59 protein-coding genes are annotated in these 54,832 nt (G+C 70.4%); 29 read left to right on the top strand and 30 right to left on the bottom strand.

What is annotated here, in order from left to right:
• The first annotated feature begins 193 nt into the window (after nt 1-193).
• Both ACZ43N_RS35485 and ACZ43N_RS35480 read left to right on the top strand, forming a co-directional pair.
• The gene (locus ACZ43N_RS35485) at nt 194-2,839 is read left to right on the top strand and encodes a hypothetical protein (RefSeq protein ID WP_468103163.1); all 2,646 of its coding nucleotides are present in this window, start codon (nt 194-196) and stop codon (nt 2,837-2,839) included.
• Between the two features lie 52 nt (nt 2,840-2,891).
• Entirely contained in the window at nt 2,892-3,731 is an 840-nt protein-coding gene (locus ACZ43N_RS35480; protein ID WP_468103162.1) for an immunity 49 family protein, read from the top strand.
• Between the two features lie 64 nt (nt 3,732-3,795).
• On the opposite strand, the gene ACZ43N_RS35475 is transcribed toward ACZ43N_RS35480, so the two are convergent.
• Nucleotides 3,796-5,568: an immunity 49 family protein gene (locus ACZ43N_RS35475; protein WP_468103161.1), complete on the bottom strand. Its 1,773-nt coding sequence runs from the start codon at nt 5,566-5,568 to the stop codon at nt 3,796-3,798.
• A 172-nt stretch (nt 5,569-5,740) separates the two neighbouring features.
• Here ACZ43N_RS35475 and ACZ43N_RS35470 point away from each other — a divergent pair, with 172 nt between their 5' ends.
• Nucleotides 5,741-6,604: a S1 RNA-binding domain-containing protein gene (locus ACZ43N_RS35470; protein ID WP_468103160.1), complete on the top strand. Its 864-nt coding sequence runs from the start codon at nt 5,741-5,743 to the stop codon at nt 6,602-6,604.
• On the opposite strand, the gene ACZ43N_RS35465 is transcribed toward ACZ43N_RS35470, so the two are convergent.
• Entirely contained in the window at nt 6,591-7,169 is a 579-nt protein-coding gene (locus ACZ43N_RS35465) for a TetR/AcrR family transcriptional regulator (RefSeq protein WP_468103159.1), read from the bottom strand. The two genes, ACZ43N_RS35470 and ACZ43N_RS35465, sit on opposite strands and share 14 nt — an antisense overlap.
• Nucleotides 7,170-7,262: 93 nt before the next feature.
• Nucleotides 7,263-7,541, bottom strand: a complete 279-nt coding sequence (locus ACZ43N_RS35460) for a DUF397 domain-containing protein (RefSeq protein ID WP_468103158.1) — start codon at nt 7,539-7,541, stop codon at nt 7,263-7,265.
• A gap of 111 nt (nt 7,542-7,652) precedes the next feature.
• Here ACZ43N_RS35460 and ACZ43N_RS35455 point away from each other — a divergent pair, with 111 nt between their 5' ends.
• Nucleotides 7,653-8,660, top strand: a complete 1,008-nt coding sequence (locus ACZ43N_RS35455) for a C40 family peptidase (RefSeq protein ID WP_468103157.1) — start codon at nt 7,653-7,655, stop codon at nt 8,658-8,660.
• Between the two features lie 223 nt (nt 8,661-8,883).
• Nucleotides 8,884-9,606: a phosphatase PAP2 family protein gene (locus ACZ43N_RS35450; RefSeq protein WP_468103156.1), complete on the top strand. Its 723-nt coding sequence runs from the start codon at nt 8,884-8,886 to the stop codon at nt 9,604-9,606.
• Nucleotides 9,607-9,724: 118 nt separating this feature from the next.
• On the opposite strand, the gene ACZ43N_RS35445 is transcribed toward ACZ43N_RS35450, so the two are convergent.
• Complete coding sequence (locus tag ACZ43N_RS35445) at nt 9,725-11,290, bottom strand: FAD-binding oxidoreductase (RefSeq protein ID WP_468103155.1); 1,566 nt, start codon at nt 11,288-11,290, stop codon at nt 9,725-9,727.
• A 526-nt stretch (nt 11,291-11,816) separates the two neighbouring features.
• Between ACZ43N_RS35445 and pstS the strand changes: the two genes are divergently transcribed.
• The 4 genes from pstS to pstB all read left to right on the top strand — a co-directional run bounded on the left by pstS (nt 11,817) and on the right by pstB (nt 15,996).
• On the top strand, nt 11,817-12,941 hold the full coding sequence (gene pstS, locus ACZ43N_RS35440; RefSeq protein ID WP_468103154.1) for a phosphate ABC transporter substrate-binding protein PstS: 1,125 nt from the start codon (nt 11,817-11,819) through the stop codon (nt 12,939-12,941).
• 138 nt (nt 12,942-13,079) lie between these two features.
• Entirely contained in the window at nt 13,080-14,087 is a 1,008-nt protein-coding gene (gene pstC, locus ACZ43N_RS35435; protein WP_468103153.1) for a phosphate ABC transporter permease subunit PstC, read from the top strand.
• Entirely contained in the window at nt 14,084-15,148 is a 1,065-nt protein-coding gene (pstA, locus tag ACZ43N_RS35430; protein ID WP_468103152.1) for a phosphate ABC transporter permease PstA, read from the top strand. Before pstC ends, pstA begins: the two co-directional genes overlap by 4 nt.
• Nucleotides 15,149-15,219: 71 nt before the next feature.
• On the top strand, nt 15,220-15,996 hold the full coding sequence (pstB, locus tag ACZ43N_RS35425) for a phosphate ABC transporter ATP-binding protein PstB (RefSeq protein ID WP_468103151.1): 777 nt from the start codon (nt 15,220-15,222) through the stop codon (nt 15,994-15,996).
• Between the two features lie 152 nt (nt 15,997-16,148).
• On the opposite strand, the gene ACZ43N_RS35420 is transcribed toward pstB, so the two are convergent.
• Both ACZ43N_RS35420 and ACZ43N_RS35415 read right to left on the bottom strand, forming a co-directional pair.
• Nucleotides 16,149-17,147: an inorganic phosphate transporter gene (locus tag ACZ43N_RS35420; RefSeq protein WP_468103150.1), complete on the bottom strand. Its 999-nt coding sequence runs from the start codon at nt 17,145-17,147 to the stop codon at nt 16,149-16,151.
• 7 nt (nt 17,148-17,154) lie between these two features.
• The gene (locus ACZ43N_RS35415; protein ID WP_468103149.1) at nt 17,155-17,775 is read right to left on the bottom strand and encodes a DUF47 domain-containing protein; all 621 of its coding nucleotides are present in this window, start codon (nt 17,773-17,775) and stop codon (nt 17,155-17,157) included.
• A 188-nt stretch (nt 17,776-17,963) separates the two neighbouring features.
• Here ACZ43N_RS35415 and ACZ43N_RS35410 point away from each other — a divergent pair, with 188 nt between their 5' ends.
• Entirely contained in the window at nt 17,964-18,329 is a 366-nt protein-coding gene (locus ACZ43N_RS35410; RefSeq protein ID WP_468103148.1) for a metal-sensitive transcriptional regulator, read from the top strand.
• 115 nt (nt 18,330-18,444) lie between these two features.
• On the opposite strand, the gene ACZ43N_RS35405 is transcribed toward ACZ43N_RS35410, so the two are convergent.
• Nucleotides 18,445-18,615: a hypothetical protein gene (locus tag ACZ43N_RS35405; RefSeq protein ID WP_468103173.1), complete on the bottom strand. Its 171-nt coding sequence runs from the start codon at nt 18,613-18,615 to the stop codon at nt 18,445-18,447.
• Between the two features lie 129 nt (nt 18,616-18,744).
• Nucleotides 18,745-19,566, bottom strand: a complete 822-nt coding sequence (locus ACZ43N_RS35400) for a hypothetical protein (RefSeq protein ID WP_468103147.1) — start codon at nt 19,564-19,566, stop codon at nt 18,745-18,747.
• A gap of 153 nt (nt 19,567-19,719) precedes the next feature.
• Here ACZ43N_RS35400 and ACZ43N_RS35395 point away from each other — a divergent pair, with 153 nt between their 5' ends.
• Nucleotides 19,720-19,884, top strand: a complete 165-nt coding sequence (locus ACZ43N_RS35395) for a hypothetical protein (protein WP_468103146.1) — start codon at nt 19,720-19,722, stop codon at nt 19,882-19,884.
• A gap of 188 nt (nt 19,885-20,072) precedes the next feature.
• Here the strand turns inward: ACZ43N_RS35395 and ACZ43N_RS35390 are convergent, their stop codons facing one another.
• The 9 genes from ACZ43N_RS35390 to mshD form a co-directional block, all read right to left on the bottom strand.
• A complete protein-coding gene (locus tag ACZ43N_RS35390; RefSeq protein ID WP_468103145.1) occupies nt 20,073-20,486 on the bottom strand; it encodes an NUDIX hydrolase in 414 nt (137 codons plus the stop codon).
• Nucleotides 20,483-21,604 (bottom strand): CHAD domain-containing protein, encoded by a 1,122-nt coding sequence (locus ACZ43N_RS35385; RefSeq protein ID WP_468103144.1) that lies wholly within the window; start codon nt 21,602-21,604, stop codon nt 20,483-20,485. The genes ACZ43N_RS35390 and ACZ43N_RS35385 overlap by 4 nt, the downstream gene beginning before the upstream one ends.
• On the bottom strand, nt 21,585-23,816 hold the full coding sequence (locus ACZ43N_RS35380; protein ID WP_468103172.1) for an RNA degradosome polyphosphate kinase: 2,232 nt from the start codon (nt 23,814-23,816) through the stop codon (nt 21,585-21,587). The genes ACZ43N_RS35385 and ACZ43N_RS35380 overlap by 20 nt, the downstream gene beginning before the upstream one ends.
• A 429-nt stretch (nt 23,817-24,245) precedes the next feature.
• Entirely contained in the window at nt 24,246-25,088 is an 843-nt protein-coding gene (locus ACZ43N_RS35375; RefSeq protein ID WP_468103143.1) for an ABC transporter permease, read from the bottom strand.
• Nucleotides 25,085-26,080 (bottom strand): ABC transporter permease, encoded by a 996-nt coding sequence (locus ACZ43N_RS35370; RefSeq protein WP_468103142.1) that lies wholly within the window; start codon nt 26,078-26,080, stop codon nt 25,085-25,087. The genes ACZ43N_RS35375 and ACZ43N_RS35370 overlap by 4 nt, the downstream gene beginning before the upstream one ends.
• Entirely contained in the window at nt 26,077-27,063 is a 987-nt protein-coding gene (locus tag ACZ43N_RS35365; protein ID WP_468103141.1) for an ABC transporter permease, read from the bottom strand. The genes ACZ43N_RS35370 and ACZ43N_RS35365 overlap by 4 nt, the downstream gene beginning before the upstream one ends.
• Complete coding sequence (locus ACZ43N_RS35360) at nt 27,060-28,007, bottom strand: ABC transporter ATP-binding protein (protein WP_468103140.1); 948 nt, start codon at nt 28,005-28,007, stop codon at nt 27,060-27,062. The genes ACZ43N_RS35365 and ACZ43N_RS35360 overlap by 4 nt, the downstream gene beginning before the upstream one ends.
• Complete coding sequence (locus ACZ43N_RS35355; protein WP_468103139.1) at nt 28,004-28,399, bottom strand: GntR family transcriptional regulator; 396 nt, start codon at nt 28,397-28,399, stop codon at nt 28,004-28,006. The genes ACZ43N_RS35360 and ACZ43N_RS35355 overlap by 4 nt, the downstream gene beginning before the upstream one ends.
• A gap of 125 nt (nt 28,400-28,524) precedes the next feature.
• A complete protein-coding gene (mshD, locus tag ACZ43N_RS35350; RefSeq protein ID WP_468103138.1) occupies nt 28,525-29,454 on the bottom strand; it encodes a mycothiol synthase in 930 nt (309 codons plus the stop codon).
• A gap of 334 nt (nt 29,455-29,788) precedes the next feature.
• Here mshD and ACZ43N_RS35345 point away from each other — a divergent pair, with 334 nt between their 5' ends.
• A complete protein-coding gene (locus ACZ43N_RS35345) occupies nt 29,789-31,591 on the top strand; it encodes a bifunctional metallophosphatase/5'-nucleotidase (RefSeq protein ID WP_468103137.1) in 1,803 nt (600 codons plus the stop codon).
• A gap of 138 nt (nt 31,592-31,729) precedes the next feature.
• Here ACZ43N_RS35345 and ACZ43N_RS35340 read toward each other — a convergent pair whose 3' ends face one another.
• From ACZ43N_RS35340 to ACZ43N_RS35330, 3 genes are all read right to left on the bottom strand, one after another.
• Nucleotides 31,730-32,611, bottom strand: coding sequence for an AraC family transcriptional regulator (locus tag ACZ43N_RS35340; RefSeq protein WP_468103136.1), 882 nt, complete (start codon nt 32,609-32,611; stop codon nt 31,730-31,732).
• Nucleotides 32,612-32,693: 82 nt separating this feature from the next.
• On the bottom strand, nt 32,694-33,002 hold the full coding sequence (locus ACZ43N_RS35335) for a hypothetical protein (RefSeq protein WP_468103135.1): 309 nt from the start codon (nt 33,000-33,002) through the stop codon (nt 32,694-32,696).
• Nucleotides 32,999-33,238 carry a hypothetical protein gene (locus tag ACZ43N_RS35330; protein WP_468103134.1) on the bottom strand — a complete coding sequence of 80 codons (240 nt, stop codon included), beginning with the start codon at nt 33,236-33,238 and terminating at the stop codon, nt 32,999-33,001. Before ACZ43N_RS35330 ends, ACZ43N_RS35335 begins: the two co-directional genes overlap by 4 nt.
• A 151-nt stretch (nt 33,239-33,389) precedes the next feature.
• On the opposite strand from ACZ43N_RS35330, the gene ACZ43N_RS35325 reads away from it, so the two are divergent.
• From ACZ43N_RS35325 to ACZ43N_RS35310, 4 genes are read left to right on the top strand one after another with little or no spacing between them, the layout of a single operon-like run.
• Nucleotides 33,390-34,217, top strand: a complete 828-nt coding sequence (locus ACZ43N_RS35325) for a helix-turn-helix domain-containing protein (RefSeq protein ID WP_468103133.1) — start codon at nt 33,390-33,392, stop codon at nt 34,215-34,217.
• Nucleotides 34,214-34,414 (top strand): DUF397 domain-containing protein, encoded by a 201-nt coding sequence (locus ACZ43N_RS35320; protein WP_468103132.1) that lies wholly within the window; start codon nt 34,214-34,216, stop codon nt 34,412-34,414. The genes ACZ43N_RS35325 and ACZ43N_RS35320 overlap by 4 nt, the downstream gene beginning before the upstream one ends.
• 34 nt (nt 34,415-34,448) lie before the next feature.
• Nucleotides 34,449-34,649: a DUF397 domain-containing protein gene (locus ACZ43N_RS35315; RefSeq protein ID WP_468103131.1), complete on the top strand. Its 201-nt coding sequence runs from the start codon at nt 34,449-34,451 to the stop codon at nt 34,647-34,649.
• A gap of 34 nt (nt 34,650-34,683) precedes the next feature.
• Nucleotides 34,684-34,893 (top strand): DUF397 domain-containing protein, encoded by a 210-nt coding sequence (locus ACZ43N_RS35310; protein ID WP_468103130.1) that lies wholly within the window; start codon nt 34,684-34,686, stop codon nt 34,891-34,893.
• A 27-nt stretch (nt 34,894-34,920) separates the two neighbouring features.
• Here the strand turns inward: ACZ43N_RS35310 and ACZ43N_RS35305 are convergent, their stop codons facing one another.
• The 6 genes from ACZ43N_RS35305 to ACZ43N_RS35280 form a co-directional block, all read right to left on the bottom strand.
• The gene (locus ACZ43N_RS35305; protein ID WP_468103129.1) at nt 34,921-35,625 is read right to left on the bottom strand and encodes a hypothetical protein; all 705 of its coding nucleotides are present in this window, start codon (nt 35,623-35,625) and stop codon (nt 34,921-34,923) included.
• 108 nt (nt 35,626-35,733) lie between these two features.
• The gene (locus ACZ43N_RS35300; RefSeq protein WP_468103128.1) at nt 35,734-36,399 is read right to left on the bottom strand and encodes a hypothetical protein; all 666 of its coding nucleotides are present in this window, start codon (nt 36,397-36,399) and stop codon (nt 35,734-35,736) included.
• A gap of 166 nt (nt 36,400-36,565) precedes the next feature.
• Entirely contained in the window at nt 36,566-38,020 is a 1,455-nt protein-coding gene (locus ACZ43N_RS35295; protein ID WP_468103127.1) for a sensor histidine kinase, read from the bottom strand.
• Nucleotides 38,017-38,751, bottom strand: coding sequence for a response regulator transcription factor (locus ACZ43N_RS35290; protein ID WP_468103126.1), 735 nt, complete (start codon nt 38,749-38,751; stop codon nt 38,017-38,019). Before ACZ43N_RS35290 ends, ACZ43N_RS35295 begins: the two co-directional genes overlap by 4 nt.
• Nucleotides 38,752-38,890: 139 nt before the next feature.
• Nucleotides 38,891-39,103: a hypothetical protein gene (locus tag ACZ43N_RS35285; RefSeq protein WP_468103125.1), complete on the bottom strand. Its 213-nt coding sequence runs from the start codon at nt 39,101-39,103 to the stop codon at nt 38,891-38,893.
• 160 nt (nt 39,104-39,263) lie between these two features.
• A complete protein-coding gene (locus ACZ43N_RS35280; RefSeq protein WP_468103124.1) occupies nt 39,264-40,394 on the bottom strand; it encodes a S1C family serine protease in 1,131 nt (376 codons plus the stop codon).
• Between the two features lie 242 nt (nt 40,395-40,636).
• Here ACZ43N_RS35280 and ACZ43N_RS35275 point away from each other — a divergent pair, with 242 nt between their 5' ends.
• Nucleotides 40,637-41,119: a hypothetical protein gene (locus ACZ43N_RS35275; RefSeq protein ID WP_468103123.1), complete on the top strand. Its 483-nt coding sequence runs from the start codon at nt 40,637-40,639 to the stop codon at nt 41,117-41,119.
• A 167-nt stretch (nt 41,120-41,286) separates the two neighbouring features.
• Here the strand turns inward: ACZ43N_RS35275 and ACZ43N_RS35270 are convergent, their stop codons facing one another.
• Both ACZ43N_RS35270 and ACZ43N_RS35265 read right to left on the bottom strand, forming a co-directional pair.
• On the bottom strand, nt 41,287-42,309 hold the full coding sequence (locus ACZ43N_RS35270; RefSeq protein WP_468103122.1) for a LacI family DNA-binding transcriptional regulator: 1,023 nt from the start codon (nt 42,307-42,309) through the stop codon (nt 41,287-41,289).
• A 106-nt stretch (nt 42,310-42,415) separates the two neighbouring features.
• Nucleotides 42,416-43,195, bottom strand: a complete 780-nt coding sequence (locus ACZ43N_RS35265) for a response regulator transcription factor (RefSeq protein WP_468103121.1) — start codon at nt 43,193-43,195, stop codon at nt 42,416-42,418.
• Between the two features lie 207 nt (nt 43,196-43,402).
• Here ACZ43N_RS35265 and ACZ43N_RS35260 point away from each other — a divergent pair, with 207 nt between their 5' ends.
• The 7 genes from ACZ43N_RS35260 (at nt 43,403) to ACZ43N_RS35230 (ending at nt 48,958) form a co-directional block, all read left to right on the top strand.
• Nucleotides 43,403-44,371 (top strand): alpha/beta hydrolase, encoded by a 969-nt coding sequence (locus ACZ43N_RS35260; RefSeq protein WP_468103120.1) that lies wholly within the window; start codon nt 43,403-43,405, stop codon nt 44,369-44,371.
• A 30-nt stretch (nt 44,372-44,401) separates the two neighbouring features.
• Entirely contained in the window at nt 44,402-44,656 is a 255-nt protein-coding gene (locus tag ACZ43N_RS35255) for a MoaD/ThiS family protein (protein WP_055513200.1), read from the top strand.
• Nucleotides 44,657-44,666: 10 nt separating this feature from the next.
• Nucleotides 44,667-45,926, top strand: a complete 1,260-nt coding sequence (locus ACZ43N_RS35250) for a hypothetical protein (RefSeq protein WP_468103119.1) — start codon at nt 44,667-44,669, stop codon at nt 45,924-45,926.
• A gap of 311 nt (nt 45,927-46,237) precedes the next feature.
• Nucleotides 46,238-46,969: an LmeA family phospholipid-binding protein gene (locus ACZ43N_RS35245; protein ID WP_468103118.1), complete on the top strand. Its 732-nt coding sequence runs from the start codon at nt 46,238-46,240 to the stop codon at nt 46,967-46,969.
• A 417-nt stretch (nt 46,970-47,386) separates the two neighbouring features.
• Nucleotides 47,387-48,226 carry a sulfurtransferase gene (locus ACZ43N_RS35240; protein ID WP_468103117.1) on the top strand — a complete coding sequence of 280 codons (840 nt, stop codon included), beginning with the start codon at nt 47,387-47,389 and terminating at the stop codon, nt 48,224-48,226.
• A 75-nt stretch (nt 48,227-48,301) separates the two neighbouring features.
• Nucleotides 48,302-48,592, top strand: a complete 291-nt coding sequence (locus ACZ43N_RS35235; protein WP_043502058.1) for a DUF1416 domain-containing protein — start codon at nt 48,302-48,304, stop codon at nt 48,590-48,592.
• Between the two features lie 96 nt (nt 48,593-48,688).
• Entirely contained in the window at nt 48,689-48,958 is a 270-nt protein-coding gene (locus tag ACZ43N_RS35230; RefSeq protein WP_468103116.1) for a DUF3099 domain-containing protein, read from the top strand.
• A 36-nt stretch (nt 48,959-48,994) separates the two neighbouring features.
• Here the strand turns inward: ACZ43N_RS35230 and ACZ43N_RS35225 are convergent, their stop codons facing one another.
• On the bottom strand, nt 48,995-49,357 hold the full coding sequence (locus ACZ43N_RS35225) for a DsrE family protein (protein ID WP_468103115.1): 363 nt from the start codon (nt 49,355-49,357) through the stop codon (nt 48,995-48,997).
• 275 nt (nt 49,358-49,632) lie between these two features.
• On the opposite strand from ACZ43N_RS35225, the gene ACZ43N_RS35220 reads away from it, so the two are divergent.
• From ACZ43N_RS35220 to ygfZ, 3 genes are read left to right on the top strand one after another with little or no spacing between them, the layout of a single operon-like run.
• Entirely contained in the window at nt 49,633-50,208 is a 576-nt protein-coding gene (locus ACZ43N_RS35220; protein WP_468103114.1) for a heme-binding beta-barrel domain-containing protein, read from the top strand.
• A 17-nt stretch (nt 50,209-50,225) separates the two neighbouring features.
• On the top strand, nt 50,226-50,756 hold the full coding sequence (locus ACZ43N_RS35215) for a Fur family transcriptional regulator (RefSeq protein WP_468103113.1): 531 nt from the start codon (nt 50,226-50,228) through the stop codon (nt 50,754-50,756).
• Between the two features lie 10 nt (nt 50,757-50,766).
• Nucleotides 50,767-51,732, top strand: a complete 966-nt coding sequence (ygfZ, locus tag ACZ43N_RS35210) for a CAF17-like 4Fe-4S cluster assembly/insertion protein YgfZ (protein ID WP_468103112.1) — start codon at nt 50,767-50,769, stop codon at nt 51,730-51,732.
• A gap of 48 nt (nt 51,733-51,780) precedes the next feature.
• Here ygfZ and dtd read toward each other — a convergent pair whose 3' ends face one another.
• On the bottom strand, nt 51,781-52,206 hold the full coding sequence (gene dtd / locus ACZ43N_RS35205) for a D-aminoacyl-tRNA deacylase (protein ID WP_468103111.1): 426 nt from the start codon (nt 52,204-52,206) through the stop codon (nt 51,781-51,783).
• 218 nt (nt 52,207-52,424) lie between these two features.
• Here dtd and ACZ43N_RS35200 point away from each other — a divergent pair, with 218 nt between their 5' ends.
• Together ACZ43N_RS35200 and ACZ43N_RS35195 are read left to right on the top strand one after the other, a co-directional pair.
• On the top strand, nt 52,425-53,063 hold the full coding sequence (locus tag ACZ43N_RS35200; RefSeq protein WP_468103110.1) for an RsiG family protein: 639 nt from the start codon (nt 52,425-52,427) through the stop codon (nt 53,061-53,063).
• A 596-nt stretch (nt 53,064-53,659) separates the two neighbouring features.
• Entirely contained in the window at nt 53,660-54,643 is a 984-nt protein-coding gene (locus ACZ43N_RS35195) for an asparaginase (RefSeq protein ID WP_468103171.1), read from the top strand.
• Nucleotides 54,644-54,832: the final 189 nt, after the last annotated feature.

Below are 54,832 nucleotides of genomic sequence, written 5' to 3'. Positions count from 1 at the left end.
GTTGTCCCTGGCTGGCGGCCTTTGGCCAGAAGTGCATGGGATCGCCATCGTCAATTTGGTACAAATGATCGACTGGATGCCTGTGTCACTCCGTCTGGGGGTGTGTCAGGCGCAGCGCGGGCAACGGAAGTTGGATGCGGGGCGTACGTCCAGTTGAGGGAACGTATCTGCGAGGGCGTCCACGGGGGTAGGCGTGAGCGAGGAGAGGCCTGTCGTCTCTGCCGAGATACCGGAGTTCACGGGGAATCTCGAGCAGCTGGAGAAGGACGCCGCGGACATCGCGTCCGACGGGAAATCGATCGGTGCCGCCGGGGAGCTGATCGACACTCGGTTCCACCTACTGGAGCCGTTCTACAAGGCGCCCGAGGCGGACCAGCTCTTCGCGACGACGGCGCCGGTCGCGTCGGCCGGCGACGACCTGCGGACCGAGCTGGGCACGGTCTCCCAGGCACTGCTCGACTACGCGGCCGCGGTGCGGCCGCTGGTCGACAGGCTCAACGGCCTCCGGGCGGAGGCGGCTGCCTTCGAGCGGAGCGTCGCGGACGACGACGACTGGGTCGCGGACGGCGACCTCATCGACGAGAACACGGCCCGCCGCGACGCCGTGAACGCGGCCTGGAGCGCGTTCCAGGCGGCCGAACGGGACTGCTACAACAAGATCGTCGCCCTGGTCGGCGGAGAGCCGCTGATCGTCAACGACGGCTCCGACAAAGAGAACATGTACGGCTACCGCGGCGAGGACCTGAACAACGCCGGCGGACTGCCCTGGGGCGACCCCGTCGAGGAGTCCAACCCCTGGTACTACATCCACGAACACGTCTGGGACTTCGCGGTCGGCTTCGTCGTGGACGGCGTGTGGGGCACCATCAAGGGCCTCGGCACACTGGTCGGCTTCAACGGCTGGGACGCGGCCGGGCAGGCCTGGACGGGCCTGGGCAAGCTCCTGACCGGCATCGCCATCACCGCGACCCCGCTCGGTGCCGCCTACTGGCTGACCCCGGCGGACAAGCTCCCCTCCTGGCTGCGTGACTCCCGCACGGCCGTCGTCGAGACCGGCAAGGCACTCATCGCCTACGACGAGTGGGGCAAGAATCCCGCACGCGCGGCCGGCGCGGTCACCTTCAACGTCGTCACCACCATCTTCACGGGCGGCGCGGGCGGCGCGGTCTCCGGCGCCGGCAAGGCCGGAGCCATCGCCAGGGCCATCTCCTTCGCCGGCAAGGCCGGACGCATCGTCGACCCGATGACGTACATCACCAAGGGCGTCGGCGCGACCGCCGTGAAGATCAGCGACGTCATGGCCGGCCTGCGCGGCATCACGAACGGCACCCACATCCGCCTCGGCGAAGGCACCTACCGCATCGCCGACACCCCGAACCTGACGGACGAACTCCCCGCCGGCCTGACCCCCGAGAACAGCGTCCGCATGGAAACCCCCCAGGGCGAGGTCGTCTACCTCGACACCAAGACCCTGGTCATGCACAACGCCGACGGCACCGTCCGCGAATCCCTCGACGGCATCAAGCACGAGGCGACGGCCGAGCAGCGGGCCGCGGACGCCGCGCGGCAGGAACAGGGTGCCGGGGCATCGCGTGAGCCGGAGCTCGTGGGGGCCGGAGCGCGGGGCGGTGAGACCGCGGTCGGGGGCGGGGCGCGGGTGGGGGACACCGCGGCCGCCAGTGGTCGTGGCGGCGACGGCGCGGCGGTGGGCGGCCGTGGCGGCGACGGCGCACCGCCAGGGGGCCGTGGCAGCGACGGCCCCGGTGTGGGCGGTCGCGGGAGCGACGGGCTGGGTGACGTCGGGCGGGCCGGTGACGACGCGGTCGGTGATGCGGGGCGTACCGGGGACGACGGGGTCGGCGGGGTCGGGGACGAGGCCGGTGACGCGGTGGACGGTGGTGCCGGGGCCGCGGACGAGGGGGCGACGCCGCGTGAGCGTACGCCCGAGGAGCAGAAGCAGATCATCGAGGAGCAGATCAGGAAGGCGAACGATCCTGATCAGACCTGGTTCGAGAAGTTCTACCGCTCCGACGGTCACCGCAAGAGCATCAAGACGCTCGACGAGAACGGGGACGAGCTGCCGATCCTGGCCAAGGACTCGGACGGCCGTTGGATCGCCAAGGACTCCCTGCCGCCCAAGCCGGGCGCGAAGAGCACGCTCGACCCGGGGACGTTCGACCGCGGGTCGGTGCGCTCGGACCAGATCGGTCACCTCGATGAGGCCGCGATGGACCGGAAGGTGTCCAAGGACCTCACCAACGCCGAGCGGGCGTACCGGGAGAACCCCACTCCCGAGAACCTGACGAAGCTGAACAAGGCACAGGGCGCGTTCGACGCGCAGTTGCCGGGCCGTGCCAACAACAGTTCGATCGCCGAGGCGCTCGGTGAACAGGCGGCCATGCGGCATGTCATTCCGCAGAGGTTCCCGGACGCCCAGTGGATCGACCTGCCGAAGACGCCGAACGGCGCGAACATGTTCGACCAGCTGTACCGGCTCGACGACGGCACGCTCGTGATCGCGGAGGCGAAGGCGCCCCAGGCGAAACCCATGTGGCGCAAGGGAGCCGGTGAGGCCGACGGCTGGATGGTCCAGCAGGGCACGCGGCCGTACATCGAGACGATCATCGCCGAGATGCGGAAGAACCGGAACCTCATCGCGAGGGACAGCGCGGGCAACCCCGTGTTGGACAGCGCGGGGCGGCCGGTGACGAACGGAACCATCGCCCAGCAGATATTCGATGCCCTGGATGATGGACAGCTGAAGTACGTCATGGTCAAGGCCGCGGAGAACCCTGGCACCTACGCTGGTGCGAAGCTCGAGCACTTCGAGATCTACTAAGAGGAGAGAGTCAGTGGTCACGCGGATTCCCCGCCATGAAAGCCCCCCGAGCATGGCCGCCGACCTCGATGTGGCAGCGGGCGTGGCGTCGTTGGCGGCCGGCGTCGACTCGATCTTCGAGCGCATCGAGCGGTCGGACATGGCCCGGAGGCATGCGTTGGACGCGACGCTGACCTTCGCCAAGGCGCGGTGTGAGGTGGATCCGGACGCGGAGGAGTTCGAGACCTGGGAGGCCTGGGTCACCGCGATGCAGCTGGGGCACGCGCGGTTCGCCCTGGCCGCCGTGCCCGAGGGCAGCACCCTGACGTGCCGGATCAGGGAGAAGGAGTGGAACCTTCCGACCACCGGCCCCCAGCCCTATGTGAACGCCCACCACTGGGTCAACGCCTTCTACCTGGCGCTGATCTGCCGAGAGAACGAGCGGCTGGGCGATCTGGCCCGGGTGCCGGTGGCCCTGCTGAGGGAATCGGGAGCGACGTTCGACGAGTACATCTACTCCTGGGTGGAGACCCTGCAGCGCTTCTGGCTCGGTCAGGACGGCGTGGGCGACCACCTGGTCGCGGCGGTGGACGGCACCGGACCGGACTCGGCGCGCTGGGCCGACCAGGACTACATGTCCTCGATTCTGTATCCGCCGATCATCCTGTTCTACCGCTACCTGCGTGAGGACCACGAGCAGTTCAACGAGGCGCTGGTCGACGCGCTCCGCTGGCACAAGGAGTACTGGAGCGCGTCCGACGACCGGGCCATCGACAGTGACGGCCTCGTTGCCTTCGGTCCGCTGGCCATCGCGTGCCTCGCGCGTGACAAGGGCTTTCCCATCGAGGTCGAGTCGGAGTACCTGCCGAAGGCACTGCTGACCTTCGCGTGGCGGGGCGAGATCGACACCTGACCCCACGGGGCCGAACGGTGCCGATCCCGAAGCCGGCGTGATCCGGAGGGGGCCCAGGCGGGCCTCAGAAGGGCCGGGCCGCTCTCAGGAGGCGGGGCGGGAGGTAGGGGGAGGTGACGGGGGTGGTCCAGCCTCGGCGGTGGGCGTGGCAGGTCAGGGCCAGGATGTCGAGGTTGAGGGCGGCGTCGGCGGTGTCGGCGCGGTCGGCCACCCGGTGGTGGTCGCGGTGGGCCTCCAGGGCGTCCAGCAGGGCCAGGCCGAAGCTTTCCTCGTCGCCCTCGACGAGCTGGGAGAAGAGGACCGCGGGCGGCGGGAAGAAGCCCCAGCCCTTGGCCTTCTCGTGGTCGTGCAGGGCCCGCTCCGTCACGGGCTCGGGGTCCTCGCCCCGGAGGTAGGTGAGCAGGGCCTCGCGGTACGAGGCGAAGGCGGAGTCGTCCTGCGCGAGGCGGGCGGGTCCGGCGAGGACGAGTGGGGCCAGGTGCTCGCGAACGCCGGTGATCAGGGCCAGGTCGACGGCGGTGTGCCAGGCGCCCGGTCCGGCCTGGTCCCCGTGGTACGCCGGGTAGACGAGGCGGCGGCCGTCGATCGTCACCTCGACGTCCGTGCCGGGGGCGGCGAGCGTGGTGCGGAAGAGGGCGGCGCCCATCTCGGCTGCGAGACGCAGGTGGGCGAGCTGTTCGTCGGTGACGTCGGCGGAGTGCGAGGCACGGGCCTTGAAGAGGGTCTCCTGGTAGCCGATGGCCCACGCCAGTTTCGCCGGCGACAGGGATTTGCCGTCCACCGGCGTGAAGGCCTCCCGGGTGTACTGCTCGTAGTCGGCCTCGGCGGCCGGGTGGATCGGCTGCGGGTTCCCCGGGCGTTCGACCACCACCGGGCCGGCGGCCAGTTCGGCGACCGCGTCCCGGCGTCGGTCGCGGCCGAACCCCTTCACCCGAGGGCCCGGTGCCGCGAAGCCGGTGACCAGCGCGTACGGCAGGTAGTCGGTGTCGAGGGGCGGCGGCCAGCCCTCCCTGCGGTGGGCCAGGGCCGTCAGGGCGAGGGGGAGGAGGGGCAGCAGGGTGGCGGGGCTGGTCACCGGGCCGGAGAGGGAGCTGTAGGGGCGGAGCAGTTCCGTCAGATGGGCACGGAAGGCGGGCTGGTCGCCGCTGGTCAGGGCGCGCAGGGCGTGCAGGGCCGTGGTGTGGGGGTGCCGCAGGAGGGTCTGGGCGCCGCCGGTCATGTCGTTCAGCGAGTGGACGCGAGCGTACGCGGCGTCGAGCGCGGCGAGGACGTCCGCCCTGGTCGGCGGGTGACCGGCGGCGTCGTTCCCGGTGTCGCCGATGACGTAGGCCGTGAAGCCGTTGATCAGTTCGACCGAGGGGAGGCCCGTGCCGCCCTCCTGGGCGGCCTCGCGGGCGAAGTGGAAGGCCTCGCCGTGCCATTCGGCCTTGTCGGAGAGGACGGCCAGGCAGAAGGAGTCGAGCCAGCGGTGCGGGGTGGCCGGGGCCGGTGGGTCGAGGTGGCCCGGCTCGGGCTCGTAGTCCCTGCCGAAGTTCACGTAGTTGAGGAACACCTGGAACCGGTTGTGCGGGTGGTACACGGTGTACGCGACCGCGCCGGCCGCCGCCTCGGTGGCGTCGTCGAGGACCGCCTTGGCCTCCGGGAGACGGAGGTCGGGGGTCTGGACGGAGAGGGCGGCCAGGTACTCCACGAGCCGGTCCGAGATCCACCACCACTCGTGGGCCGTCATGGCGCCGGCCCTCGACATCGACCAGACCTCTGCGACGATCCGGTTGTGGAAGTCCTCGCGAACCGCGGATATCGCCGCCGCGTCGACCTGGTGGCGTTCTCTGCGCACTGCTGTCCCGCTCCCCATGGAAGTGATCTTGGTCGCCAGCCTAGGCCGTACCGTCGCGCTTGAGGGAGGCTCGGCCGGTGGGGCGAGGGCCGGAGGCAGGCCCGAGGGAGCGGTTTCGGCCACCGGGAGGGGGCCGGGGGTGCAGGGGGTTACGACGGCGGAAGGAGTGCGGGTGGAGGCGGACGAACGCGGTGACCTACGGGCGTTCCTTGCCGGGGTGCGGGTCGGCGAGGTGCTCGGCGGGGTCGTCGCCGAGGTGACGTCCCGCGGGGTGTCCGTGCTGCTGGACGGGTTTTCGTCGCGGCCGGTGGGGGCGGTCGGCGCGCTGGACCTCACCTGGGGGCCGCGGGCGGAGGCGGACCTGGCGGTGGGACGGCGGGTCACGGGTGAGGTGATCGGCGTCGATCCGGGCCGGGGTGAGGTGCTGATGTCGACGGCGGCCACCCGACACCCGCGGCTCTGGCGGTTTCTGAGGAGACTTCAGCCCGGACAGGTGCTGACCGGCGCCGTCGCCTCGATCGAGAGCTTCGGCGTGTTCGTGGCGCTGGACGACGGGCCGGCGCATCCGATCCATCCCGGAGTCGGGTTCATCACCTTTCCCGAGCTCTCCTGGCGGTACTTCGAGGCCCCCTCGGACGTCGTACGGGTCGGGGAGCGGGTGTCCGGCACGTTCCTGTGGTTCGACACCACCAACGGCGAGGCGAGGCTGTCCCTGCGGGCGCTGCTGCCGGACCCGTTCCAGGAGTTCGCCGACGGGGCCGCGGTGGGGCAGGTCCTGCGGGGGCGGGTCACCAGGCAGGTTCCGTTCGGTGTGTTCGTCGAGGTCGCCGACGGGGTCCAGGGGCTCGTGCGGCTGAGCGGGCCCACGGCGGAGCCCCCGGCGACCGCCGGGGGCGGCGTGGCGGCGGGGGACGAGGTGACGGTGGCCGTCGTGGAGGTCGACCGGGAGCGACGGACGCTGCTCCTGTCCTGGGCGGGGGCGCCGGGCGAACCGGGTGCCCCGGCCGGTCCCGGAGGTGCGCCTACTCGGCGGTGACGATGCGTTCGACCGCGGCAGTCACCAGATGCTCCCGCTCGGTCTCCGAGAAGACGTCGGGGAGGGTGAGCTGTTCCACGATCAGCCAGTTCAGGGTGAGCATGAGGAGTTTGACGGCCATGGCGTCGCCGGGAAGGCCGGACGCCTCGTGGTAGGCGACGTTGGCGTCGACGTCGGCGCGGACGCGTGCGGTGAGGACCTTGCGGAGCTCGGGACGGCGGGTCGCCTCCAGGCGGAGTTCGAGCAGTGCGAGGTAGCCGGTGCGGAAGGAGGCGACGCGGCCGACGAGTTCGCGCATCAGCTCCGCATACGTCTCCCGGTCGCGGCCGGCGGCCCGCTGGCGGGCGATGGTGGCCTCGTCGGGCTGGAGCCGCTCGTAGACGCGGGCGCCGGCCTGGGTGAGGAGGTCGTCGCGGTTGGCGAAGTAGTTGGACGCCGTGCCGCCCGGGACGGCGGCCTCGGTGTCCACCGCGCGGAAGGTGAGACCGCGTGCGCCGTCCCTGGCCAGGACCTCGATCGCCGCGTCGACGAGGGCGGCGCGACGCTGGTCGTTCCGTCTCACCATGCACACCACTCCAGATGCAGTACTACGTACGAGGCACTTCAAGCAGAGTACTGCGCCGGGCCGGGGCGGCCGGATCGCGGGACGACCGGAGACCTACTGATCCGCCGGCCCCGCCGTCGGCTCGAACCCCTCGACCCCTGCCACGAAATGGTCGAACTCCCCTGCCTGGACGCCCAGGACGAAGGCGTCCCACTTGCGGCGGTTGGTGGTGACGACGACGTCGGGGGCGCTGGTCTCGCGGATGTAGACGGGGGCCTCCGGGTCGTCCTCGCCGTCGCCCTCGCCGAAGGCCAGCTCGAACCAGGGGCCGGGGCCCGTGGCACCCTCGGGGGCCGCACGGATCCAGTCGAGGTCCGGTGGGATGTCGGACATGGGGGGTTCTCCTTGTGGACGAAGGGGACGGAGTGCCATGAGTGATCATTCCTAAGAAGGGGGGCCGCCTCTACACTTACCGTCGGCGGACTCGCGTGCGGTGAGGGGCGGTTGACGGTGCGTAAGGCATGGATCGTGGTGATCTCCGCTGTCAGCGCCGGACTCGGTTTCGTCATGTTGCTGGTCGTCGGTGTCTACATGGTCGCCGGGAACCTCGCGGGCGGGGTCGGCGGAAGGGCCGTCGGGCTGGCCAAGGGAGCCGTGCCGGCGGCGTACCAGTCACTGGTGCAGAAGTGGGGCACTCTGTGCGACGCCATCAACCCGGCGTTGCTGGCCGCCCAGCTGTACCAGGAGAGCGGGTTCAACCCGAAGGCACAGAGCCCCGCCGCCGCCCAGGGCATCGCGCAGTTCATCCCGGGGACGTGGGCGACGCACGGGCTGGACGGTGACGGGGACGGCGACCGTGACGTCTGGGACCCGAATGACGCGATTCCATCGGCCGCCTCGTACGACTGCAAGCTCGCCTCGTACGTGAAGGACGTACCCGGTGATCCGACCGCGAACATGCTCGCTTCCTACAACGCGGGCGCGTACGCCGTCATCAAGTACGGGGGCGTCCCGCCCTACAGGGAGACCCAGAACTACGTCAAGACGATCACGACGCTGTCGGAGAGCTTCGCCGCGCCCACGACCCGCGTCGACCCGAGCGAGCAGGCGGCGGGAGCCATCGCCTACGCCCAGAAGAAGCTCGGCACGCTCTATCTCTGGGGCGGAAACGGCACCGCTGACCAGGGTGGACGCTTCGACTGCTCGGGGCTGACGAAGGCGGCGTACGCGAGCGTCGGGATCACGCTGCCCCGGGTCGCGAACGATCAGTACAACGCCGGCCCGCACCCGTCGCGCGGCGAACTGCTGCCGGGCGATCTCGTCTTCTTCTCCGACGACCTCACCAACTCCCGGGCCATTCGGCACGTCGGGATCTATGTGGGGGGCGGATATATGATCAACGCCCCGCGGCCGGGCGCGGTCATCCGGTTCGACCCGATTGACACCCCCGACTACTTCGGGGCCACGCGGGTCACCGAAGATGGCGCGAAAGCGTTGCCCAAGCGGGTCTGACGAGGCCGTAGTTCTCCGTGAACCCCTGCCCTGAGCTGCGGCGACGCGTCTCTCTTCGATAACGTCTGAGTGATCATTCAGTGGAGGGTGGAACGCATTCGGGAGAAGTGTGCGTTCCTATTTGACGTAGCGCGTTGACGCCTACGTACACCACGGGGGTGGCAACAGCGCGGCGCACGTACGGGTGCGGTCGCGGGAACGATGACGAAAGGGCCGCAGCACGATGGCTGGACTCGCCGCGCATGCCGCACTTGCCGCTGATTCCGGATCGAATCCCGACGTCGAGCTGCTCTACGACATCAATGGCCTGGCCAAGCAAGCGCCGACCTGGCTCGACCGGGTCATGGAGTTCGTCGGCGAGTACGGCCTGCTGTTCGCCATGGTGCTGCTGATCCTGTGGTGCTGGTGGGGTGTGCGCAAGCGCGGCGGCGAGGACGCGGCCTCGTCCGTGGCCGCGCTGGTGTGGGCACCGCTGGCCGCCGGCATCGCCGTACTGATCAACGTTCCGATACGCGGGTTCGTCGAGCGGCCCCGGCCCTTCCTCGACCATGAGGGGCTGGAGGTCCTCGTCTCCGGCAAGACCGACTACTCCTTCGTGAGCGATCACGCGACCCTGATCATGGCGATGGGGGTCGGCCTGTTCGTCGCGAACCGCAAGTTCGGGGTGGTCGGTCTCGTCGTCGCGCTCCTCGGCGGCTTCATCCGCGTGTACATGGGCGTGCACTACCCGACCGACGTGGTCGGCGGCTTCGCGCTCGGCACCGCCGTCGCGCTGCTGCTCTCGCCGCTCGCCATGGCGCTGCTCACGCCCGTGATGAAGGCGATCGAGCGGTCGCCCCGCGTGGGGTGGCTCGTCCGGGCGCGCGGGCGGGACGGACAGCGCGCGGTGATCCCGGGCGCGCGGGTCGAGACGTCCTCGACGGAGGAGCGGGACCTGGCGGCGTAGCGCCGCCCGCCGGACGCGGCGTGACGACGGCCCCCTCACCGAGTGCCGGTGAGGGGGCCGTCGTCATGTCCGGGGTCCCGCGGCGGCTCGGGCGCCTCGCGCGGGCCGCCGCGGGGCGCTACAGCGCCTGCGGGAAGCTGAAGAAGCGGTTCGGGTCGTACTTCTTCTTCAGGGTGGTCAGCCGGGCGGACGCGTCGCCGTAGTACGCCTTCCTCCAGTCGGTGAGGGTGGGGTCGGTGTAGTTCTGGTAGGCGGCGCCCGAGGCGTGGCGGGACATCGACTTGTGGGCGGTGTTCAGCCAGGACTGTGCGGCCGTGCCGGAGGTGCCGGGCTTCCAGGAGGCGATGTACTGGGCCAGCATCCGCGAGCGGCGGTGGACGAAGGCCGTCGCGGTCGGTGAGACGCGGTTCACCTGACCGCCGAGTGCGGTGAGGGCGATGCTGCCGGCACCGCCCTTCACACCGGTGATCTGGGTCAGCAGGGTCTGGATGCCCGCCGAGGAGATCGAACGGTCGAAGAAGTCCGAGCGGGCGGCGTACGTCTCACGGCCCAGGGCGCCCTTGGGCGAGCGGCCGGGGGTCGTGCCGGGCAGATGGCACTGGGCGTCGTCGGCGAAGGACGAACAGCCGGCGTAGCCCTCCATGGCGGCCTCGTACGTACGGCGCTTGAGGGAGACGCTGCGGGCCGGGGCGCCCACCCGGTCGGCGAGCCGGTCCACGGCGTTCTGGAGCTCGCCGTAGGTGCCGAGGGAGAAGGCGGCGACGGAGACCCTCGGGGTGCCGCCGGCGGCGTTCGAGATGTGGCAGGACGACCAGATCTCGTCGGGCTGGGTGGGGCCCCACTCCTGCCAGGCCTTCAGGACGGCGGCGGCCTTGGACCAGGGCCAGGTGAGGTACGCGGTGACGCCGGGCGGGGCCGCGTGCGTCGTGAAGCGGAGTTCGGTGACCACGCCGAAATTGCCGTTGCCGGCGCCCCGCAGGGCCCAGAAGAGGTCCTTGTTGGTGGTGGCGTTCGCGACCAGCTGCTTGCCGTCCGCCGTGATGAGGGTGGCCTGGGTGAGGCTGTCGCAGGTCAGGCCGTAGGCGCGGGACGTCACGCCGTGGCCGCCGCCGAGGGTGAGGCCGGAGACGCCGACGGTGGGGCAGGAACCGGCGGGGATGGTGACGCCCTTGGCGGCGAGCGCGCGATAGACGTCGATGAGCTTCGCGCCGGCGCCGATCACGGCCTCGCCGCCGGAGGCGCGGACCTTGCTGAGCTTGGAGACGTCGATGATCAGGCGGCCGTTGCCGGAGGACCAGCCGGCGTAGGAGTGACCGCCGTTGCGTATCGCCACCTTGAGGTCGTGGGCCCTGGCGTAGGCGAGAGTCGTGCGGATGTCGTCGGGGTGGGCGACATAGGCGACGGCGGTGGGCTTCAGGACGTCGAAGCGGGTGTTGTAGAGCTGGCGGGCCGTGGTCCAGGCCTTGTCGCCGGGGCGGATGAGGGGGCCGTCGAGGTCGCGGGCGAGGGCGGACCAGTTGGCCGCGGTGGGCTTTCCGCCCGCCCGCGTGGTCGTCGTGGTCGTCCGCAGGGAGGCGTTCGTGGCCGTGGCCGAGGCGTCGGAGCCGCCTTTGGAGGTGCAGGCCGAGGTGGTCAGTGCGGTGAGAGCGGCCGCACCGCCGCCGATGAACGTACGCCGTTCCATGTGCGCCTCCCGGTGCGCCGCGAGTTTGGGGTCGTGAGACGAGACGGGGGTTGGTGGGGGTCGGGTTCCCTCCGCCGAGGGCGCGGGTTCGTCGTGGTACCTCGCGCGGTTCCCCGGGCTCCTGGCCCGTGTTGCGGTGGACGTGTCCGGTATGCGTGCAGTTTCCTTTTCTTAAGGATTTCCTCGCCCCGGAAAACTGCATATGCGCTGGTCGCTCCCCCAGTGCAGGGTGGCCCTGCGGGTGGGTGCCCCGTCCAGGGGGGTGGCGGGCTCCGTAAGCATTCCGTTACCTCACCGCACTGTCGGCAGGGGTTCACTCGCCGTTCACTTCCGTCCATCGGCGGCTTCACCTGATCTGCCTAATTTCGGCCTTACCCGGTGCGGGGTGCGGGCCCATAGCGCGGCCCCGTCCCGTGACGACAGCAGCCTGAGGGGCGAGAGGTGCCCGCAAGAGCACCCCCGAGGCTGATACGACGACTTCGCACGCCGCCATGTGGACGGCGGCTCCTGGAAGGAACTCCCGAAAGTGAAGCTTCAGCGCAAGAACCGGCTGCGCGCCCTTTCTCTCGGTGCTGTCGCCGTCACCGGCGTCCTGACCCTGACGGCTTGTGGGTCGGACGACACGGGCGGCACCGCGGGCGACAGCACGGCGCCGGCCAACAGCAAGATCGACTGCGGCGACGCCAAGGGCCAGCTGCTGGCCGACGGCTCCTCCGCGCAGAAGAACGCCATCGACGCCTGGGTCAAGCAGTACACGGCCGCCTGCAAGAGCGTCCAGATCAACTACAAGGGCAGCGGTTCGGGCGCCGGTATCACCGCGTTCACCCAGGGCCAGGTCGCCTTCGCCGGCTCCGACTCCGCGCTGAAGCCGGAAGAGGTCACCGCCTCCAAGAAGGTCTGCACCGGCGGTCAGGGCATCGACCTGCCGATGGTCGGCGGCCCGATCGCGGTCGGCTACAACGTCCCGGGTGTCGACAACCTGGTCCTGGACGCCAAGACCCTCGCCCTGATCTTCGACAGCAAGATCACCAACTGGAACGACAAGGCCATCGCGGCGCTCAACCCCGACGCGAAGCTCCCCGACCTCAAGATCCAGCCGTACCACCGCTCGGACGAGTCCGGCACCACGGACAACTTCACCAAGTACCTGATCGCCGCCGCTCCCGACCAGTGGAAGTACGAGGGCGGCAAGGCCTGGCAGGCCAAGGGCGGCCAGTCCGCGCAGGGCTCCTCCGGTGTCGCCCAGGGCGTGAAGGAGACCAAGGGCGCGATCTCCTACATGGAGCTCTCGTACGCCAAGGACGGCATGAGCACGGTCGACATCAAGACCGGCGCCACCGAGCCGGTCAAGGCGACCGTCGAGAACGCCACCAAGGCCATCTCCGAGGCCAAGGTCGTGGGCACCGGCAAGGACCTCGCGCTGAAGCTCAACTACACGCCGACCGCCGAGGGCGCCTACCCGATCACCCTGGTCACCTACGAGATCGTCTGTGACAAGGGCAACAAGGCGGACACGCTGCCCGCCACCAAGTCCTTCCTCACCTACATCGCCTCCGAGGACGGTCAGGGCCTGCTCGCCGACGCCGGCTACGCCCCGATGCCCGAGGAGATCATCACCAAGGTCCGCAGCACCATCTCGGGCCTGAGCTGACCTGAGTGCGGCCCAGCCCCTACCGGGACTGGGCCGCACCGTCCGGTGCACCGCCGCCAGGAGTCGTTCCGCCACCGCGGAGGGCTCCGCCCCGAGTCGCCGTCCGCACGACGACGGCTCCGCAGACCGGAGAACCTGATGGACATATCGACTACCAAAGACGCTCCACTTCCCTCCACACCGCCGCCCCCCGCCGCGGAGGAGAAGCGTGCCGCCCGCGGCGCCACCCGTCCCGGCGACCGGATCTTCCTCGGCCTCTCCCGCGGCTCCGGCATCTTCCTGCTGGCGATCATGGCGGCCATCGCCGTGTTCCTCAGCTACCGCGCCGTGCTCGCGATCAGCAAGGACGAGGGCAACTTCTTCACCACCTTCGAGTGGAACCCCACCGGCAACCCGCCGGTCTTCGGCATCGCCGTGCTGGCCTTCGGCACCGTCGTGTCGTCGCTCATCGCCATGGCCATCGCGGTCCCGGTCGCCGTCGGAATCGCCCTGTTCATCACGCACTACGCCCCGCGCAAGCTGGGCGGCCCCATCGCGTACGTGGTCGACCTGCTCGCCGCCGTGCCGTCCATCGTGTACGGCCTGTGGGGCGCTCTCGTGCTCGTACCGCAGCTCGACGGCCTCTACGGCTGGCTGAACGACTACCTCGGCTGGACCGGCATCTTCGAATGGCAGGGCGGCGCCCCCCGTTCGATGCTCACCGTCGGCATCCTGCTCGCGATCATGATCCTGCCGATCATCACCAACGTGAGCCGCGAGGTCTTCCGCCAGGTCCCGCAGATGCACGAGGAGGCCGCGCTCGCCCTCGGCGCCACCCGCTGGGAGGTCATCCGCATGGCGGTCCTGCCCTTCGGGCGCTCCGGTGTCATCTCCGCCTCGATGCTCGGCCTCGGCCGCGCGCTCGGCGAGACGATGGCCGTCGCGATGGTCCTGTCCTCCAGCTTCGAGATCAACCTCAGCCTGCTCGACCCGGGCGGCGGCACCTTCGCCCAGAACATCGCCAGCAAGTTCAGCGAGGCCACCGAGATGGGCCGGGACGCGCTCATCGCCTCCGGTCTGGTCCTGTTCGTCATCACCCTGCTGGTCAACGGCGCGGCCCGCCTGATCATCGCCCGCCGCAAGGAGTTCTCGGGGGCCAACGCATGAGCAACGCAACTCTCTCCGACCGGCGCCCCAGCACCCTGCGTGCCGCGTCCCTGCCCAAGTGGTTCTCCTGGGCGGTCGCCGCCGCCTCGGTCGGCCTCGGCATCGGCATCTCCACCGCGCTGGGCCTGGAGAGCTCCATCCAGTGGGCCCTCATCGCGGGAGTCCTCTTCGTCGCCGGCACCTTCGGTATCGCCGCCCGCGTCGAGGGCAAGCGGCAGGCCAAGGACCGCGTCGCGACCAGCGTCGTCTGGGTCGCCTTCCTCCTCGCCGTCGTCCCGCTGGCCTCCCTCGTCTGGGAGACCGTCAGCCGCGGTGTGAAGGTCCTCGACACCTACTTCCTCACGCACTCGATGGGCGTGGTCGCCGACACCGAGCCCGGCGGCGGCATCTACCACGCCATCCTCGGCACCCTGGAGCAGGTCGGCCTCGCCACCCTGATCTCCGTGCCCATCGGTGTGCTGACCGCGATCTACCTGGTCGAGTACGGCCGCGGCAGGCTCGCCAAGGCCGTCACCTTCTTCGTCGACGTCATGACGGGTGTCCCGTCGATCGTCGCGGGCCTGTTCATCCTCAGTACCTGGATCCTGATCCTGGACATGGGCCCCTCCGGTTTCGCCGGCGCGATGGCGCTGACCATCCTGATGCTGCCGGTGGTCGTCCGCTCCACCGAGGAGATGCTCAAGCTCGTTCCGAACGAGCTGCGCGAGGCCTCGCTGGCGCTGGGCGTGCCGAAGTGGCGCACCATCCTCAAGGTGGTGCTGCCGACCGCGATCGGCGGTATCACGACAGGTGTGATGCTCGCGGTCGCCCGTATCGCCGGTGAGACCGCCCCGGTCCTGCTGCTGGTGTGGGGTTCGAACTTCATCAACACGAATCCCTTCTCCGATCCGCAGGCGTCGCTGCCGATGTACATCTATCTGCAGTACGCCAACAGCGGAGGCTCCGGAGCGGCGTACGACCGTGCCTGGGCGGCAGCCCTGACGCTCATCGCCTTCATCATGATCCTGAACCTGGCGGCCCGCGGCATCGCCCGCTGGAAGGCTCCCAAGACCGGTCGCTGACGCGGCCAAACAGCGACCAGTTCCCCCAGCGAATTCCCCGCGAATTCCTCGCGAAAGAAGCAGTGATCTCCATGGCCAAGCGAATCGACGTCAGCGGCCTCAACGCCTACTACGGCTCCTTCCGGGCCATCGAGGACATCTCGATGACCGTCGAGCCCCGCACCGTGACGGCCTTCATCGGCCCCTCCGGCTGCGGCAAGTCCACCTTCCTGCGCACCCTGAACCGGATGCACGAGGTCACGCCGGGTGGCCGCGTCGAAGGCAAGGTCATGCTCGACGACGAGGACCTGTACGGCGCGGGGGTCGACCCGGTGTCGGTGCGGCGTGAGGTCGGCATGGTCTTCCAGCGCCCGAACCCGTTCCCGACGATGTCGATCTACGACAACGTGGCGGCCGGCCTGAAGCTCGTCGGCAACAAGAAGAAGTCCGAGATGGACGATGTCGTCGAGAAGTCCCTCAAGGGCGCCAACCTCTGGAACGAGGTCAAGGACCGCCTGGGCAAGCCGGGCTCCGGCCTCTCCGGCGGTCAGCAGCAGCGCCTGTGCATCGCCCGGGCGATCGCGGTCGAGCCGAAGGTGCTGCTCATGGACGAGCCCTGCTCGGCCCTGGACCCGATCTCCACGCTCGCCATCGAGGACCTCATCGGTGAGCTGAAGGAACAGTTCACGATCGTCATCGTGACGCACAACATGCAGCAGGCGGCGCGTGTGTCGGACCGCACGGCGTTCTTCAACCTGGCGGCCGTCGGGCAGCCGGGCAAGCTGATCGAGGTCGACGACACCGAGCGGATCTTCTCCAACCCGTCGGTGCAGGCCACCGAGGACTACATCTCCGGCCGCTTCGGCTAGGCCGACACGTGGGCCGGAGCCGCCGTGCCGGTTCCGGCCCGCCCCCCAGGACCCCTCGTGGCGCTGCATGGCGGTGCCGCCACGAGGTAGGTAAAGGGCCCGTCCCCCGGCTCCCGGGGGGCGGGCCCGCGCCCTTTTCGACGGTGTTCCCGTCAGAGGAAGGCCAGGTTCACGATCCAGAAACTGGTCGCGGCGACGATGGCTGCCGCCGGCATGGTGATGAACCAGCCGAGGATGATGTTCTTGGCGACGCCCCAGCGGACCGCGTTCACCCGCTTGGTGGCGCCGACGCCCATGATCGCCGAGGTGATGATGTGGGTCGTCGAGATGGGGGCCTTGAAGATGAAGGCCGTGACGAACATGATCGACGCGCCGGTGGTCTCCGCGGCGAAACCCTGCGGCGGGTCGAGTTCGATGATCTTCCGGCCCAGGGTGCGCATGATGCGCCAGCCGCCCGCGTACGTGCCGAGGGACAGCATCACGGCGCAGACGATCTTCACCCAGATCGGGATCGGGTCGCCGTAGTCCTCGACGTCCGCGATGACCAGGGCCATTACGACGATGCCCATCGTCTTCTGGGCGTCCTGGAGACCGTGGCCGAGCGCCATGCCGGCCGCCGACACGGTCTGCGCTATACGGAAACCGCGCTTGGCCTTGTGCGGGTTGGCACGGCGGAAGATCCACATGATCGCCGCCATCACCAGGTAGCCGACGACCAGGCCGACCACCGGGGAGACGAACATCGGGATGACGATCTTCTCCAGGACGCCGGACCAGTAGACCGTCGTACCGCCCGCGAGGGCCGCGCCCACCATGCCGCCGAACAGCGCGTGGGAGGAGGAGGACGGCAGGCCGAAGTACCAGGTGACGAGGTTCCAGGTGATCGCGCCGACGAGGGCCGCGAAGAGGATGCCCATCCCCTTCGAGCCCTCCGGCGTGGAGATCAGCCCCTCGCTGACCGTCTTGGCGACACCACTGCCCAGGAACGCGCCGATCAGGTTCATGACCGCAGCCATGGCGAGGGCGGCCCGCGGCGTGAGCGCACGCGTCGACACCGACGTCGCGATCGCGTTCGCGGAGTCGTGGAAGCCGTTGGTGTAGGTGAAGAAGAGCGCGACCCCGATGGTCACGACCAGAGCGAAGGTGTCCATGAAGGGCTCAGGACTCCTTGACCGCGATGGTCTCCACCGTGTTCGCCACGTGCTCGAAGGCGTCCGCCGCCTCTTCCAGCACATCCACGATCTGCTTGAGCTTCAGGACCTCGATGGCGTCGTACTTGCCGCTGAAGAGATAGGCGAGCAGCTTGCGGTGGACCTGGTCCGCCTGGTTCTCCAGCCGGTTCACCTCGATCCAGTACTCGGTGAGGTTGTCCATCGTGCGGAGGTTGGGCATCGCCTCGGCGGTCAGCTCGGCCGCGCGCGCCAGGACCTCGATCTGCCGCTCGACGCCCTTCGGCAGTTCCTCGATGTTGTAGAGGACGACCAGGTCGACGGCCTCCTCCATGAAGTCCATGATGTCGTCGAGTGAGGATGCGAGGGAGTAGATGTCCTCGCGGTCGAACGGCGTGATGAACGAGGAGTTCAGCTGGTGGAAGATCGCATGGGTGGCGTCGTCACCGGCGTGCTCCGCTGCCCGCATGCGCTCCGCGATCTCGGCCCGGGCGGACGTGTCCGCTCCGAGCAGTTCCATCAGGAGTTTCGAGCCCGTGACGATGTTGTCCGCGGAGGCGGCGAACATGTCGTAGAAGCTCGTCTCCCTGGGGGTCAGACGAAAGCGCACAAGGGGTCCTCGGGGTGCATCGGTTTCGGTCAGGCTGATGCTAAGTGCATCATCCGGCCACGGCTAATGGGCCGTCCCCCAGTGTCGCCCATCGGGTACAGCGGTCGGCAGGGGGGCCGCCCGCAGGCCGTATACCCGCCAAAGTTCGGTACGATATACCCAGTAGGGGTATATGTCTGGAGGACGCGATGACGACCACCGGGGCCGGCGCGGAAGCGCCCTCCGTCGCAGGGGCCGTGGAGCCGCCCGTCGTGACCGATCACGACCATGGAATCCATGGGTATCACCATCAGAAGGATGAGCATCTCAAGCGTTTGAGGCGTATCGAGGGCCAGATCCGAGGGCTCCAGCGGATGGTCGACGAGGATGTCTACTGCATCGACATACTCACGCAGGTCTCCGCCTCCACCAAGGCGCTGCAGTCCTTCGCGCTGCAGTTGCTGGAGGAACACCTGCGGCACTGCGTCGCCGACGCGGCCCTCAAGGGGGGTGCAGAGGTCGACGCGAAGGTGGAGGAGGCCACGAAGGCGATCGGCCGGCTGCTGCGGACCTGAGCGCCCGCCCGGCCGCGCTGGATGATCGGATATCGGCCACTGTCCGCCTATACGGCTCCCGCACGCTTCGGCGGGTGGGGGCCGTCACCTTGTCCGGAGGACCGGGAGACGCGAACTACGGGGTGTCCTGGGTGCGTTCTTCCCCTACGCGGAGGACCTCGTCGATGCGGTCGGGGCTGAGGCGGTCCCCGTCGGTGGCCGAGGCGGCGATGATGAGTTCGCCGCAGAGCTCGATCTCGGCGAGGGCCACGTGGTCATGAACAGCCGTACCGCCTGCCGGAGCCACGCGCATCACCTCTTCTCCGCCGTCACCGACCTCCTAGGGTAGGCAGCGGCCCACAGACCGCGCATGGCACCAACGGACCATTTCCGGCCCCCCGCTGTCCCCCAGTGCCCCGGACTCCGGTCGTCCTGATCACTCCGCGATCTTCCCGGCGTAGATGTCCTCGGGCCGCGGCAGCCGTACGTCGACGTGGACGCCGAAGGCGTACAGCAGCGTCGTCGAGGCGACGGCCACCGTGCCCTGCTGCCGGCCGTTGACGAAGCTGAACCGGTGGCGGACCTTGCGGATCCGGCCCTCGTCATCGAGGTACGCGTCGAAGGGGACCCGCGCGGTGGCGAACCCCCGGGCCGCCGCGCGCAACGGGGCCCGGTTGCCCTCGGAGGCGGCGCGGGACGCGGCGGTGAGGTCGGCGGTGCCGCGGTAGTGGCGGACGGGGACGCCCTCGATCTCGGTCCGGCCGACATAGGTCGCGGTGCGCGTGCCGCGCAGGACCTCGGCGGCGGCGAACGGGTCGGTGGCGCCGCCGGTGACCAGGTTGCCGTCGGAGAGGGTGCCGGTGTCGACGCGGACCCATTTGTCGGGAGGGACGCCCGCGCCCCGGTTCTTCATGAACAGGGCGCCGGGGGCGAGGAGTTCGGTGATGGGGTGGTGATCGCTGGTGCCGGCGGGGTCCTGTGGCAGCAGCACCGTCAGCCGGCCGAGCTGTCTGCCGTAGTCGTAGACGCCCTCGCCGCGGATGGTGACACGGGTGCCGCCGGTGGCCATCTCCATCTCCGTACGGGTCTTGGAGCTGCCCTCGCGGACGAGGGCGGGGGCGGCACGGTGGAGGAGGTCGACGGGGTCGGAGGGGACGGCGTCGTCGCCGGGGCCGCCGGGCACACAGCCCAGGGGGGAGACCATCAGACCCGCCGCGACGACCACCGAGCCGGCCCTGCTGTGCCGCCGCGTCACCATCGCCCGCAACCCCCCTGGCCGGTCCGTACCGGGTCCTCCTGTCGCCGGGTTAACGACGGGTACGGGCGGTCGTCACGCGGCGGCGGGGGCTCGGGCGGGGGCGGGGCAGCGGAGTTGGGGAGACGTTCACCTGTCCTGGGTAACGTCATCGGTGTGGCACAGCACGACGAGGCGGTCTTACCGCAGGAGCACCGCACGACGACCGTTGAACAGGGGCGCTTCTGCGTGGCCCGCTGCACCTGCGGCTGGCGCGGCCCGGCACGCAGGGCCCGCAGCCTGGCCCGGACCGACGCCGAGGGACACGCGGCCGGGGCCTGAGGGGTCCTTTCACTATGCCCGCCCGGGTCGCGTGGTCTGGTGCCGCACCTCGCCGCGTTGCCCAAAGGTCCTAGTAGCTCCGCTACGAGGACCTTCCGGCGCCTTGCGATGCACGACACCAGACCACGCGACCTGATCGGACGCTCATAGTGAAAGGAACCCTCAGAGCGGGCATGCGGGGCCGAGGGTCATGCGTGGCGGAGCGTCGCCAGGAACTCCTCGACCAGTTCCCGGTCGCGGGGCTGGGTGAGACGGACACTGGCGGCGGCCGGGTCCAGCCAGAGCACGCGGTCCACCTCTCGGCTCGGCGTGAAGACGCCGCCGGTCGCCTCGGCCGCCCAGTAACGCACCTGCTTGGCGCGTCCGCCCACGAAGTAGTGGGTCGTGGGCAGGCGCGGGCCGGGCTCACAGAGGTACCCGGTCTCCTCCTCCACCTCGCGCAACGCGCCGTCGAGAGGGGCCTCGCCCCGCTTCAACTTCCCCTTGGGGTGCGACCAGTCGTCGTACTTCGGCCGGTGGACGAGGCAGATCTCCACTTCCCCGGCGGCGGGGGACCGGCGCCACAGGACACAGCCCGCCGCGTGGATGACATCGTCGCTCATGACGTGCTCACCGCCTCCTTCTGCCAGGACTGGTGGAACGCGAAGCGGGCCGCTTCGACTTCGTGGCGCTGGTCGGCGTGCAGGACGCCGAGGGCGTAGGCCGTGGCCGGGGCGATCCGGGGGGTGCGGGCGGCGGCGGCCGCCGCGGAGGCCGCCTCGGAGGCGTCGCGATGGCGGTTGAGGGCCTCGCCGGCCGCGAGGAGGCGTACGTCCACGGGGACGGACTGGGGGTGGAGGACCTCCAGGGCGTAGCGGTGGAGGCGCAGGAGGAGCCGGACCTGGTGCCAGGGGGCGTCCTGGGGGTGGGGGGCGGTGTCGGGGGAGAGGCCGTGGATGAGGGCCTCGGCGTTGTAGGGGTGTCCGGCGGTCAGCAGGGGCAGGCCGACGACCGCGTCGCGGAGGCGGTCGTGGGCGGCGGCGGCCAGGGGGCGCAGGTCCGCGGTGGTCGCGGCGGGGGTGAGGGGGACCTCGCTGGCGAGGACGGCGACGCTGTCGGCGACGGCGTGGAAGCGGGAGGAGCCGAGGGCCTGGAGGGCCGCCGAGTGGGCTCGGGTGCGGGCGAGGGTGAGCTGGCGGTCGAGCAGGGCGCCCGCCTTCGCGGCGCCGACGGTGAGGTTGCCGCGGTCGGCCGTGGCCGGGGGGCGGGTGCCGGGGCCGGTGGCACCGGGCTGCGCCGGGCCCGCTCGTCCCGCCCCGGCGGCGCCGGCCTGGGAGGGGAAAACGGTGGCGGCTCCGGACAGCCGGTTCAGGGCCGTCACCAGGCGGTCCAGACGGGCCGCGTAGGCGTGCTCGCGGCCCAGGGTGCCCGACAGCCAGGCCAGTTCGGGGCGGAGGGACTCCGACCAGTCGGCGTCGAGCAGGGGGCGGAAGGTGTGGAGGGTGCCGCTGATGCGGCGGGCCGAGCGGCGCAGGGCGAGCGCCGCGTCGGTCGACTCCTCGGCTCCGGACTCCCCCACTCTCGGCTGCGCTCGAGCGGGGGCACCCCCACCGCCCCCACCGGTCTCCCGGTGGGTGCGCAGCGCGCGGAGGAACTCGGTGGCCTGGCACCGCAGATAGCCGGCGAGGGCGTCGGCGGCGACGGCCGTGGAGTTCGCGGGGTCAAGGTGTCGCTGTGCCACGCCGGCGCCTCCGGGCGTCAATGAGCATCTCCTGGACGTTGCGCAGGGGCTGGCCGTCCGGGTCGGTCGAGTGCCGGGTCCACTCGCCGTCGGGGCCGAGGTGCCAGGAGGAGGTCGTGTCGGACATACCGGTCTCCAGCAGGCGGTTGAGGGCCGCCCGGTGGGCCGGATCGGTGACTCGTACGAGGGCCTCGATCCGGCGGTCGAGGTTGCGGTGCATCATGTCGGCGCTGCCGAACCACACCTCGGGCTCGCCGCCGTTGCCGAAGCCGAAGATCCGGGAGTGCTCCAGGAAGCGGCCGAGCACGGAACGGACCCGGACGTTCTCCGAGAGGCCGGGGACGCCCGGTCGTACCGCGCAGATGCCGCGCACCCAGATGTCGACCGGCACCCCGGCCTGCGAGGCGCGGTAGCAGGCGTCGATCAGGGCCTCGTCCACCATCGAGTTGACCTTGATGCGGACGTACGCGGGACGTCCGGCGCGGTGGTGCTGGACCTCCTTGTTGATCCGGGCGATCAGGCCGTCGCGCAGCGACTTGGGGGCGACGAGGAGACGGCGGTAGGTCTCGCGGCGGGAGTAGCCGGAGAGCCGGTTGAAGAGGTCGGAGAGGTCGGCGCCGACCTGCGGGTCGGCCGTCAGCAGGCCCAGGTCCTCGTAGAGGCGGGCCGTCTTCGGGTGGTAGTTGCCGGTGCCGACGTGGCTGTAGCGGCGCAGGGTCTCGCCCTCCTGGCGGACCACCAGGGAGAGCTTGCAGTGGGTCTTCAGACCGACCAGGCCGTAGACGACGTGGCAGCCCGCCTCCTCCAGCTTGCGGGCCCACTTGATGTTGGCCTGCTCGTCGAAGCGGGCCTTGATCTCGACCAGGACGAGCACCTGCTTGCCGGACTCGGCGGCGTCGATCAGCGCGTCCACGATCGGGGAGTCGCCGGAGGTCCGGTACAGGGTCTGCTTGATGGCGAGGACGTCCGGGTCGGCGGCCGCCTGCTCCAGGAACGCCTGCACGGAGGTGGAGAAGCTGTCGTACGGGTGGTGCAGCAGCACGTCGCGCTCGCGCAGGGCGGCGAAGATGTCGGGCGGCGAGGCCGACTCGACCTCGGCCAGGTCGCGGTGGGTGCCGGCGATGAACTTCGGGTACTTCAGCTCGGGCCGGTCCAGGGCGCCGATGCCGAAGAGACCGGTGAGGTCGAGGGGGCCCGGCAGCGGGTACACCTCGGCCTCGGAGATCTTCAGCTCGCGGACCAGCAGGTCGAGGACGTACCGGTCGATGGACTCCTCGACCTCCAGGCGCACCGGCGGACCGAAGCGGCGCCGCATGAGCTCCTTCTCCAGGGCCTGGAGCAGGTTCTCGGCGTCGTCCTCCTCGACCTCCAGGTCCTCGTTGCGGGTGAGGCGGAACGCGTGGTGCTCCAGCACCTCCATGCCGGGGAACAGCTCCTCCAGGTGGGCCGCGATCACGTCCTCGATGGGGACGTAGCGGCTGGGGGAGGCCTCCAGGAAGCGGGAGAGCAGCGGCGGGACCTTCACCCGGGCGAAGTGCCGGTGGCCGGAGACCGGGTTGCGGACGACCACGGCCAGGTTCAGCGAGAGGCCCGAGATGTACGGGAAGGGGTGTGCCGGGTCCACGGCCAGCGGGGTGAGGACCGGGAAGATCTGATGCCGGAAGAGCGTGAACAGGCGGGCCTGCTCCTTCTCCGTGAGCTCGCCCCAGCGGACCACGTGGATGCCCTCCTCGGCGAGCGCCGGGGCGATGTCCTCGTGGAAGCAGGCGGCGTGCCGGGCCATCAGCTCACGGGAGCGGGCCCAGATCATCTCCAGCACCTCGCGGGGCTGGAGGCCGGAGGCGGACTTGGTGGCCACGCCGGTGGCGATACGGCGCTTCAGGCCAGCCACGCGGACCATGAAGAACTCGTCCAGGTTGCTGGCGAAGATCGCCAGGAACTTGGCCCGTTCCAGCAGGGGGGTGTTCGGGTCCTCGGCGAGCTCCAGGACCCGCTCGTTGAACGCGAGCCAGCTGCGCTCCCGGTCGAGGAAGCGGTTCTGCGGGAGGCGGTCGCCGTCGTACGGGGCTTCCTCGTAGGCGTCGAGGTCGGCGTCCATGTCGGGTTCGAGATCGGAGACGACCGCCGCCACCGTGTGGGGGCGGTGGGCGGCTATGGAGCCGACGGACGGCTGCGCGTGCTGGACCTGTGCCTGGGCGTTGGACTGGCTCATAGCACCATTCTTCCGCGCCGCGAGCATCACAGGCGCGTCGGAGAGGGCTGGTGGGAGCGCGGCGGTGTTTCCGGCGATGTCGGCGTCGATCCGCGCGACGACGTCGTCGGTGGCGCCGGGGCGCACGGAGGCCGCGGCAGGGCCCACGGCGGTGGCCGCGCGAGCGCCCCTCCCCGCGCTCTTCCCGTTGCTTGGGCCGTTGCGTGGGGGTGGCGAGGGCTCGGGCACGACGGGGTTCATTGCGGAAGCGTCGCAAGGTCGTCTGAATCGCCGGTTACGGAGACCTTACGTGCGGGATAGCGCAGGGCGGCCCGCCGGTTCCCGCGGGCGCACACCCGGCCCTCGACGTGCGCCGCCTCCCCCGGCCTCGCCGTACGTGTTCGGCACGCCCCTCCCCCCGTAGGAGGGGCGTGCCGGGTCCGGGTGCCGTCAGCGGGTGCGGCGGCGCAGCAGCCAGTAGGCGGCGGCGGTGGCCACGACGGTGACGGCGAGGATGACACCGGTGGTCATCAGGTGCAGGGGCCAGAAGTGGGAGGCGGGGTGGTCGCTGGTGAACCAGCTGCCGTCGTTGCCGGAGAGGGTCCTCGCCGGCCACAGCTCGTGCCAGTGCCTGTCGACGTACAGGTGGAACCAGAGGATGAAGCCGAACGCCACGGCCAGGGCGGGCAGCGAGCGCCGCAGGGCGATGCCCGCGAGGGCGCCGACGGCCAGGGCGCACAGGGCGTACGCGAGGACCGCCGGGCCGCGGTTCAGGAAGGGGTCGGGGTCGTACCACTCGCCGCCCCGCAGGTCCTGGCCAGCCGACCAGAACCAGCGGTAGACCAGGACCAGGACGGCGGTCCCGACGGCCAGCGCGACGGCCGGCACCGCGAGCTTGGCGGTGAGCCAGCGGAGGGGGCTGACGGACTGGGCCCAGGCCAGCTGGGCGGTGCCCCGCTCCAGCTCGCGGCCGATGAGGGAGGCACCGGCCCAGGCGGCGATGCCGTAGGAGGAGTACGCGATGAAGGTGCCGATCCAGCCCTCGTTCATGGAGTGGCTGAACGTCATCACGTCGATGCAGCCGCCCTCCTGTCTCCGGCAGGCGGCCAGCTCGGCGCGCAGCCGCGCGCCCGAGACGTGCTGGACCCAGAGCATCCAGCCGACCATCAGCAGGACGTACGCGCACCACACCAGCAGGGCCGGGCGGTGCACGCGCAGCACGGTCCAGAGCAGGCCGCGGGGGCCGAGGCCCTGGCGGGCGAGGGGAGTGGTGGTACCGCCGGCGGTCGTCATGACGTGCCTCCCGTTCGGTGGCGCAACAGGCGGAAGGAGATCAGGACCAGCAGGGCGGTGACGGCGAGGACGACGCCGGTCTCGACCAGCTGGAGGGGCCAGAAGTGGGACGAGGGGTGGTAGTCGCGATAAAGGCTGACGACGTCCCGCCCGAGGACGCAGTTGTCGTTCGTCAGGCAGGGGTTGTCGGGGACGCGGTCGCCGGTGGGGGTGATGCCGCCTTCCTCGACGGTCATGCCGATGTAGCCGGGGTGGCCCTCGGTCGCCGGCTTCGTCGCGGCTTTCGCCGGCCACAGGTACGGCCGGGTCAGTTCGAGCGCGTAGATCAGACCGCCCATGGCGAAGAAGCCGTAGCCCAGGGAGGCCAGGGAGCGACGGGTGAGCAGGCCGACCAGGACGCCGACGGCGAGGCCGAGCAGGACGTGGGAGAGGGCGACGGGGCCGTTCGCGACGAAGGTCTGGCTGTCGTGCCACCGCCAGGTGCCCCAGGACTTCCACTGGTCGGTGTGGGCCTGCCACATCATCCGGTGCAACTGGACCAGCAGGAGGGTACCGGCGGTGAGCAGGCCCGCCGGGAGCACGAGCTTGGCGGCGAGCCAGCGGGCCGGGGTGACGGACTGGGTCCAGGCCAGTTTCGCCGTGCCGGACTCCAGCTCACGGCCGATCAGAGCGGCACCCGCCCAGACGGCGACGAGCAGCGGCGCGATGTTGATGATCGCGGAGCCCAGGTGCATGGCCGTGTCGTACAGCTGGATCGCGGGGGCGTTGAGGTCGCAGCCCGCGTCCGGCACTCCGTTGTGGCAGGGCCCCGAGTCGTACGTGGCCCAGGCGGCTTCCCTGCCCGGTACCGCGGCCCACACCAGGGACCCGGCGGCCACGAGGACGGCGAGCGCCCAGCACCACACGGCGGCGCTGTGCAGGCGCAGCAGTGTCCAGGTCAGGCCGTGCGGGCCGCCTCTCGTACGGGACGCGCTGGTCATGACGGCGGTCATACGGCGCCTCCTGTGCGGTGGCGCAGCAGGCGGAAGGCGGCCAGGACCAGCAGGGCGGTGACGGCGAGGACGATGCCGGTCTCGACGAGCTGGAGGGGCCAGAAGTGGGACGAGGGGTGGAACTGGGCCCAGTGGCCGACGACGTCGCTGCGGCCGCAGTCGGTCTCCTCGCACAGGACGTTCGAGACGCGGTCGCCCGAGGTGGTGACGATGCCCCGGTCGACGAGCATCCCGGTCCAGTGCGGCTCCGTGGTGGCCGAGCGGGCGTCCACCACCGGCCACAGGTGCTCCCGGTTCGCCTGCAGCGCGGCCATGAGGGCGACGGTGCCCGCGAACCCGGCGGCCAGCGCGGGCAGCGAGCGGCGGAGCAGCAGACCGGCCAGCACGCCGACGGCCAGGCCGAACAGGGCGTAGGCGGTGGCGAGGGTGCCGTTGCCCGTGAAGGTGGTGTGGTCGAACCAGTCCCGGGTCATCAGCGCGTGCCGAAGTCGCTCCTCGCGCCACCACACGAGGCGGTTCAGCAGGGTGAGCAGGACCGTCCCCGGGACGATCAGGGCGGCCGCGACCGCCAGTTTGGCGGTGAGCCAGCGGGTCGGGGAGACGGACTGGGTCCAGGCCAGGTGCGCCGTGCCGCTCTCCAGCTCACGGCCGATCAGGGCGGCGCCCGCCCAGGCCGCGACCAGGCCGGGGACGACGGTCAGGACGGCCGGGCCGAGGAAGACGAGCGTGTCGTATCCCTGGTAGGCGGCGTCCAGCACGCAGTAGTCGGTCTCCCGGCAGCCGCTCCTCAGATATGCCTCCCAGGCGGCTTCGACCCCCGGCCCCGAGGCCCACAGCAATCCGGCGCCGATCAGCGCCACCAGCAGCCCCCAGAACCACAGCGCCGCCTGGTGCGGGCGCAGCACCGCGCGGGCCAGGCCGCGGTCGGGACGCAGGGGACGGCGGTCCGGTGCCGCGGCGGACACCACGGTCACGGCGCTCATACGGAGGCCCCCCGGGTCCCCGCTCCGTTGGTCTCGCCCTCGCGGCCCCGGCCGTCGTCGTCGCTCTCGTCGCCCTCGTCGGTGAGGGTGAGCGACGGGGCGCCGGGGGCCCGCAGATGGGCGAGGACCAGCTCCTCCAGGGTCGGCTCGGCGGTCTGCCAGCCGGCGGCGACCGGCCCCTCGGGCCGTATGAGCGCGGTGATCTGACGGCCGGTCGTACGCGACTCGACGACGGTGTGCGGGCCGAGGTCACCGGTCGGGCCCGTGACCAGGGTGTGGGCGGCCATGAGGGCGTCCAGCGGGCCGGCCAGGCGGACGCGGCCGCCGCCGAGGAGGAACAAGTGGTCGCAGGAGCCCTCCAGTTCGGCCACGACATGGGAGGACATGACGACCGTCGTGCCGCGTTCGGCGGAGTCCGCGAGCAGGGTGCCCATCAGCTGGTGCCGGGCGAGCGGGTCGAGGTCGGCCATCGGCTCGTCCAGCAGCAGCAGTTCGGGCCGCTTGCCGAGGGCGAGGGCGAGGGCGACACGGGTGCGCTGGCCGCCGGAGAGGGAGCGGACCTTGGAGCCGAAGTCCAGCCCGCCCTCCTCGACGATCCGCTCGGCCACGGCCGCGTCCCAGCGGCGGGGGTTGAGCTCGGCGCCCATGCGCAGGGTCTCGGCGATGGTGAGCTGCGGGTAGAGGGGCTTGTCCTGAGCGACGTAGGCCATGCGCTCGCGGGCGGCCGACGGGGTCGTGCCCAGCACGCTGATGGTGCCCTCGGTGGGGGCGAGCAGTCCGGCCGCGTGGGCCAGCAGCGTCGACTTGCCCGCGCCGTTCGGCCCGACGACCGCGCAGACGCGCCCCGCCGGGAGCCGCAGCGAGCAGTCACGCAGCGCCCAGCCGCCCTGCCGCCACCCGAACTTCTTGCCGAGCGCGGCCGCCTCGATGGCGGTGTCGGTCATGCCTCGTCCCCCTGATCTTCCTTGAAGTGTTCATCCAGTACCGAAGTGAAGAGCGCCTCGACGTCGCCCCGTTCGAGCCCGGTCTTCCTGGCTCGGACGGCCCACGCGTCCAGCTCCGCGCGCAGCGGGGAGTCGACCGGATGGGCGCCCAGTGACTTCCGTACGAAGGTGCCGAGGCCGCGGCGGGCCTCGACCAGGCCCTCGCGCTCCAGCTCGCGGTAGGCCTTCAGCACCGTGTTCGGGTTGATGGCGGTGGCCTCCACGACCTCGCGGGCCGTGGGCAGCTTGTCGCCGGGTTCCAACAGGCCCAGCCGCAGGGCCTGTTTGGTCTGCTGGACGATCTGCACATAGGTGGCCACACCGCTGCGCCGGTCGATGCGGTACTCGACCACTCGAACAACCACCCTTTCACTAATTGAGTAGTGAAAGGGTGGTGCAAGAGAGGGGGCGATGTCAACACACCGCCCCCTCGCCTGTGGACAACTCCCGCCGGGGGAGCCTCGCTCCCGCCCGTGCGTCAGGTTTCGCTGCGGTACATCAGATCCGTCTCGTACGTCACGAATCCGAGGCGTTCGTACACGGTCACCGCCGCCTTGTTGTCAGCGTCCACGTAGAGCATCGCGGTCGGCAGGCCCTGTGCGGCCAGGTGGCGCAGGCCGATCGTGGTGAGCGCCTTGCCGAGGCCGCCGCCCTGGGCGCCGGGGCGGACGCCCACGACGTAGACCTCACCGAGCTGTTCGGTGGCGTGGACCTTCGTCCAGTGGAAGCCGACGAGTTCGTCGCCCCGGAACGCCAGGAAGAAGCCGGCCGGGTCGAACCAGGGCTCGGCCTCGCGGTCGTCGAGGTCCCGCTGGGTGAGGGAGCCCTGTTCGGGATGGTGGGCGAACGCCTCGGCGTTCGCGGCGAGCCAGGCCGCGTCGTCCTCGCCGGGGACGAAGGTGCGGACGGTGACACCCTCGGGGAGGACCGGCTCCGGGGGATCGAAATCGGCCAGCGAGCGGCGCATCTGGCGCAGTTCGCGAAAGAGGGTGAGGCCGAGGACCTGGGCGAGATGGCGGGCCGCCGAGTGGCCGCCGTGCGCCCACACCCGCAGGCGCTTGCCGGACTCGGCGAGCAGGGCCGCACCGAGTGCCCGGCCGTGTCCGTGGCCCCGGTGCGAGGGGTGGACGACGAGTTCGGCCGCGGGGGCCTCGACGGGGTCGGTGTCCTCCAGTTGGGCGTAGCCGACCAGGGTGTCGCCGACGGTGAGCAGGAGGTGGCGTACGCCGTCGCGGGCGGCGCCGCGGAGTTGGAGGCGGCCCTGCTCGGACACCGCGGGCTGGCCGTCGACCTGGGCGGCTGCGTCGAGGAGGTCGAGGACGGCCGTCTTCTGGTCGGGGGTGAGTTCCAGGCGGGTCTCGATACTGCGGGCGGCTGAGTGGGGCCGGGCGGTGTCGTCGCTGGTCATGGGTTCGAGATTAGCCGGGGCGGCGGCGGGAGGGCGCTTCGGAACCCGGTCGGTTCCGCGGGGTGGCGGGCACGGGTCGTGCGTGGCCGGATCGCGCCCCCGCGGCGCAGCCGTACACGGGGTGCTCCAAGCCTCCGCGGCGGGGCGGCGCATGGAGCCCTTTGGCGCCTCTCCCGGTCGTGCCATACGCCCCGTTTTGTCAACCATCCTCCTCGATGGCAACCAGGTCGTAACCATGAACCCCCTGTCGCGCTACGCGCGTTGAATCTACGCTTCGGGCCGACGGGGCCTGTTCTCACGTTTTCCTTACGTCTCTTACGAACCAGGGGGGCACATGTCAGCCACACCCCACGCGCAACGCCGTGGCAGCCGCCGCAACCGGATCGTCGCGGTCGCGGCCGGCCTCGCGACCGTCGGTGCGCTGGCTGCCGCGATTCCGGCGAGCGCCGGTGAGGCCGAGCCGGCCAAGACCGAGCCGAGCCGCTACCAGGACGTGCAGCTGCTGTCGTTCAACGACCTGCACGGCAACCTGGAGCCGCCGGCCGGTTCCTCGGGCCGGGTGACCGAGCTGCACGAGGACGGCACGACCACGACGATCAACGCCGGTGGTGTGGAGTACCTGGCCACGCATCTGCGCGAGGCCCGCGGGGACAGCCCGTACTCGATCACGGCGGCCGCCGGTGACATGGTCGGCGCCTCCCCCCTGCTGTCGGGTCTGTTCCACGACGAGCCCACCATCGAGGCGCTGAACCACCTCGACCTCGACGTCACGAGCGTCGGCAACCACGAGTTCGACGAGGGCGCCAAGGAACTGGCCCGCCTGCAGAGGGGCGGCTGCCACCCCACCGCCGGCTGCTACGTCAAGGGCAAGAAGTTCAAGGGCGCGGACTTCCCGTACCTCGCCGCGAACGTCATCGAGAACAAGACCAAGAAGCCCCTCCTCAAGCCCTACTGGGTGTGGAAGAAGAACGGCGTCAAGATCGGCTTCATCGGTGTGACCCTGGAGGACACGCCGGGCGTCGTCTCCGCCGAGGGCGTCAAGGGCCTCACCTTCAAGGACGAGGTCAAGACGATCAACAAGTACGCCAAGGAACTGGAGCGCCAGGGCGTCAAGTCCGTCGTCGCGCTCATCCACGAGGGCGGTGCCCCCGCCTCCACGTCGTACAACTACGACTGCGACTCGCCCGGCGCCGGTGACGGCATCTCCGGCCCGATCGTCGACATCGCCAAGAACATCACCCCGAAGGTCGACGCCCTCGTCACCGGCCACACGCACGCCGCGTACGCCTGCACGATCAACGACCCGTCGGGCAAGCCGCGCATGGTCACCTCGGCCGCGTCCTTCGGTCGCCTCTACACCGACACGACGCTGACGTACGACCGCAAGACCGGTGACATCTCCCGTACGGCCGTGAAGTCCGCGAACCACGTGGTGACCCGTGACGTGGCGAAGGCCGCCGACATGACGGACCTCATCAACCGGTGGAACACCCTGGCCGCGCCCATCGGCAACCGGCCCATCGGCTACATATCCGCCGACATCCCGAACACCGGCACCGAGTCCCCCATGGGTGACCTCATTGCCGACGCGCAGCTCGCCGCCGGCAAGAAGCTGGACCCGGAGACCGACCTCGCGCTGATGAACCCCGGCGGTGTCCGCGCGCCCCTCACCTACGCCGCCAAGGGCAGCGAGGGCGACGGCGTCGTCACCTACGCGGAGGGCTTCACCGTCCAGCCGTTCTCCAACACGGTGAACCTGCAGAACTTCACGGGCGCCCAGCTCGTCCAGATCCTCAAGGAGCAGGTCAGCGGCTCCAACGCGGCCTCCCCGAAGATCCTGCTGCCGTCGACGGGCTTCACCTACACCCTGGACCTGACGAAGACCGGCGCCGACCGGATCGTCGTCGACTCCATCAAGCTCAACGGCGCGGCCCTCGACCCCGCCGCCACGTACCGCGTCGCGACGAACAGCTTCCTCGCGGGCGGCGGCGACGGCATCACCACGCTCGGCCAGGGCACCAACGACCTGGTCGGCGGCGACGACCTCGCCGCGCTGGAGGCGTACCTGCTCGCCAACTCCTCGGCGGGCAACCCGATCGCCCCGCCGACGGCGAACCGGATCACGATCATCAGCTAGTCGGTCCGCCGTATCGGTCGGTCCGCCGCACCGGTCGGTCCGCAGTGTCAGTCGGTTCCCCGCGTCCCGGTGTACTCCGGGGCGCGGGGATTCGCGTTTTCACGCTCCGAGTCCGACTACTCCCCGACCAGGTTTCGACTACTTGCCGACCGAGGTCCGCTCCACGGGGATCCACAGCTCCGCGTCCGCCTCGGTGGCGTCCTCGGAGAGACGGGTGCGGAGGATCTCCGGGCCCGGCCTGCTCTGGTACGGGTTGGACGGGAACCACTGGGTGAAGACGTCCCGCCAGAGGTACTGGAGGGCCTGCGGGAACGGGCCGGAGCTCTCGAAGACGGCCCACGAACCCGCCGGGACGACGAGCGAGTCCATGTCGTCCGGTACGGCGGCCGACGTCACCACCGCGTGGTAGTAGTCGAGTTCGGTCCCCTCCGCCCGGCTCGGGTCGAGATTGTCGCTCACCCCGAGGACGCCCTCGGGCTCCTGGTCGGACAGCGCGGCGATCCGCTCGATCGTGTCCCGCCCGAGCCCCCGGATGAACTCCGCGATCCCCGGATTCACCCCTTCATGAACCAGCGGAACCCTGACCTTCCTCCCGACCACACGGAAATCCTCCTTCTCCACGACCCGGTATCGCATGCTGCTGTTCCCTTCCACGACGAGACGGAAGGACATCCGAGGCTGCGAGCGCAGCGCCGCCCGGTCGCGCCGGGCCTCGCCGGGCCCCACCCCGTGCATCGCCTTGAACGCACGAGCGAACGCCTCCCCCGAGCCGTAGCCGTAGCGCACCGCGATCTCCAGCAGCGTCCGCTCCCCGGCGAGCACCTCGGCGCCCGCGACGGTGAGCCGCCGGCGCCGGATGTACTCCGACAGCGAGATCCCCGCGAGCGCGGAGAACAGCCGGCGGAAGTGGTACTCCGACGTGGCCGCGATCCGGGCCAGCTCGGTCACCTCGATCGGTTCGGTCGGCTCGGCGAGCCGCGACTCGATGTGGTCCAGGGCCTCGTTCAGCCGCTCCAGCACCTCGGTCTCCTTCCCTTACGCCCTTCACGTTAGGAAGAGGACACCTCACCGGACCCGACATCCTGTGCCCGGTCGGGTCGGGTCAGTCTGTATCCGGGATGGGGGCTGAGCTCTCGTCGAGGCGTCGCCCTCGGCTGACGGCGATCCGTACGACGTCCTCCAACGACTCCACGGCCCGAGTGAGCGCGAACCGCAACGCGCGCTCCCCGGTCACCGCGTCCTCCAGCACGGCCCTGCCACCGGCCGCGACCTCCTCGGCCGACCCCAGCTGCATCGCCTCCACGTTGTCGGCGAGCAGGGACAGGGCGCCGGGGTGTGCGGTGTCCGGGTCGAGATAACAGGGCTTGCCGTCGGGAGACGTCCAGGGCAGCAACCGCAGACCGGGCATCATGCGGGCACCCCTTCGATCTCCATCGCGTGGACGTACAGCTCCTCAGGGCTCAGCACGTACGGCCGTACGAGGTTGTCATAGGGCTCGAAGGGCCAGAGGTCGTCGACGGGTCTGGGGGAGGGGAGCGGGACGGGGTCCAACGGCTCGCGGGTGTCCACGGGTTGTGAGCCTGCGGCCGCGTCCGCTGCCCGCCGCGGCAACAGCACCTCCCGGAGTCTCGCGACGAATCCGCGCATGGCAAAGCTCCCCTTCTCGCGCCTCAGGGTTATTTCAGGGTCGGTGTGACGAGCGGTGATTACCGTTCGCGGTCAGATCGTCACGGCTGCGGCGTACGTTGGGGAAGAGGCCTGGCGTTGTCTGGAGCGCCAGACAACGGGGAGGGGTGACGTGGGCGAACTTGTTGACGGAGAACGCGAATCAGGGCGTGCCGCGCTCGGTCGAACGCTGAAGTTTCTCCGGGAGAACGCCGGCAAGTCACTCGGGCAGCTCGCCGACGAGACGGGGTACGACAAGAGCTACCTGAGCCGTCTCGAGTCGGGTGAGCGGCTGTCCAAGGTGACGGTGATGGAGGACCTGGACGGCTACTACGGGTGCGTTGACCTGCTGGCAAGCCTCTGGAAGGTGGCGCGGTACGACGCCTTCAAGGACAAGTACAAGGAGTTCATGCGGCTGGAAGCGACGGCGCAGATCATGCACAAGTACGCGCCGAACGTGCCGGGCCTGTTGCAGACGGAGGACGTCGCCCGAGAGGTGTTGTCTGGGCCTCAGGCAACACCTGAGGTTGACGAACTGGTCGAGGAGCAGGTGGCCGCGTGTATGGGACGGCAACTTCTGCTGCGCAAGGATCCGGCGCCCTACGTCCGCTTTGTCATCGACGAACTCGCGTTCCGACGCCCGTCGGCCAACGCGGCGAGTTGGGAAGGGCAACTGCTACACGTGGAAGCTGTCGCGCAGTGGCCCAACGTCGTCATCCAGGTACTGCCCTTCTCGGCCGGAATGCATCCTCTTATGGCGAGGGGATCACTGACGCTGTTGTGGCAGAGGGACGGAAGCGCCGTCGCTTACACGGAAGGTGACAGCAGTGGTCTGCTCATGGACGATCCAGAGGACGTGGCCCACCATCGTTTGTCCTACGATCGGCTTCGGGATCTGGCGCTTTCCCCGTCGGACTCGCTGACGTTCATCAGGGACGTACTGGAGGAGCACAGATCATGACGCGTACCCCTGACCTCAGCACCGCCACTTGGCGTAAGTCGAGCTACAGCGACGGGGGAGACAACAACTGCCTCGAAGTCGCAGACGGCCACCCTGGCATAGTCCCCGTCCGTGACAGCAAGCTCCCCGACGGCCCGGTGGTCGTCTTCGGCGCGACCTCGTGGACCGCTTTCCTTCCGTTCCTCAGGACTCGCTGACGTTCATCAGGGACGTATTGAAGGAGCACAGATCATGACGCGCAGCCCTGACCTCAGCACCGCTCCTTGGCGCAAGTCGTCCTACAGCGACGGCGGTGCCTCGAACTGCCTCGAAGTCGCAGACGGCCACCCTGGCATAGTCCCCGTCCGTGACAGCAAGCTCCCCGACGGCCCGGTGGTCGTCTTCGGCGTGACCTCGTGGACCGCTTTCCTTCCGTTCCTCAGGACTCGCTGACGTTCATCAAGCGCCTTCTGGAGGAGTGCAGACCATGAACCGGACCCCCGACCTCACTGCCGCCACCTGGCGCAAGTCGTCGTACAGCGACGGGGGTGCCAACAACTGCCTCGAAGTCGCAGACGGCCGCCCCGGCACAGTCCCCGTCCGTGACAGCAAGAGCCCGCACGCTCGTCCCCTGGTCTTCTCGGCCGCTTCCTGGGCCTGCTTCGTGGACGGCGTCAAAGTCGGCCCGGCCTGGTGAAGGTCTGAGGGCGGGGCGCCCCCGGCCCTACACCCCCGCGTCCAGCACATCCGTCGTACCGTCCAGGAGGAACCTCCGGTAGCCGCCCTCGCCGAACAGCTCGCCGATCTCCATTCCGGGGAACTCGACGGGGCGTTCGCGGCCTTCCAGGGCGACCCGTACGCGCCACCGTTCGCCCTGGTGCTCTACGAGGACATCGGCCCACTCCCGTGTGGGCGCGTCCACCCCGCGCAGCTCCGGTCCGCCCTCGGGCCCATACTCGCGGAACGAGTACAGAAACGGCAGTTCGCCGACCAGGTAAGCGAGATGGGCCCACGAGGGGGAGCCCAGCAGTACGGCTCCCCCCGACCCCGACCCCGACCCCGCCCCCGGCCCGCTCGGCTCGGCGGCGGCTTCCTCGGCGGGCTCCTCTTCCGGCTCCGGCGCGAACGTGCCGCCGGGCGCCCGGACCAGCGGCCGGGGGTCCGCCTCGGGTTCCTGTCGGAAGGAGCACGTACGCGACGCCACGTCCACACTCCTCAGCTCAAGCCCCTTCGGACCGGCCTCGAAGGCCAACTCGGCGACGTGGCTCAGGAACGCGCCGACCTCGGCGTCCCGGAGGTTCCGCTCGGCGGCCTCGGCCGACGACCCCGCTTCCGGTTCGCCGAGCGGCTCGTACGAGAAGACGTACCGCGACGTCTCCCCGGGTGCCCCGCGCTTTCCGTGCTCGTGGGGTTCCCCGTGCCTGCTCATCCGTGGTCCTCCCGAGGTCGTCCCGAACAGGGCGACGCCGCCCCGGACATCACACGATGCCCGAAGCGGCGCACAGGCTGTCGACCGACTCACCCAAATCCGCGACGGCTACGAAGCCAGGGTCAGGGCGCCCTTGACGCTCTTCACCGGCTGGTACGTGAACACGTAGCGCTCTCCGTCCCGCGCCGTGCCGGAGTTCATGGCCTGCACGTCGGCCGCCGCGCTCTTCGGGATCTTGAACTTGGTGTTCACCCAGGTCGGGCACTTCAGGGTCTTCTTGGTGTCGTAGCAGAACGACGTCACCGCGCCGAAGTACGCGAAGCGGGGGCCCTCACCTACCGGCGTCGCCGTCTCGTCCGTGACCAGGATCATCTTGCGCCGGTCCACGATCTTGCAGCTGCCGGACTTGCACTTGATGTGGTGGGCGAACCCGGTGAGGCCATAACGCCGGTTCCCCTGCGGGTCGATGTTGGGCGACTTGGCCAGCCAGCCGATGATGCCGTACTTGGTGATGTTGTGACGCTTCTTGATCTTGGTCCAGCCGAAGCCGACCATTTTTCCCTTGCTGTTGCGGTAGTACTCACCCTGCCGCAGCGGCAACGTCCGTGTCTTCGACCGTGAGTAGTCGAACTCCTTCAGGATCTTCAGCTTCGACGAGCCCTTCGCCGCCACGGCGTCCGTCGCGTCCTGTCCCGGCATCGCCTGCGCCGGCCCGGTCCCGGCCAGCAGCGCCGCGGTCACTACGCCGGTGGCGACCAGCTTGATCTTCTGCATCGTCCCTCACAGCGATCGTCCCCGTTGGATCCCCCGGTGGGGCAGGGGAAGGACGACCACCGTACGAAGCCCGACACAAACGTCTCTATTGTCTCTTCGGGTACTGCCCTCCAGGGCTGTGCCTCTCCGAACACCGGTGACGTCGACTTCGGCCTCGTAGCCGGTGTCATCCCGTGGGCTCCGGCGGAGGCGTAGCCGCCCCCGGCAGCCGAACCGTCGCCAGCGTGCCGCCGCCCACCGCTCGGGTCAGGGTGACCTCGCCGCCCGCCTGCTGGACCGTGCGGGCCACGATGGAGAGGCCCAGGCCGGAGCCGGGGAGCGCCCTCGCGCTGGGTGAGCGCCAGAAGCGGTCGAAGACGTGGGGCAGTTCGTCGGCGGGGATACCGGGGCCGTGGTCCCGGACGGTGAGGACGCCGGACTCCAGCGCCACCTCGATCGTGCCGCCCTCGGGGCTGAACTTCACCGCGTTGTCCAGGATGTTGACCGTCGCCCGCTCCAGGGCGGAGGGCTCGGAGCGTACGTACCAGGGCTGGAGGTCCGCCGTGATCGTCAGCTCGGGGCCCCGCAGCCGGGCCCGGCGCAATGCGGCCTCGACCGTCTCCTGGAAGTCGACCACCTGGAGGCGGGCGCCGTTCTGACCGGAGTCGGAGCGTGACAGCTCCTGCAAGTCGCCTATCAATGAGGCCAGTTCGGTCATCTGGGCCTTCACCGAGGCGAGCAGGGCCTTGCGGTCCTCGGCCGGGATGGGGCGGCCCGTCTCCTCACTGCGGGTGAGGAGTTCGATGTTGGTGCGCAGGGAGGTGAGGGGCGTACGGAGTTCGTGGCCCGCGTCCGCGATCAACTGCTGTTGCAGATCACGGGAGCTGGCCAGCGCGCTCGTCATCGAGTTGAAGGAACGCGACAGCCGGGCGACCTCGTCCTCGCTGTCGTCCTCGACGGGGATGCGGATGCCCAGGTCCTCGGTGCGCGCGACGTGCTCGACGGCTTCCGTGAGCTTGTCGACGGGGCGCAGACCCGCACGGGCCACGGCCAGACCGGCCGCCCCGGCGCCCACGACGCCGATGCCGGAGACCAGGAGGAGGATCAGGGCGAGGTCGTTGAGGGTGGCCTGGGTGCCCTTGAGGGGCAGCGCGACGAGCAGCGCCGCGTTGGACACCTCTCCGGTGACCTGGTCGGTGACGGTGACCGGCGCGCTCATGACACGTACGTCGTTCCCCTCCGAGTCGGTGCTGTTGTGGAAGACGGCCCGGGTGCGTTCCTCTGCCCTGACGACCTCCTTGTCCGTCTCGGTGACATCCAGCGTGCCGACGGAGAAGTCGAGGACACAGGGGGTTCCGTCCTCCAGCACCACCTGGAAGTAGGTGTTCTGGGGGCCGAAGCGGTTGTTCTCGGGAGGGCTCTGCGTGCAACTCTGGAACGCGCTCTTGGCCTGGTCGCGCACCATGCGCATGTCCATCGTCTTGCTGAGCTCGGCGTCCAACTGGTCGTACAACTTCCCCTGCACGATGAACCAGCAGGTCACCGACACCGCTGCCACCGCGAACGCCACCGCCGCGGCCACCAGCATCGCCAGCCGGGCCCGGAGCGGGAGCGACCGGTACCGGCGCAGAACCTTCTTCACTCCGCGCCGCCTTGTCGCAGGACGTACCCCACGCCCCGCACCGTGTGGACGAGGCGGGGCTCGCCGCCCGCCTCCGTCTTGCGGCGCAGATACATGACGTACACGTCGAGGGAGTTGGAGCTGGGCTCGAAGTCGAAGCCCCAGACGGCCTTGAGGATCTGCTCGCGGGTGAGGACCTGGCGCGGGTGCGCCATGAACATCTCCAGCAGCGTGAACTCCGTACGGGTCAGCTCCACCGGCCGGTCGCCCCGCCGCACCTCACGGGTCGCCAGATCCATGCGCAGGTCCGCGAACGCGAGCGCCTCGTCCTCCTGGACCGTCTCCGCGACGGCCGCCGCGTACGAACTGCGGCGCAGCAGGGCGCGGACCCGGGCGAAGAGCTCGTCCAGCTCGAAGGGCTTGACCAGGTAGTCGTCGGCGCCCGCGTCGAGGCCGGTGACACGGTCGCCGACGGTGTCACGGGCCGTCAGCATCAGGACGGGGGTCGTGTCGCCCGCGCCGCGGATCCGGCGGGCGGCGGTCAGGCCGTCCATGCGGGGCATCTGGATGTCGAGGATCACCAGGTCCGGCTTGTACACGGTCGCCTTCTCCAGGGCGTCCGCGCCGTCGACCGCGACCTTCGTGTCGTACCCCTCGAAGGCGAGGCTGCGCTGGAGTGCTTCGCGTACCGCCGGCTCGTCGTCGACGATGAGGATGCGCTGGGGGTCACGGTCGCCTTCGGCGGGGCTCATGGTCGTGTCGTTCCTCGGGTGCGGTGGGAGGGGAAGAGGGAGAGGGAGAGGGAGCGAGAAGTGGCCGATCCGGACTCAGCCTCGCACGTTCCAGGGCCTCAGGATGGGCAGGGCTGTGGATAAGTCGAGCTTCAGCCGATCATCCGACAGTCGTACGGCGGTGGGCGCGGGCCGCCGCGGTCACCGAGCTGCGTCGGGTGCCTGTGGCGCGGGCGACGGACCGGACCTCGGGAGCCCGCGTGACCGGTGCGTGCAGCCCGGCGGCCACCGCGAGGGCGAGGCCCAGTCCGGCGGGACCTGCTCCGGCGTGGCTGACGGCGGCCGGGACGTCGTGCGAAACCTGCTTGATCATGTCGACCTCCAGGTCGGAGAAGAGCCGGGCTTGATCGCGGGGGAAGGCCGTGTTCCGGGCCGCTGCCCGTCAGGCGGTCGCCTCGATGGCCGTCGGCCCGAGCGGGGGGATGCCGAGGCGCTTCGGCCGAGCCGTCGGTCCGAGCCGGCCGTTCGAGCCGTCAGTCCGAGCCGCCCGCCCGCAGGGTGCTCAGGTCGGACTTGACCGTGTTGATCGGGATGGCGAAGCCGAGGCCCGCGCTGCCGGCGTCGCCCGACGAGGACGCGGAATACATCGCGGAGTTGATGCCGATGATGTTGCCGTTCATGTCGATGAGGGCGCCGCCGGAGTTGCCCGGGTTGAGGGACGCGTCGGTCTGGATCGCCTTGTACGTGGTCGTCGAGGAACCGGTGTCGCCGTTGAACTCCTGGCCGCCGAACTCGAACGGCCACCCGCCGCCACCGCCCTGCTGCCGTTGCTGCTGGCCCTCGTCCGTGGACACCGTCACGTCACGGGCGAGCGCGGAGACGATGCCGCTGGTCACCGTGCCGGTGAGCCCCTCGGGGGAGCCGATCGCCACGACCTGGTCGCCGACCTTGACCCCGTCGCTGTTGCCCAGGGTCGCCGCCTTCAGCCCGGAGGCGTCCCGCAGCTTGATGAGCGCGAGGTCCTTCCTGCTGTCGGTGCCGACGATCTCGGCGGCGTACGTCTTGCCGTTGTGGGTCGTCACCTTGATCTGGGAGGCACCGGAGACCACGTGGTTGTTGGTGATGATCTCGCCGGTGCTGGTGATGATCACACCGGAGCCCGTGGACTCACCCGCGTTCGAGCCGGCGTTGATCTCCACGATGCTCGGGCTGACCGCCGAGGCGACCCCGGAGACCGTGCCCTTCTCGCTGGTCGGCACCACACCCGTGCTGGTCGAACTGGAGGCGACGGTGTCGTTGCCGGTCAACTCCTGGATCCCGTACGCCGTACCGCCACCGATCGCCGCCGCGACGATCGCCACGGCCGCCACCAGCGCGAGGGGGCCCTTGGCACGCTTCTTCGACGCGGCCGTGGGAGCCGCGGCGGAGGAGACCGGCTCGGAGGGGAGAGCGGTCGGGGCGGACCCGTGGCTGGAGGAGCCGTACCCGGGCTGCCCGGCGGAGCCGTACTCGGTCGAGTGAGCCGAGACGGCAGAAGCCTGCGGGGCCGGATCGTAGGCCGGCGGGGGCGGCCACTCCGGGTTCACCGGAGAGGTGCCGTGCTGCTGCTGGTCACCCTGGCAGGGGTTCTCGTGGTCGCCGCTGCGGCGGAAGCTCTCGGTCATGGCTCAGAGCTTGGCCCGCCACCATGAGAGCTCCCTGAGTGCTCCCTGAGAAGCCCGGCAGAACCTCGTATGCCCCATATAAAGGCGCCCGGCCCCGGTCGGTCGCACGGGAGACAGAGGGGTGCGCCGTGGTGATGCGGACGGCGACCAGTACAACGCACCGTTCTGGGTCCCGCGCGCCCTGAACTCCCCAGGCGGCGCTCGTGAGTGCGTCGGGCGCGTCTCTCCTGGGAGACTTCGTCATGACCTCATCACGTACCAGGGCGTTGTTCACCGTCTGCGCTGCCGCAGCATTGCCCGTGCTGCTTGCCGCATGCACACCCGGCGGTGGTGACGGTGCGGCCGATCCCACGCCGCCCCGGCGCTCCGGCGCCGCGACCGCCGTCGGCCCCTCGTACAAGGAACTCGCCGAACGGGCACGGTCCGCACTGGCTGCCTTCCAGGGCGGAACCATGGTGGAGGCCGGGCTGGAGAGGGTGACCGACGGAGTGCACACCGAACCTCTCCTGGACGTCGGCAAGCCGTACCGGATCAACGTGGTGTGCGTGGGTCAGGGCAGCGCGCGGCTGGCCTTCACACCCGCCAGTTCCGGTGAGAAGGCCGCGGTTCCGTGCGACGGGTCCGTCGTCCATCAACGCGTCACCGGCGACAAGCCGCTCCGCATCGACGTCGAAGGCGACAAAGGGGCGACCGGCATGATCGCCTGGCGGCTCGACCGCGTCTGACAGCCACGTAGGCGTCTTCTCAGGGGCGCGGGGACGGGGTGTGCTGCGAAACGAGGCCGCTGCTTCCTTTCAGGGACGCGCGGAACCGCGCGACCGGCCACGACGAACCCGCGGCCGACAACGCATCCCAGCCCCGACGGCGCCGGCCCCGCCCACAACGCCTCGCGCTACACGCACCCGCACGACCGCCGAGTGACCAGCTTCGACGGGAACAGCTTCACCCGTTCCCGGCGGGAGCCCGCCACCCGCAACCCGTCGTCGAGGACGAGATCCACCGCGGCGCGGGCCATCCCCGTGCGGTCCGTCGCGACCGTGGTCAGCGGCGGGTCGGTCAGCGCCGCTTCCTTGACGTCGTCGAAGCCGGCGACCGCCAGCTCGCCGGGCACCTCGATGCGCAGCTCGCGCGCGGCGCGCAGGACGCCGATGGCCTGGTCGTCGGTGGAGCAGAAGATCGCCGGGGGACGGTCCGGGCCGGAGAGCAGGTCGAGGGCCACGGTGTACGCGTCGTAGCGGTTGTAGGGGGCCTCGAAGAGCCGTCCCTCCGTGGAGATGCCGGCCTCCTCCATCGCACGGCGCCAGCCCTCGACGTGGTCGGAGACGGGGTCGCCGACCAGGGGCGTCTCGGCGATGCCACCCATACAGGCGACGTACTCGTGTCCGTGCGACAGCAGATGCTCCACGGCGAGCTGGGCGCCGCCGAGGTCGTCGGTCACCACGGCGACGTCGTCGATCGCCTCGGGCCGCTCGTGCAGCAGCACCACGCGCGCGTCCCAGGCCTCTATCTCGGCGGCAGCATTGTCATTGAGCGCATGGCTGACCAGGATCAGCCCGGAGACACGCATCCCGAGGAACGCCCGCAGATAGTGGACCTCGCGCTCCGCGATGTAGTCGGAGTTCCCGACGAGGACCATCTTGCCGCGCTCGGCGGCCGCCTGTTCGACCGCGTGTGCCATCTCGCCGAAGAAGGGCTGCCGGGCGTCCGGGACGATCAGGCCTATCAGCTCGGTGCGCCGCGATGCCATCGCCTGGGCGACCCGGTCGGGCCGGTACCCCAGCTCCTTGATCGCGGCGAGGACACGCTCGCGCGTGGCCGGGGCGACCGGCCGGGGTCCGTTGTTGATGACGTAGCTGACGACGGCGGTGGAAGTTCCCGCCAGTCGCGCCACATCATCCCGAGTCACCTTGGCCACGCGCGGAGTCTACGCGGATGGACCGCCCCTGGGCAGGGCGTACGGGGGCTCGTCTGCGCCAGAGCTGTGCGTCCGTCGTGCGCCGAGGACAGGATGGGGCCGCGCACTACGCCTCGGCCGTGACCTCGGTGGCCCCCAGGGGCGCCGTCTCGTCCGCATCCTCCGCCTTTGAGTGCTCGGCCTTGGCCTTCGCCTCGTCGGTCGTACGCTCGCCCTTCTCGGGCGTAACGAATCGATAACCGACGTTCCGGACCGTGCCGATCAGCGACTCGTGCTCGGGGCCGAGTTTGGCGCGCAGCCGCCGTACGTGGACGTCGACGGTGCGCGTACCGCCGAAGTAGTCGTAGCCCCAGACCTCCTGCAGCAGCTGGGCGCGGGTGAAGACGCGGCCGGGGTGCTGGGCGAGGTACTTGAGGAGCTCGAACTCCTTGAACGTGAGGTCGAGGACACGCCCCTTGAGCTTGGCGGAGTACGTCGCCTCGTCGACCGACAGGTCGCCGTTGCGGATCTCCATGGGGGAGTCGTCGTTGACGATCTGCTGCCGGCCCATGGCGAGCCGCAGCCGTGCCTCCACCTCGGCGGGGCCTGCGGTGTCGAGCAGGACGTCGTCGATGCCCCAGTCGGCGGTGACGGCGGCGAGACCGCCCTCCGTGACGACGAGGATGAGCGGGCAGCCGGGCCCGGTGGAACGCAGCAGCTGGCACAGGCTGCGGACCTGCGGGAGGTCCCGGCGGCCATCGATGAGGATCACGTCGGCACCCGGGGTGTCGACGAGGGCCGGGCCTTCCGCCGGGGCCACGCGCACGTTGTGCAGCAGCAGGCCGAGAGCCGGAAGCACCTCCGTCGACGGCTGGAGGGCATTGGTCAGGAGCAGCAGAGAACTCATATGTCTGGTTCCTCCTCGGTCCCTGCGAGGACGTTTACGGCACTGCGAACTGCACTGCGGAACTTCACAGCGATTTGCTCTGCGTTCCCGGGGCCCCGTACACCCGCGGTCACCTGGTGTTTCCCGCTTCGTATACAACGCTTCCGAAAGCACAAAAGGACCCGGGGGCTACGTTGCCCGAGTCCTCTGTCCAGCAGAATAGCCCACATGAGCGCTGGTCCGGCAGATGATGTGACGCGATCTTCCGGTATCCCGGACTCTGAGACGGGGGAGGGAACCGCTTCGCGACCGCCGACGAGCCCTTTACGCAGGTTTCTGAGCACGGAAGACGGGGTGAATATCGAGGTCGTATACGACCCGGGCACCGTCGTATACAACGCTTCTCACTCTCTCTCCGACGACACGGGAAAGCCACTCGGAAGCCATCCGGCGATCGTCGTCGCGCACGGTTTCACCGGCAACGTGGATCGGCCGCATGTTCGAAGGGTGGTCTCGGCTCTCACCCGGTACGGCTCCGTCGTGACCTTCTCCTTCCGCGGCCACGGTCGGTCCGGCGGCCACTCCACGGTGGGCGACCGCGAGGTCCTCGACCTGGCGGCGGCCGTCCGCTGGGCCCGCGAGCTGGGGCACGAGCGCGTCGCCACGGTCGGTTTCTCCATGGGCGGCTCGGTCGTCCTGCGCCACGCGGCCCTGCCGGACGCCGGCACCGACGCGGTCGTCTCGGTCAGCGCGCCCGCCCGCTGGTACTACCGGGGCACGGCTCCCATGCGCCGTCTCCACTGGCTGGTCACCCGCCCCGCGGGCCGCCTCGTCGGCCGCTACGGCTTCCGCACCCGCATCCACCACCGCGTGGGGGCACCTCCCGCGGCTTTCGGGCAGTGGGGGAGGAATCCCGTACCGCCCTCCCCGGTGGAGTCGGTTCCCCTGATCGCCCCGACGCCCCTGCTGATCGTCCACGGAGACAGGGACGGGTACTTCCCCATCGACCACCCCCGGATGCTCGCTGAGGCCGCGGGCAGCCACGCGGAACTGTGGCTGGAGGAGGGGATGGGTCACGCGGAGCACGCGGCCACCGGGGAGTTGCTGGACCGGATGGGGACCTGGGTGGTGGAGAAGGGGCTGGGCGGCACGATGCGCCCACGGTTTCTCCACGGCGCCGACTCCCCCGTAGCCTGATCCTGTCCCGACTAACCAAGAGGAACGCAGATGCCAAAGGGCACTGTCCGCTACTGGGCCGCGGCCAAAGCCGCCGCCGGCATCTCCGAGGAGCCCTACGACGCGGACACCCTCGCCGAAGCACTCGGCGAGATCCGCGAGCGTCACCCCGGCGAACTCGTCCGTGTGCTGCGGCGATGCTCGTTCCTCGTCGACGGGAACCCCGTGGGCACCCGTGAACATGAGACGGTACGTCTGGCCGAGGGCGGCACGGTCGAGGTGCTCCCGCCGTTCGCAGGAGGGTGACCCCCAGATTATGAGCAACCAGCCGTACGGGTACGAGGGCCATCAGGGACACCCCGGCTACGACGCCCACCAGCAGCCGGAGCAGCAGTACCAGGCGCAGCAGCAGCCGCCGTACGCGGCGCAGCCGCAGTGGCAGGGGTACGAGGAGGGCCAGGCCGCCCACGCGCAGCAGTACACGCAGCAGTGGGAGGGCCAGACCTGGGAGACCCAGACGCAGCCGAAGGCCGCCCCGGCCGCGGCGAACCTGACGGACACGGCGTACCTGCCCCCGCAGACGGACGGCCGCCCCGCGCAGTACGCCCCGGACCACCAGCCCGGAGCGCAGGCCCAGGCACACCCGTACGGGCAGGCCCCTGCGCACCCGCAGGGGCAGGCTCCGGTGCCCCCGTACGCCGCTCAGCCCCACGTGCAGGCGCCGGTGGCCCCGCACGCCCAGACCCAGGGCGTCGACCCGGCCGGTCCCGGCGGGGCCGAACCCGCTTACGGGCCCCCGACGCTCACCGGGAACGCGCGGATCACCGACGCGCAGCGGGCGCGGGCCGAGGGGCGGTCGCCGATCATCGAGCCGGGGATGCAGCCGGCGCTGATCACGGCCGTACTGGGACTGCTGCTGGCGGGCGCGGCGGCGATCGGGGAGTACGCCCTCGCCGTACCGCTGGTGATACTTCAGGCCGTGACGGCGGCGGGCTGGTTCCGGCTGAACGGCATGTGGCCGGCCCGGCAGGGCATCGTGCTGGCGTTCGCGGGTGCGCTCGTGGCGGACGCGGCGCTGTTCGTGGCCGGGCGGGAGCACGCGCCCGCGGCCATCCTGGGGACGCTCGGGGTGTGGGTGCTGCTCGGGATCGTGCTCGGGCTGCGGAGCCACGCGGATCCCGACGAGCGGCTGTACGGGCTGATGGCGACGGTCGCCTCGGCGGCGCTGGCGATCATCGCGACCGGGTATCTGGCGGCGGTCGCGGACGCGGTCACGGTCGGCGGGGTCGCGGTGGCGGCGGCCGTGGTGGTGCGGGCGTTGCCGTTGCCCACGGCGGCGTCGGTGGTGGTGGCGCTGCTGGCGGCGGGCGGTGCGGGGGTCGTGGTCGGCGGGATCGGCGATCTCGGTGGCTCCGGCGCGTGGTTGGGGGCGGGGGCCGGGCTGTGCGCGCTGGTCGGACACCGGGTCGCCAGCTACGACTACCCCTCCCGCTTCGTGCACTTCACGGCGGGGGTGGCGCTGCCGCTGGCCGCGGCGGCGCCGGCGGTCTATCTGCTGGGGCGGGCGCTGGTCTGAGCGTCGAGCGCCTGGTGGCTCGGGGCGGGTTCGTTGGCGGCTGCGGGGCCGGTGTGGTTTCTCGCGCAGTTCCCGCGCCCCTGCGGGTCTGCACCCCGTGCTTTTCGGGGGCGCGGGGAACCGCGCGACCAGCCCCCGCCCACCCGCACCCGAAACCCGGTCCCCGTGCGGAGGACCCTGTCACAGGTGATCAACAACGTTCAGGAACTCACCCCTGGTTGTCGCGGCCGCGATTACCCTCGCCCGAAGCGGCCACTCTGGTCGTGGAGACGGGCGGGCCGCCGACAGGACAACGTGGGGAACACCGAGACATGCGCGCACTGCGGATACTTGTGATCGTCGCCGTGATCCTGGGCGGCCTCTTCGTGGTCGCGGACCGCGTGGCCGTCGGGTTCGCCGAGGACGAGGTCGCTCAGAAGCTGAAGAGCAGCGAGGGTCTGACCGTCACCCCGGACGTGTCCATCAACGGCTTCCCGTTCCTCACCCAGGTCGCGGGCGGCGAACTGGACGACGTCGAGGTCGGCATCTCGGACTACGAGGCCACCACCGGCGACTCCGACGAGAGCATCCGTATCGCGGACCTCACGGCGCACATGCGCGGCGTGAAGTTCTCCGGGGACTACAGCTCCGCCACGGCCGCCTCCGCCACCGGCACCGCGACCATCGCGTACGACGAACTCCTCAAGGCCGCAAAGTCCGAGCCCACCCGGGTCGCCCCCGGCACCACGGCCCGCGTGGTCGGTCTCTCCGACGGCGGCAACGGCAAGATCAAGGTCGCGATCGAGGCCGACATCCCGGTCCTCGGCAAGAAGACGTTCCCCGTACTGAGCACCGTGGGCGTCAAGGGCGACACCGTGGAGGTGCGCGCCGAGTCGCTGCCCGACCTCGGAGCCGAGCTGGCCGAGAACGCGGTCCGCTCGATCACCGACTTCCAGCAGGCCATCGACGACCTGCCGGGCGGCATCAAGCTCGACAAGGTGGAGGCCGCCTCCGACGGGGTGGAGATCACCGTGCGGGGTTCGAACATCCGGCTGGCCGGGTAGGACGACGGACGGCCTTCCCCCTACCCGTGGCGTCCGAAAGGCGAGACGCCGCTGTCCGTACCGTAGATGGGCGGGCTGCCGCCCCGGCCCGACGGTCCCTCGCGCACCGTCGCCCGACGAACTCATCCCACAATCCGGACGATCGCGTCTCAGAATGCGACATGCCGGTGACATGCCCGCCTGTCCGTCCCTACGATCGACAACTATGAAGCGACAGGCGGATCTCACGAAGCGGCGGGCAGTAGACCTGTGCCGCGTCGCCGCCATGCTCTGTCGCACTTTCTGAGCGGCAGCCCTCGGCCGGCCGCTTGTCCCCCCTTCGCTCTGCCCCGCAGGGCACACATTTGTGCGCGCCCGGCCACACCGCCGGCAGACGCTTCGCACGCCCCGCCGCAACTGCCCCGGAGGAGAAAGAACATGAGCCGCAGCGACGTCCTCGTCGACGCCGACTGGGTCGAGGCCAACCTCGACAACCCGAGCATCGCCGTCGTCGAAGTCGACGAGGACACAACCGCGTACGAGAAGAACCACATCAGGAACGCGATCCGGATCGACTGGACCAAGGACCTCCAGGACCCGGTTCGCCGTGACTTCATCGACCAGGAGGGCTTCGAGAAGCTCCTGTCGGAGAAGGGCATCGCCAACGACACCACGGTGATCCTCTACGGCGGCAACAACAACTGGTTCGCGTCCTACGCCTACTGGTACTTCAAGCTGTACGGCCACGAGGACGTCAAGCTGCTCGACGGTGGCCGCAAGAAGTGGGAGCTCGACGCCCGCGAGCTGGTCGACGAGGTGCCCGTGCGCCCGGCGACCGAGTACAAGGCCAAGCCGCAGAACACCGCGATCCGCGCCTTCCGCGACGACGTCGTCGCCGCGATCGGTTCGCAGAACCTGGTCGACGTGCGCTCGCCCGACGAGTTCTCCGGCAAGCTGCTCGCCCCGGCCCACCTGCCGCAGGAGCAGTCGCAGCGTCCGGGCCACGTCCCGTCCGCCCGCAACATCCCGTGGTCGAAGAACGCCAACGACGACGGCACCTTCAAGTCGGACGAGGAGCTCAAGGCGCTCTACGCCGAGGAGCAGGTGGACCTCGCCAAGGACACCATCGCCTACTGCCGCATCGGTGAGCGCTCCGCGCTGACCTGGTTCGTCCTGCACGAGCTGCTCGGTGTCGAGAACGTCAAGAACTACGACGGCTCCTGGACCGAGTACGGCAGCCTGGTCGGCGTTCCGATCGAGCTCGGCGCCAACAAGTAAGCACCCCCAGCAAGCGCACACCCCCGTTCATCCCGACCGGCCTTCCTTCCGGTCAGACCCTTTCTGGAGAAAGACATGTGTGGAGCGAAGGCCGGCGGCCCGGACGCCTCGACGATCAAGCCCGGTGAGACCACGATCCAGGGTCAGGTGACCCGCGATGGCGAGCCGGTGACGGGCTACGTCCGTCTGCTGGACTCGACCGGCGAGTTCACGGCGGAGGTCCCCACCTCCGCGACGGGCCAGTTCCGCTTCTACGCGGCCGAGGGCACCTGGACCGTCCGCGCCCTGGTCCCCGGCGGCACCGCCGACCGCACGGTCGTCGTCGCCGAGAAGGGCGCGCTCGCCGAGGTCGCCATCGCCGTCTGAGGCACACCGTGAACGGCCGAAGGGCCGCGCCCCCCGGGTTGGACGCCTGGGGCGCGGCCCTTCGGCATGCCCGCCCGTCCGTCCTACCCTGGAGACATGTACGCCCGGCGGCGCCACCGCTACTTCGTCATGATGGGGACGTGCCTCACGCTCTTCGTCCTGGCCTGGGGAGTCGTACGTCTCTGGTCGGTCCCCGTCGCGGTCGGCATGTGCCTGGTCGCCATGGTCATCCCGCCGCTGGCCGCCGTCGTCGCCAACCGGCGTGGGCCCGACGACCGCTGGTGGGACGACCCGTCCGGCGACCCCCAGTCCGACGAGTGGTGGGACGAACTGGACGGCAAGAAGCGCCCCGGACGACAGCCCTGACCGCCCGCGCGAGGCGACCTCCGGCGGGCCGTCGTCTCAGTAGACGAGCGCCTGGGTGTCGTCCGCCAGCGTCTCCTGCACGAAGACCTGCGCGCCCGCGATCCGTACGCCCTTGAGGACGTCCTGCTCGGTGATGTCGCGCCGCGCGGCGCACTGGGTGCACAGGGTGAGGCGACCGCCGGCCAGGATCGAGTCGATCAGGTCCCGCAGCGGCGCCGCGTGCGGCAGCTCGAACTCGGCGGCCCGCCCCGGCAGCGCGAACCACGCCGACTCACCGGTCAGCCACAGGGAGACCTCCACCCCGCTGGCCACGGCCACCGCGGCCACCGTGAAGGCCTGGGAGCAGCGCTCGGGAGCGTCGGCCCCCGCCGTCACCTTGATCACGAGCTTCTTCGCCATGCCCGCAGCGTAGTCCGCCGCCCGGCCGGGGGGCCCGCCGACCGGGCGGCGGAACCACACGGACCTCACGGACCGTCCCCGGACCGGGCCGCGTAAGCTGGGGGCCGGCCCTGTGTAGTACCGAACCTTCGCTCATTTCGAGGAGCACCCCGTGGAACTCTTCTTCGAACTCCTGCTGGTCGCGGTCTGCGTCGGCGTTCTCGCCTTCACCGGACTGGCTGTGAAGAAGCTGTACCAGGGCCAGCGCTGACCGACCACCCCAGGAACCGCCACTCATGATCGAGATCCCGTCCGACCTGCACAAGGACCTCGTCCCCCTCGCCTTCCTGCTCGGGAACTGGTCCGGTGCGGGCGTCCACGACTTCCCCGGTGCCGAGAAGTGCAACTTCGGCCAGGAGGTCTCCTTCACCCACGACGGCCGGGACTTCCTCGCGTACCACTCCCACACCTGGGTGCTGGACAACGAGGGCAACAAGGTCCGGCCGCTGGAGTCCGAGTCCGGTTTCTGGCGGATCGACGCCGACCGCAAGGTCGAGGTCACCATGGTCCGCAACGACGGCGTCGTCGAGGTCTGGTACGGCGAGCTGGCCGACAAGAAGCCCCAGATCGACCTGGTCACCGACGCCGTGGCCCGGACCGCCGCCTCCGGCCCCTACACCGGCGGCAAGCGGCTGTACGGCTGTGTGAACAGCGACCTCATGTGGGTCGGCGAGAAGCAGACCCCCGAAGTCGAGCTGCGCCCCTACATGTCCGCCCACCTGAAGAAGGTCGTCACTCCGGAGGACGTCGAGCGCTGGGCCAAGGCCCTCCCCGATGACATGCCGGACGACGGCATCGCCTTCTTCAAGTAGTCACTAGACTTTCCAGTGTGGTGAGCACCGACTGGAAGACTGATCTGCGGCAGCGCGGTTACCGCCTGACCCCGCAGCGGCAGCTTGTGCTCGAAGCCGTGGACACCCTGGAGCACGCGACCCCCGACGACATCCTCGCGGAAGTGAGGAAGACGGCGTCGGGGGTCAACATTTCCACGGTCTACCGGACCCTGGAGCTCCTGGAGGAGCTCGGGCTGGTCAGTCACGCCCATCTGGGGCACGGCGCGCCGACGTACCACCTGGCCGACCGGCACCACCACATCCATCTGGTGTGCCGGGACTGCACCACGGTGATCGAGGCCGACGTCTCGGTGGCGGCCGAGTTCACGGAGAAGCTGCGCGCGACGTTCGGCTTCGACACGGACATGAAGCACTTCGCGATCTTCGGCCGCTGCGAGGACTGCTCGGCGAAGGCCGCGAAGGCCGCGCAGACCGGGAAGAGCGAGAAGACCGCGCAGCCGGGCGGCGGTGGTGGGGCGGGCCGGAGCACCCCGGACGACCTGAAAGATTCAAGTACCGAGTCGTAGGCTTAGTCATATGAAAAGCCCTCTGCTGTCCCTGCCCGGCGCCGTCCCCGCGGAGGGCGTGGACGAAGGTGTCGCCGCCCACTACGGCGATCTGTTCCGCGAACAGCGCGCCCTCGCCGACGGCACCGGATTCGTCGACCTCTCCCACCGGGGCGTCGTCACCGTCACCGGCCAGGACCGGCTCAGCTGGCTGCATCTGCTGCTCACCCAGCACGTCAGCGAACTCCCCACCGGCCAGGCCACCGAGGCCCTCATCCTCTCCGCCAACGGCCACATCGAACACGCCCTGTACCTCGTGGACGACGGAGAGACGGTCTGGGCCCACGTGGAGCCCGGCACCCAGGAGACGCTGCTCGGGTACCTGGAGTCGATGAAGTTCTTCTACCGGGTGGAGGTCGCCGACCGGACGGGCGACTTCGCGGTCGTCCATCTGCCCGCCGGTTCGATCACCGAGGTCCCGGAGGGCGTCGTCGTCCGCGAGACGCCGTACGGCCGTGATCTGTTCCTCCCGCGGACGGACCTGGAGACGTACGCCGAGAAGGCCGGCCCGGCGGCGGGCCTGCTGGCGTACGAGGCGCTGCGCGTCGAGCACCACCGGCCCCGCCTCGGCTTCGAGACCGACCACCGCACCATTCCGCACGAGCTGGGCTGGATCGGCTCGGCGGTGCACCTCCAGAAGGGCTGCTACCGGGGTCAGGAGACCGTCGCCCGTGTGCAGAACCTGGGGAAGCCGCCGCGGCGGCTGGTCTTCCTCCACCTCGACGGCAGCGAGGTGCATCTGCCGCCCCCCGGCACGGACATCCGGCTCGCCGACGACGGTCCCGAGGGCCGCAAGCTCGGCTTCATCACGACGTCGGTACGCCACCACGAGCTGGGCCCGGTCGCCCTGGCCCTGGTGAAGCGGAACGTCCCGGTGGACGCGCGGCTCCTGGCGGACACGACGGCGGCGGCCCAGGAAGTGATCGTCGAGCCGTAGGCCGGACACGGCCTCGGGGACCTGCACCTCGGACAGGGCCCCGGGGCCCTACATCTCCAGCAGGACCGTGAAGGGGCCGTCGTTCGTCAGGGACACCCGCATCTTCGCGCCGAACCGTCCCGTCGCCACCGTCGCCCCCAGCGCCCGCAGCTGGGCGACGACCTCGTCGACGAGCGGCTCCGCGACATCGCCCGGGGCCGCCGCGTTCCATGTGGGCCGGCGGCCCTTGCGTGCGTCCCCGTACAGCGTGAACTGGCTGATCACGAGCAGCGGCGCGTCGACGTCGCTGCACGACTTCTCGTCGTCCAGCATCCGCAGGGACCACAGCTTGCGCGCCAGTTGCGCGGCCTTCTCCTTGGTGTCCTCGTGCGTCACCCCGACCAGGACGCACAGGCCCTCGCCTTCGATCGCCCCGACCGTCTCACCGTCCACGACGACGCTCGCGCCGTCGACCCTCTGCACCACCGCACGCATGCCGACCATCATGCCGCCGCCGTCCATCATCCGCGCGTGAGGGGGTCCTCCTTACGGGGGGTTTGTGATCACGGGCGTTTGAGGCGGGCTTTGCCCGGCATTTCTTATTGATCCATTACCGACCATCTGGGGGTGGATCGCGGGGACTCGGTCACATAGCTGCCACCGGGAGTGGCACCATGCTCACACACACCGGTCGAGGGGACGGTTGAGGCGCAATGAGCACATCGAGTACCGGGCAGCCCCCGGTCACTGCCACGTTTGCCCGGACGGGGCCCGCCCCCGCACCCGGTATCCGCCGGCCGCCGGTCCAGCGCACGGACAGCGGCCCACTGCTGCCGCCGGGCCCTCCGGAGCAGGAGCTGTCCCGGCTGCGGCTGCCGGAGGTGCGCACCCTGCGCCGGAACGCCCAGCGGGACGAGGCCGACCTCAGCTATGTGCGTCGGCTGCTCCAGGGCCGGATCGACATCCTGCGGGCCGAGCTGGCCCGCCGAGGGGGCGCGGCGGAGCCGCCCGCCCCCGACGGGCGTACGTCGGCGTTGGTCGACCGGCTCTCCGAGATCCTCACCGACGCCCCGGCCCGGCACCGTTCGTCCGCCCGGCACGTGACCGTGGGGACGCCGCACGGCGAGGAGTACCGGCTGCTGGCGGCGGAGATGCTCGCCGAGGTCGAGCTCTCCGACCTCGCGGCCCGCACCGACGACGAACTCACCGCAGGGCTCGCCCGCCTCGTCCGCTACGAGCAGCAGGTGTCCGGCCGCCGCCAGCGGCTCCAGCGGACGGCGGACGAGTGCAGCACCGAGATCGCGCGGCGGTACCGCGAGGGCGAGGCCCAGGTGGACGACCTGCTCCTCTGAGGGGTCCTTTCACTATGAGCGACCCGGGCGGGCATAGTGAAAGGACCCCTGAGACACCGGGCAGGGCCTTCACGGGCCCGGCCCCCCGCCTCGGCTCCGTTGACCGCCGGAGCCGAGACACCGGGCATGGGGTGGGGAGTGGCCGGTGCGGGGGTACCGGATTGAGACCCCGCCGCTCCCGCACCGGAAGGTGACCGCCGATGTCCGCGAACCCCCCAGAACCGGAGACGACCGCCGGGTCCGATGAGTCCGGGACGATCGCCGGGTCCGGTGAGTCTGAGGTGATCGCCGGGTCCGATGAGTCCGGGACGATCGCCGGGTCCGGTGAGTCTGAGGTGATCGCCGGGTCCGGTGAGTCTGAGGTGATCGCCGGGTCCGGTGAGTCCGGGACGATCGCCGGGTCCGGTGAGTCCGAGGTGATCGCCGGGTCCGGTGAGTCCGGGACGACCGCACGGCCCTCCGGTGCCGCGATAGCCGCCGGTGCCGCGGCCTGCCTCGGGTCGGGTGAGTCTGAGGTGATCGGCGGGTCCGGTGAGTCCGAGGTGATCGCCGGGTCCGATGAGTCCGGGACGACCGCATGGCCCTCCGGTGCCGCGATAGCCGCCGGTGCCGCGGCCTGCCTCGGGTCGGGTGAGTCCGCCGTACCGCCTGTTCTCGCGGAGGTCGTGCGGTCGGGGTTCGTCGAGGGGCGGCACCGGGGGAGTCTCGTGGTGCTGGGGGCGGACGGGACCGTGGAGTGGGCGTTGGGGGAGGTGACGACGCCCGTCTTCCCGAGGTCCGCGAACAAGCCGATGCAGGCCGCCGGTGTGCTGCGGGCGGGACTCGACCTCGCGGGGGAGCGGCTGGCGCTGGCCGCGGCGAGCCACTCGGGGGAGGCGTTCCACCGGGATCTCGTACGGAAGATGCTGGCGGAGCGGGGACTCGGCGTGGATGCGTTGGGGTGCCCGGCGGATCTGCCGTTGGACCGGGTGGAGGCGGAGGCGTATCTGGCCGCCGGCGGTGTCCGTGACCGGGTCGCCATGAACTGCTCGGGCAAGCACGCGGCGATGCTCGCGGCCGCGGTGCTGAGGGGGTGGCCCGCCGCGTCGTACCTGGACCCGGACCATCCCCTCCAGCGGCTCATCCGCGCGGTGGTCGAGGAGGCGGCGGGGGAGCCGGTGGCGGCGGTGGGCGTGGACGGCTGCGGTGCCCCCTTGATGGCGATCAGCCTCACCGGGCTGGCCCGTGCGTTCCGGTCGTTCGTGCTCGCGCCGGACGGCTCCGCGGAGCGCCGGGTGGCCGACGCGATGCGGGCCCATCCCGAGTACGTCGCCGGTACGCGCCGCCACGACACGTGGCTGATGCGGGAGGTGCCGGGCGTCCTCGCCAAGATGGGCGCGGAGGCGGTCCAGGCGGTGGCCCTGCCCGACGGCCGCGCCCTCGCGTTCAAGATCGACGACGGAGGGGGACGGGCGCTGGGGCCGGTGCTCGGGCGGGCGTTGACGTTGATGGGGGTCGAGGGGCCGGTGGTCTCCCGTATCGGCCGGCTGCCGTTGCCCGGGGGTGCGCGGGAGGTGGGGGAGGTGCGGGCGGTGTTCTGAGGGGCTGCTGTGTGTGGGGCGCGGTTCGGGGTGGGGGGTCCGCGTGCGTCGGCGAGTGCGGGTCGGTGGCTGTGGGACCGTCGTGGTTCTCGCGCCGTTCCCCGCGCCCCTGACGGATCGGGTCTGCGGGCCGCCCTTCATCGAAAGGCACGGGACGCAGCCCCTGCCTTTCAGGGGCGCGGGGAACGG

This window comes from Streptomyces sp. NPDC030814, assembly GCF_055572155.1.
The sequence above is the reverse complement of the archived record's forward strand: the minus strand, read 5'-3'. Positions and strand labels throughout refer to the sequence as shown.

Coding starts and splice junctions, on each gene's coding strand:
- ACZ43N_RS35225 (WP_468103115.1), bottom strand. CDS start 49,357: ATGGCGAAGAAGCTCGTGATCAAGGTGACGGCGGGGGCCGACGCTCCC.
- ACZ43N_RS35315 (WP_468103131.1), top strand. CDS start 34,449: ATGACGCGCAGCCCTGACCTCAGCACCGCTCCTTGGCGCAAGTCGTCC.
- pstC (WP_468103153.1), top strand. CDS start 13,080: ATGGACATATCGACTACCAAAGACGCTCCACTTCCCTCCACACCGCCG.
- ACZ43N_RS35390 (WP_468103145.1), bottom strand. CDS start 20,486: ATGAGCGACGATGTCATCCACGCGGCGGGCTGTGTCCTGTGGCGCCGG.
- ACZ43N_RS35275 (WP_468103123.1), top strand. CDS start 40,637: ATGACCTCATCACGTACCAGGGCGTTGTTCACCGTCTGCGCTGCCGCA.
- ACZ43N_RS35300 (WP_468103128.1), bottom strand. CDS start 36,399: ATGCAGAAGATCAAGCTGGTCGCCACCGGCGTAGTGACCGCGGCGCTG.
- pstA (WP_468103152.1), top strand. CDS start 14,084: ATGAGCAACGCAACTCTCTCCGACCGGCGCCCCAGCACCCTGCGTGCC.
- ACZ43N_RS35220 (WP_468103114.1), top strand. CDS start 49,633: ATGATCGAGATCCCGTCCGACCTGCACAAGGACCTCGTCCCCCTCGCC.
- mshD (WP_468103138.1), bottom strand. CDS start 29,454: ATGACCAGCGACGACACCGCCCGGCCCCACTCAGCCGCCCGCAGTATC.
- pstB (WP_468103151.1), top strand. CDS start 15,220: ATGGCCAAGCGAATCGACGTCAGCGGCCTCAACGCCTACTACGGCTCC.
- dtd (WP_468103111.1), bottom strand. CDS start 52,206: ATGCGTGCGGTGGTGCAGAGGGTCGACGGCGCGAGCGTCGTCGTGGAC.
- ACZ43N_RS35445 (WP_468103155.1), bottom strand. CDS start 11,290: ATGGAACGGCGTACGTTCATCGGCGGCGGTGCGGCCGCTCTCACCGCA.
- ACZ43N_RS35260 (WP_468103120.1), top strand. CDS start 43,403: ATGAGCGCTGGTCCGGCAGATGATGTGACGCGATCTTCCGGTATCCCG.
- ACZ43N_RS35200 (WP_468103110.1), top strand. CDS start 52,425: ATGAGCACATCGAGTACCGGGCAGCCCCCGGTCACTGCCACGTTTGCC.
- ygfZ (WP_468103112.1), top strand. CDS start 50,767: ATGAAAAGCCCTCTGCTGTCCCTGCCCGGCGCCGTCCCCGCGGAGGGC.
- ACZ43N_RS35480 (WP_468103162.1), top strand. CDS start 2,892: ATGGCCGCCGACCTCGATGTGGCAGCGGGCGTGGCGTCGTTGGCGGCC.
- ACZ43N_RS35305 (WP_468103129.1), bottom strand. CDS start 35,625: ATGAGCAGGCACGGGGAACCCCACGAGCACGGAAAGCGCGGGGCACCC.
- ACZ43N_RS35375 (WP_468103143.1), bottom strand. CDS start 25,088: ATGACGACCGCCGGCGGTACCACCACTCCCCTCGCCCGCCAGGGCCTC.
- ACZ43N_RS35280 (WP_468103124.1), bottom strand. CDS start 40,394: ATGACCGAGAGCTTCCGCCGCAGCGGCGACCACGAGAACCCCTGCCAG.
- ACZ43N_RS35420 (WP_468103150.1), bottom strand. CDS start 17,147: ATGGACACCTTCGCTCTGGTCGTGACCATCGGGGTCGCGCTCTTCTTC.
- ACZ43N_RS35230 (WP_468103116.1), top strand. CDS start 48,689: ATGTACGCCCGGCGGCGCCACCGCTACTTCGTCATGATGGGGACGTGC.
- ACZ43N_RS35450 (WP_468103156.1), top strand. CDS start 8,884: ATGGCTGGACTCGCCGCGCATGCCGCACTTGCCGCTGATTCCGGATCG.
- ACZ43N_RS35465 (WP_468103159.1), bottom strand. CDS start 7,169: ATGGTGAGACGGAACGACCAGCGTCGCGCCGCCCTCGTCGACGCGGCG.
- ACZ43N_RS35460 (WP_468103158.1), bottom strand. CDS start 7,541: ATGTCCGACATCCCACCGGACCTCGACTGGATCCGTGCGGCCCCCGAG.
- ACZ43N_RS35380 (WP_468103172.1), bottom strand. CDS start 23,816: ATGAGCCAGTCCAACGCCCAGGCACAGGTCCAGCACGCGCAGCCGTCC.
- ACZ43N_RS35370 (WP_468103142.1), bottom strand. CDS start 26,080: ATGACCGCCGTCATGACCAGCGCGTCCCGTACGAGAGGCGGCCCGCAC.
- ACZ43N_RS35255 (WP_055513200.1), top strand. CDS start 44,402: ATGCCAAAGGGCACTGTCCGCTACTGGGCCGCGGCCAAAGCCGCCGCC.
- ACZ43N_RS35365 (WP_468103141.1), bottom strand. CDS start 27,063: ATGAGCGCCGTGACCGTGGTGTCCGCCGCGGCACCGGACCGCCGTCCC.
- ACZ43N_RS35335 (WP_468103135.1), bottom strand. CDS start 33,002: ATGATGCCCGGTCTGCGGTTGCTGCCCTGGACGTCTCCCGACGGCAAG.
- ACZ43N_RS35400 (WP_468103147.1), bottom strand. CDS start 19,566: ATGGTGACGCGGCGGCACAGCAGGGCCGGCTCGGTGGTCGTCGCGGCG.
- ACZ43N_RS35285 (WP_468103125.1), bottom strand. CDS start 39,103: ATGATCAAGCAGGTTTCGCACGACGTCCCGGCCGCCGTCAGCCACGCC.
- ACZ43N_RS35290 (WP_468103126.1), bottom strand. CDS start 38,751: ATGAGCCCCGCCGAAGGCGACCGTGACCCCCAGCGCATCCTCATCGTC.
- ACZ43N_RS35360 (WP_468103140.1), bottom strand. CDS start 28,007: ATGACCGACACCGCCATCGAGGCGGCCGCGCTCGGCAAGAAGTTCGGG.
- ACZ43N_RS35265 (WP_468103121.1), bottom strand. CDS start 43,195: ATGAGTTCTCTGCTGCTCCTGACCAATGCCCTCCAGCCGTCGACGGAG.
- ACZ43N_RS35330 (WP_468103134.1), bottom strand. CDS start 33,238: ATGCGCGGATTCGTCGCGAGACTCCGGGAGGTGCTGTTGCCGCGGCGG.
- ACZ43N_RS35235 (WP_043502058.1), top strand. CDS start 48,302: ATGTGTGGAGCGAAGGCCGGCGGCCCGGACGCCTCGACGATCAAGCCC.
- ACZ43N_RS35310 (WP_468103130.1), top strand. CDS start 34,684: ATGAACCGGACCCCCGACCTCACTGCCGCCACCTGGCGCAAGTCGTCG.
- ACZ43N_RS35240 (WP_468103117.1), top strand. CDS start 47,387: ATGAGCCGCAGCGACGTCCTCGTCGACGCCGACTGGGTCGAGGCCAAC.
- ACZ43N_RS35320 (WP_468103132.1), top strand. CDS start 34,214: ATGACGCGTACCCCTGACCTCAGCACCGCCACTTGGCGTAAGTCGAGC.
- ACZ43N_RS35245 (WP_468103118.1), top strand. CDS start 46,238: ATGCGCGCACTGCGGATACTTGTGATCGTCGCCGTGATCCTGGGCGGC.
- ACZ43N_RS35250 (WP_468103119.1), top strand. CDS start 44,667: ATGAGCAACCAGCCGTACGGGTACGAGGGCCATCAGGGACACCCCGGC.
- ACZ43N_RS35410 (WP_468103148.1), top strand. CDS start 17,964: ATGACGACCACCGGGGCCGGCGCGGAAGCGCCCTCCGTCGCAGGGGCC.
- ACZ43N_RS35345 (WP_468103137.1), top strand. CDS start 29,789: ATGTCAGCCACACCCCACGCGCAACGCCGTGGCAGCCGCCGCAACCGG.